Source organism: Paraeggerthella sp. LCP19S3_G8 (assembly GCF_052119225.1).
Classification (GTDB): domain Bacteria; phylum Actinomycetota; class Coriobacteriia; order Coriobacteriales; family Eggerthellaceae; genus Paraeggerthella; species Paraeggerthella hominis.
This window is the reverse complement of the sequence record NZ_JBQKFQ010000001.1, coordinates 1-56910: the sequence shown is the minus strand read 5'-3', so window position 1 is coordinate 56910 and position 56910 is coordinate 1. Positions and strand designations below refer to the sequence as shown.

The window sequence follows — 56910 nt, the reverse complement described above, 5'->3', positions numbered from 1 at the left end:
CGCGCTGAACACGCCGGACGGACGCGACCCTGCCACGTTGAGCGCGCCCAAACCCCGCTCGCGCGATCCCGTTGCCAGAACCACAGCCCGAGCACGGACCGCATACGCGCCGCGAGGACCCACCACGTGAACCGAGAACGGCCCGTCGGCTTGCTCCTGGGGCGCATCGATCGACGTAGCCGTAGCGTCTCGCAGCACGCAAACGCCGGATGCGTTCGGCAAGGCAAGCTGATCGGCCTCGCGCTGGGCGTACTCGGGACCCGTCAGCTCCACGCCGAACCGATGCAGTCCGAATCCGTTGTGCACGCACTGCTTGAGAATGCCGCCCAGCTTCGCCTCGCGGTCGATCAGCACCACGCGAGCGCCGTGCGCCGCCGCCGCGCGCGCCGCCGCAATGCCGGCCGCGCCGCCGCCCACTACGGCGACGTCGCACTCCCGGGCCATAGCGGGCGCACGCTCGACGCTTGCAGCGCTCGCAGCTTCGCTGCCCTCGAAGCCCTGCACGACGCTCGCGTAGTCGGTGCGCGCCGATGCCACCACGGGCGACCCCGGCAGGCGCTTGTCCAGGTGATCGGGGGTCACGCCCGTTTCGCGCGCGACGATCTTCGCGATCTCGGGCGAGCAGAACCCGCCGTGGCAACGGCCCATCATGGCGCGCGTGCGCCATTTGAGCGCATCGAGCGACAGCACGGGCAACTGCCCCCGCAGGGCCGCAACCAATTCCGCTTCGGTCACCTGGCAGCATCGGCACACCACATGGCCCCAGCGGGCATCGCGCGCAACCGCTGCGGCGCGCTCGGCTTCGTCCATGTTCGCAAACGTCTTGCAAGCCTCTCTTCGGGCGCGGAACGACTCGTTGACCGGGGCGTCCAGCAGCGCGGCGACCTCGCCTGCGATATGCTCTCCCACGGCAGGCGCCGACGTGAGCCCCGGAGAGTCGAAGCAGGCCACGTTGAAGAACCCCGGGGCATCGTCAGGCTGGCCGATCACGAAGTCGTACCCTTCGGCGTTCGACGCGCGAAGGCCGGCGAAGTTGGTGATGAGGCCGCGCCCGTTCGCCTCCGGCCACGTCTTGCGCGCGGCGTCCAGCACGAACCGCAAGCCTTCGGCCGTCGTCGACGCGTCGGTCTTGTCGGCCTGGTCCACGGCGTTGGGGCCCACCAACAAGTTGCCGTGCACCGTAGGGGTTACGAGCACGCCCTTCCCCGTCGACGACGGCGCCTGGAACATGGTGTGCGAGAACACGGACCCCTTGTCCGTGTCGTACAGGCAGTACTCGCCCCGTCGCGCCACGATGCGCAGCTTGCGGGCACTGACCATGTTGTTGATCTCGTCGGAGAACACGCCGGCAACGTTCACCACCGCGCGCGCCGCCATCGTCAGCCCGCCGGCGGTGCTCACGCGATACCGATACGGAGCAGCGCTTCGGCGTACCTGCCCGCGCCGCTCGGCAACGCGCTCCGCCGCTGCTCGCTCCTCAGCGGTCAGGCGATCGAGGCCCGTCACGCTCTGCTCGAACAGAAAGGCAGCACCGTGCAGAGCCGCCTGCTCGGCAGCGAACAGCGCCACCTCGTAGGGATCGCATATAGCGCCCGTTTCGGCAAGCAGGCCGCCGCGAACCTGCGACGAGACGGAGGGCTCGAGCGCCCGCACGGCAGCCGCATCGAGCTCGCGCACCCCTTCGATGCCGTTTCGGGCAGCCCGCTCGACCAGCTGACGCACCGCGGCCAGCTCCTCATCGGAGAACGCGAGCACCATCGACCCGTTCCGACGATACGAAAATCCCAATTCATCGGCCCAGCGGGAGAACAGTTGCGAGCCCCGTGCATTGAACCGCGCCTTGAGCGTACCGGGAGCAGGATCGTAGCCGGCATGCACGATCCCCGAATTCGCGCGCGTTGCACCGCACGCCACATCGTTTCCCGCTTCGAGAACCGTGACGTGAACCCGCCAGCGAGCAAGCTCGCGCGCCACGCAAGCGCCCGCCACGCCCGCACCGATAATCGCAACGTCCGTTGTGAGAAAAGATTCAGTATCCATGTCGTTCAGCTTACTATTTATCCCCGTTGGGCGAAAGAGCGAACTTGGCTTGCGCGAATAACGGTATCGTAGGCGCAACGAATCGAAGAAAGGAACGAGATGCGCATAGCCGTGGCTAGCGAAGGTCTGAAGGTATCTCCCGTGTTCGGGAAGTGTGCCAGCTTCACCTGCTACAGAATCGAGCGCGGCGTCATCGTTGAATGTCAGAACATGCCGAACCCACTCTTTCCCCCGAACCGTCTTGCCTCCCTTCTGCACGAGCTTGACGTCCGGGTGCTCATAACCGGAACGATCGAGCGCGAAGCCGCGGAAGCGCTGCGCGCCGTCGACATCGAAGTGGTGCCCAACAGGGGCGGTACCGCGCGCCATGCGGCCGAAGTCTACCTGGCGCGCACCTTGATCGGCTCGGACGAAAGCGATGAAGAGGAACTTGACGTCGTAGAGGCGTAAACCGCGCGCAAGGCGACCGCAAGGGTCGGCCCCGTTGCAGCTTCGCACCCCGTCTCAGGCATGCTGTTCGACACGGGAACGGAAAGACCCGCACGGTTTCCCTTTATCCTCGAAACGAACGAAAGGCCCCGCTCCGGGGCCTTTCGTTCGTGCAGGGCGCAAGCGCACCTCATCGGTTGCGACGCTAGAACACAAGAAGCCCCCGAGCGATCGGGGGCTTCTCAGCATTAAGCCGTTTCGCCGACCGGTAGGTCGGCGCAACTAAAAGCTACAGGGCCTTCTTGGCAACCTCGACCACGGCGGCAAACGCCTCGGGATCGTTGATGGCCATATCGGAAAGCACCTTGCGGTCCAGCTGCACGCCAGCCTTCTTGAGGCCGTTCATCAGCACCGAGTAGCTCAGGCCGTTCAGGCGAGCGGCCGCATTGATGCGGGTGATCCACAGACGACGGATCTCGCGCTTCTTGTTGCGACGGTCGCGGTACATGTACTGCAGCGAATGCTGCACCTGCTCCTTCGCGGCACGATAAGAACGGGACTTTGCACCGTAATAGCCCTTGGCACGATTAAGGACGGTACGACGCTTCTTGTGGGCGCTGACTGCGCGCTTAACACGAGGCATGTTGTATCACTGCTCCTTTTAGACTAGCGAAGGCCGAGATTACGCGCGATAACCTTGTTATCGGCCTTGGCCACTTCGGTCTCATGACGGAAATTACGCTTACGCTTCTGGCTCTTCTTCGTCATGATGTGGCTCTTGAAAGCCTTGGAGCGCATGATCTTGCCGGAGCCGGTAACGCGGAAACGCTTCGCGGTGCCGCGATGGGTCTTCATCTTAGGCATTGCCTTCGTCCTTCCCTTCTTCTTTCTTCTCGTTCTCTTTCTTTTTCTTCGCCAACGTCGCTGCAGGCAACGGGGCGATGAGCATGTGCATGTTGCGGCCTTCCATCTTAGGCTGGGTCTCGATGACCGCTACGTCCTTCAGATCGTCGGCCAGCCGCTCCAGGATGGTGAGGCCCTGCTCCGGGTGCGCCATTTCGCGGCCGCGGAACATGATGGTGATCTTGACCTTGTTGCCGCCGTCGAGGAAGCGCAGAACGTGCTTCTTCTTCGTGGTGTAGTCGCCCACGTCGATCTTCGGGCGGAACTTCATTTCCTTGGTCTCGATCTTGCTCTGGTTCTTGCGAGCCTGCTTCGCCTTGATGGCCTGGTCGTACTTGAACTTGCCGTAATCCATGATGCGGCACACGGGCGGGTCGGCGTTCGGGGCGATCTCGACCAAGTCAAGGCCCTCGTTATCGGCGATTCGCTGGGCCTCAGATGTGACGTAAATACCCATCTGCGTCCCGTCGAACCCGATCAACCGGCACTCGCGCACGTTGATTTGTTCGTTGAGCCGAGGCTCCTGAGCAGCTATCGCGCTCACCTCCCTTTCTAGCGCGCTTTCGCGCGTCAATAAAAAACCCGCAGCTCCGAGAGCTTGCGGGTTTCGCTTTTCGATCAGGCTGTGAAGCCGAATATTCGAGCGACCCGTCAGCTGCCGAAGCGCCGAAACAGGTGGAGGGTTTCCCCTCGCTTGTGTAAACAGCCTGTATATAATAGCACAGCGCAAGCCAAATACAATATGCGACTTGCAACTTTTTTTGCGTCTCCCCTTCTTCGTTCGGGACGACGCATTTCCCAGATCCTGGCCGACCGACAGAATAAAAGAAGCGCCCGAAAAACACCAGGAGATTCATAGAGGTTATGGACCCCTGGGGTAAAACCCCGTATGCGACGCACGTCATGTTTGCTATACTCGCGGCATCGAATAAGCCTCCCGCCCTTTGGCGAGCACATCGTTCGACGGAAGGAACCCATGAGCCGCTTGACCCGAATCCTCATGCTCGCCGGAGCCTGGATCGCCTGCATCCTGGGTTGCGTCGGCGTGTTCATCCCCGTGCTTCCCACCACGCCCCTGCTTCTGCTGGCCACGTTCCTGTTCGCCAAGTCTTCTCCGCGCTGCCATGCGTGGATCGTTTCGACGAGGGTCTACAAATCCTATGTTGCGGCGTTCAAGGAAGCCGGCGGCATACCGGCCGCAACCAAGGTCCGCATCCTCACGGTATCGTTCGTCGTTATGGGTGCGAGCGCGCTTCTGGTTCAAAAGCCCCTCGTCTGGGGCATCCTGGGGTGCGTGGCGGCATTTCTGGTCTACCTCATGTTCGTGCGCATTCCCACCATATCGCTGGAAAGCGTGCAAACCGTCCGTCAGGCCGAAGAAGCCGAATAGCGAACCGCGCTCGGGCAGCGCGCTCCTTTTCGCGCCCCTCTCCAAAAAAAGAAAAGCCCGGTCTTCACTGCTGCGAGGACCGGGCTCGACGCTAGTTCTTGTCTTCGTACAGCTCGATGACGGCGCCGTCCATCTCGACAAACGCAAGGCGAACCCCCGGACCCGCATCCATAGGCCCGCAGATAGCACGATCGGCCTGCTCGACGTAGCGGTCCAGATCGTCCACAGCATAAGCAACGTGCCAGCGACGGTGCAGCTCTTCGGGGAAAGGCGTGCCCTCCTCGAACTTCAGGTACTCGATCTTCATGTCGTAATCGTCCACGTTGGACACCCAGAACTTCATGTCCTCGTTGTAGGTCATGTTCGGCTTTTTCTCCGTGATGGGAATGCCGATGTGCATATAGGTTGCAGTCATCCTGGTTTCCTCTCGTCTCGGGTCGTTCGCAGCGTCAGGCCGACGGAGCCATGGAGAACATGTCCATGGCGGCCTCGGCATCGGCTTGCATGGCCTTCGTTGCCGCATTGGCCAATGCATGGAAGTACTTGGGATGCGATTCGGCGATGAGCGCCTCCGCGGCACGCACGCCCGCATTGCTCATGTAGCTGAAATAGTTGATCTTGCGAATGCCGGCCGCAATGGCCGCGCGCGTGTCCTCGCGCGAAAGCCCGCTGCCGCCGTGCATGACGAGCGGGACGCCGCAGACGCGCTTGAGCTCGGCTATGCGATCGAGGTCAAGCTGCGGATCAGCCTGATAGAAGCCGTGCACGGTGCCTACGCTGGCAGCCAGCGCATCGATGCCCGTATCGGCCACGAAGCGAGCGGCCTGCACAGGATCGGTGTACACGTTCTCGCGGTCGTCGTCGGCGTCTTCAAGCCCTTCGTGCCCCGTGGTGAACCCGATCTCGGCCTCTACGTCGGCCCCGTACCGGCGCGCCAGTTCCACCGCCGCCCGCGTGAGCGCGACGTTTTCCTGGTACGGCAGCTGCGATCCATCGATCATGATGGCAGAAAATCCCAGATCGAGCGCACGTTTCACATAGTCGAGGTCTTCGCCGTGATCAAGCATGACGCACACGGGCACCCGCGCGGCCTTGGCGCGCGCAACCATAACGGGCCCGATCACGTCGATGGACGTCTCGTGCTCGTGCAGTTGAGCGTGCTGGATGATGACCGGCTCGTTGCGGGCCTCGGCAGCCGCGATGGCCGCCAGCAAAAGCTCGAGGTTCGGCGTGTCGAACGCCGCCGCCGCGCAACCGCGCTCCTCCGCCCAATCAAGGACGGCACTCATGGAAGTGAGCATACCGGCCCCTACTTCTTGAGGTACGGCGTGTTGCAGGGGGCGTTCCATAGACGCAGCAGCTCGTCGTCCATGCGGGCCATGAACATCTGGAAGCCGGCCTGCTCCTGAACGGTCAGCATCTCGCCGACGAAGTTCGCGACCACCTCGATATCCTGCTTCGCCAGCTCCTTGACCGCGGCGCGGTACACGATAAGCTGCTCCATGAGCGTCGTAGCGCCCGAGCCGTTGATGATCAGCATGACGCGCTCGCCCGGCTTGATGCCGATGTCGTTTACCAGCGCGTTCACCATGATGGCCGCGGTTTCGTCGGCGGACTTCATCGGCTGACGGCCGCCGCCTTCCTCGCCGTGCTGACCCATGCCGATTTCCATCTCGTCGTCCTCGAGCTCGGCAAGCAGCGTTCCCGTCTGAGGATGGGTGGCACCGCGCACGGCCACCGCCAGCGTGGCCATGTTGTCGGCGAAGCGCTGCGCGACGGCGGCCACCTCTTCCAAGCTCATGCCCTCGGCGGCTGCTGCTCCTGCGATCTTGTACGTGGGGATGCATCCCACCAGGCCGCGGCGATCGTCGCCGTTTTCGCGCGGGGCGTTGGCGATGTCCTCCTGCGTGACCACCTTCACCACGTTCAAGCCCTGCTTCTTGCACTGCTTCATGGTCATGTTGCCCGTCAGCATGTCGCCCGCATGGTTGAGCACGATGTAGAGCACGCCCTTACCCTTGTCGGCCAGCTTGATGGCGTCGACGCACGCCTGCGGGCCGGGCGCAGCGAAGATGTCGCCCACCACGTCGATGTCGACCATGCCCTCGCCCACGAAGCCCTCGATAGCCGGCTCGTGTCCGCTTCCGCCCTGCGTGACGATGGTCACGCGGTCGGCTTCGGCCAGCTTCTTGTTGATCACCATGTTATCCTCGCCCAGTTCGAGGATGTCGGAATTGGCCAAGGCCAAGCCTTCGAGCAGTTCCGCGGTAAGATCCTCGGGGTCGTTGATGAACTTCTTCATGCTCATAGTGCTCCTCCTTGCAAGATGGACGATGGAAAAGAAAGGCCCGCTGCGCTCGGCAGCAGGCCCGATTCCTGAATCAGTGCGACGCGCCCCCGGCGAGACCGCGCAAGAACAACGAAGTTGAGACGGCGCCCGCGTCGGGCGTGCCGATAGTCTGATCACCGTAACTGCGCGCGCGACCGAATTTGGAAGCGAAGCCCTCGCTCGCCTTTGCGCCGGCCTCGGCCGCCTCGGCCGCCGCAGCGAACACCGCAGCCGGATCGTCCGAAGCGCACGTCTGCGCCGCCTCGACCGCAGGAATGAGCGCGTCCATCATGGTCTTGTCCCCCACCTGGGCATTCGTGATATCCTGCATCTCGGCCAAGCAGCCGGCGAACATCCGGCGCGCCGCATCCGCATCGATAGCGCTCTCGTCGTCGGCAAGATCGACGCCCAAGCCGCCGATCATCGTGCCGTAAAGCGGGCCGGCCGATCCCCCGCGCACCGCCATGGCGGCCATGCCCAGATCATCGAGGAAGTCTTTGATCGACTGGTCGGGATCCCACCCCGCAACCTGCTCTTGGACGAGCTTGGCTATCTTGGTGATGGTGATGCCGTGATCCCCGTCGCCGAATTTGGAATCGATGTCGCTTAGCACCTCGGCGTTCTCCAGCAGCAAGCGGGCGCTTTCGTCCAGCATGCGCCCAAACGCGTCGCGATCGATCATAGGACCCCTTTCCCGATGAAAGTCGATTGCCCTAACTCTAACGGTAAGCGTAGACGAAATCAATGAGAGAACGAAAAACGCCGCCTCGAAGCGGCGGCGTTTTCGCAGAGTCCGTCCCTGTCGTCGCAGGGCGAGTTCTTACGCGTTGACGTACACGTAGATGATGCGGATGGTGTCGGCCAAGTTGCCCGAGGTGTTCGCCGTCGAGTAGTTGTACAGAAGAACGCTCGACCACTGATGGGGCGCGCCGCCGAACTCCACGGTGCCCGAGAAGGAGCACGTTTCCTTCACGAGCGTCGTGCCGTCGCTGGCGTACTCGGAGTACGTCGACTTGTCGGACGGCAGCTCCACGGAACCCTCCGGCACGCTCACGCCGGCCTCCTGCAGCGTTTTCTCTACAATGTGCTCGTTTTTCACAGCATCGACGAAGCTCAGCGAGCCGTAGCCAAGCGATGCGGTGGCCGCCGAGTAGCCGGCTTGAATGACCTTGCCCTCTTCGTTCAGGCCCAGGTACACCGTAGGCGTGCCCGAACGCGTATCGGCAGGCTCGTCGGTAAGCGCCACCGTTACGTTGGTCTTGACGGGGTTGCCCTCCTCGTTGACCTCCTTGGAGCTGGTTTCGGTCGCGCCGCGCTTGAGCGCCGTCACGGCCTCGTCCTTCGTCATGCCAAGCAGCGACGTGAGCGAGGGGACCTGCGTCTTCTTCGCCACGGTGGTGCTGGCGTCCTTGGTTTCGCTCTGGCTTTGCTGCATAGCGCCGACTTCCTGGGCGCTTTGCTGCTCTTGAGCCTGCTGAGCGGCCACCAGCCTGCTCTCCTCGAACCACTGCCACACGAAAAAGCACAGCGCGCCCATGAGCAGGATCAGCAGGATGACAATGGCGATGAGAATCTTGCGCATGCGACGGGACTTGCGCTGATGGGGCGGAACGAAGGGCTTCTCCTTCTTGCCGTGCTTGCCCTTGGCCGGTTCGGGCTGGACCGCAACGGGATCGTCCCCGAACAGCAAGGGAGGCGCCTCCACGGGCTCAAGGCTCTCGAAGGCGTCGGGGTATTCGTCGGCGTTGTCCCCGCGGTAGCTGAAGCCGCCTGCGTGGGCGCCGTCAGCCACGGGAGCGAACGCCTCGGTCAGGCCGATTCGCCCCTCTTCGTCAGAGCGGTCCTCTGTAGGATCGACCGCCGCGCTCACCGGGGAGAACGCCTCGGTCAGGCCGATCCGCTCATCGGAGGCGAAATCGTCTTTGTGGCTCGAAGTGCCGTTGGGTTCGTTTGCAGCGTGTTTGGGCATCGAAGCACCTTCCTACTGGGCGCAGGCGCATTCGCTAGCGCATAAAGAGTACATAGTACGCAATGAAGCCGACGATGGCCAGAAGCGCCACCGCGATGATGATCTTCTGCATCGCGGACATCGGTTCGACCTCAAGGTCTTCCGCGGTCGTCTCGCGGTAGCCCTTCTTCGAACTCTTCGAGCCTGCGCTCGAAGGCCTCGCGTCGTCGGCCGCCGACGCCTCCCGCTCGTCCTCGGTCGAAGAAGGCGCGTCGAAAGAGGGCTCGGACGGCACCGCGCCGTCCGTTTGGACGGGCTCGGGGGCAGGCGCGGACGGGCGAAGGCCCGCCTGGATCACGAAATCGTCATCGTCGTCAGCGTTAACGGTGATATGGGAGAATTTGGTATCGCCAGAAGCCACGGAGCCGTCCTTTCACGTCAGCAAGATTATAGAGGATTATCGGGACGTATTCCCTTGTCCAAATAATATCCATCGGGCGCGAAACGCTTGCGATACGTGAGAAAGCAGGCCGAAACGATGGCCACCGTATTGGCCGCCGACAGCATGAGCATGACCACGATCTGGTATTTCGCCGCCGCCAGAGGATCGGCTCCCGCCAAAAGCTGGCCGGACATCATGCCGGGGATGGCAACGATCCCGGCGGCCGACATGGTGGCCAGCACCGGCGTCATGCCCGCGCCGATAGCGGCCTTGATCGACGGGAACGCCGCTTCTTTCGGCGTAGCGCCAAGCGCCACGAGCGCGAACATCTCGCTGGAACGCGAATCCATGTCCGCGAACAGCCGGTCGATGGCAACCGCGATGGCCGACATCGCGTTTCCGATGATCATGCCCGCAATGGGAATGAGCTGCCGCGCGTTGTACCAAGGATCGGCGTGCATGACCCCTTCCACCACCACGAAGCCCACGGCGATCGACGACGAGAACAGCGACGCGAACACCGCCGCGCGAAGCCCCGGCACCGAGCTTTTCACGCGCGAGGTTGCAATCTGCGTGGCCGCCGCCACCATCACGGCCAGCGCCAAGAGGACGAGCCACCAGGTCTGATGCTCGAACAGGTACATGAGCACGAATCCCGCCGCCAGAAGCTGCGCGAACATGCGCGCGGCGGAAACGGCGATGCGCCGCGTCTGCCCCAGCTCGAGCTTCCACGACACCAATCCCGCCACCAGCATGAGCGCGCTCGCGGCGAACAGCTCCACGCACCCGATATCCACCACGCCGCTCACGAACGACCCCCGCTTCCCGCCGCAACGTAGGACAGCGCGCCGTCCTCGAGCGTATAGGTTCCCGCAGCGTACCCGTCGGCCGACCGATGCCGAATGCGCAAGCACGTTGCATCGGAGCCGACGTAATCCCTTGTCAAACGACTGATCGCCTGCGAGGAAGCGGAATCGAGCGCCGCGTCCACCTCGTCGAGCAGAAAGACCTTCGGCTTCGTGGCGAACGAGCGCAGCAAGGCCACGCGCGCCTGCTGCCCGCCCGACAGGCGCGACGCGTCCCGCGAAAGCTCCACCTCTTCAAGGCCGGCAAGGCACAGCAAGCGAGCAAGCTCGCCGTCGCTCGGAGGCTGGGACGCGGCGTTCACCTTGAGGCACCACGGCAGCACGAGATTGTCCCGCACCGTCCCCGCAACAAGAGCGGGTTGCTGCGGCACGAGGCACACCTGCCGCCGCCATTCCTGCGGCCCGAACCCGTCCGAAGACCGCCCCTGCAAGTACAGGCTGCCAGCGTCTCGGGCGATCATGAGCGCGCACGCGCGCAAAAGCGTGGACTTGCCCGACCCGGAAGCGCCCGTCAAGTCGTAGATGAGCCCGCCTTCCAAGCGCAAGCACGCATCGTGGAACAGCGGCACGGCCCGCCCGTCGCGAACATGGGAGACCGAGATATGGTCGGCATGAAAAAGAGTCATGCCGACCATGGTACCATCGAGCGGCCGCCAGCGCCACGGCGCGCGCTACAGCCCCTCGATGCGCGGTATGCTGGCGAAGCCGATGGCCAGCTCCTCGTCGGTGGGCTCGTAATCGCCCAGCACGCCCTTGTTGTAAGCGTCGTACGCCTTCATATCGAAGTAGCCGGTTCCGGTTAAACAGAACAGGATGGTCTTCTCCTCGTTCGCCTCCCTGCACGCCTTCGCTTCCTCCATGGCCTGGTAGATGGCGTGCGCGCTCTCGGGCGCGGGCAGGATGGTCTCAAGCCGCGCGAACTCCACGGCAGCGGCGAACACGTCGGTCTGCTTCACGGCGACCGCGTCCAAAAAGCCGTCGTGCTTGAGCTTCGACACGATGGGGCTCATGCCGTGATAGCGCAGCCCGCCGGCGTGGTCGGGGCTGGGGAGGAATCCGTTTCCCAGCGTGTACATCTTCGCCATCGGGCAGGTGCGGCCCGTGTCGGCGAAGTCGTAGGCGAAGCGCCCGCGCGTCAAGCTGGGGCAGCTTGCAGGCTCTACGGCCACGAAACGCGTATCGGGCCTGCTTCCGCGCAGCTTGTCGCGCATGAACGGCGCGATCAACCCGGCCAGGTTCGACCCGCCGCCCGCGCAGCCGACAACCACGTCCGGGTACTCCCCCAGCTCTTGAAGCGCAGCGTAGCTTTCCAGCCCGATGACGGATTGGTGCAGCGCAACCTGGTTGAGCACGCTTCCCAAAGTGTAGCGGCCCTTGTTCTGCGGAATGTTGAGCGCGCGCTCCACCGCCTCGGAAATGGCGGTGCCCAGCGAGCCGGACGAATCAGGGCGCTCGGAGAGCATCCTGCGGCCGATTTCGGTGGTGTCGGAAGGAGAGGGCGTCACGTTCGCGCCGAACGTCTCCATGATGTTGCGGCGAAACGGCTTCTGCTCGTAGGAGCACTTCACCATGAACACGTCGAGGTTCAGGCCGAAATGCGCCGAGGCCTCCGCAAGCGCCGTGCCCCACTGCCCCGCGCCCGTTTCGGTGGTGATCCCGTCGAGGTCCTGAGCCTTCGCGTAGTACGCCTGCGCGATGGCGGAGTTCAGCTTGTGCGAGCCCGACGTGTTGTTGCCCTCGAACTTGTAGTAGATCTTCGCGGGCGTGCCCAACGCGCGCTCCAGGTTGTAGGCGCGGCACAGCGGCGAAGGCCGGTAGATGCGGTACATCTCCCGAACGGGATCGGGAATGTCGAAGCAAGGCGTGGCGTCGTCAAGCTCTTGGCGCACCAGCTCGTCGCAGAACACGGGCGCCAGGTCGGCGGCTTCGGCCACGCGACCGTCGGGCAGGCGCAAAGGCTCGGGCTTTTCCGGCATGTCGGCCCGCAGGTTGTACCATTGGGTCGGGATCTGGTCTTCGCGCAGGTACAGGCGGTAAGGGGCTTGCTCGGTCATGCTGGTTCCTTTCCTGGAATGGGTTCCTGCTCAAACGCTGCAGGGAAAACTGATGCTTGCTGGACGCGCAAAAAAGAGCCCCCGGATCTCCGAGGGCTCTTCTGATGACTGGTATGCGAGAACAGAAGCCTATGAGACCCGGGATCGATTTCTTCCGTTCCACCACCATGCGCAAGCGAACGCCGTCGCAGAAGCGACGGTGGCAAGAAGCGCGTTGCAAGCGGTCGTGGTCAAAAGACGCCTTTCGTGATAGGACGTTCCGGGTACGCGGCAAGTCTAACCCTCCCGGCGCGGTTTGTGAAGGGGGCAATCGCCGGCTGGCGCAGCAAGGCGAAACGCGCGGCGCGCACGGCGAAAGGAGCAGCGGACGGCTCGTCGGGCAGCGCAGGGGGGCCGCTCGGACGGCGGCGGGCACGACAATTTGCGAAAGCGGTGAACGCGCCGCGCAAGCCGAACGCGCGCGAAGCGTTGTGCGACAATGGGAGGAAACCTTCAACGAAAGGCGGAAACGAGCCATGGACCTTGCCAAAGACCAGAAGCTGCACGGCTTCACCGTGCGCACGTGCGAACCGCTGCCGGAACTAGACGGCGACGCCTACACGCTCGTGCATGAAAAGAGCGGCGCGAAGCTGCTGTACCTGAAAAACGAGGACGCCAACAAGTCGTTCTCCATCGCGTTCAAGACCCCGCCCGCCGACGACACGGGCGTGTTCCACATTCTGGAGCACTCGGTGCTGTGCGGATCCGAGAAATTCCCCGTGAAGGAGCCGTTCGTCAACCTGCTGAAAAGCAGCATGCAGACGTTCCTGAACGCCATGACCTTCCCCGACAAGACCCTGTACCCCGTAGCCAGCACGAACGACCAGGATCTTCTGAACCTGGCCGACGTGTACTTGGACGCGGTGCTGCATCCGATGATCTACCGCAAGCGCGCCATCTTCGAACAGGAGGGCTGGCACTACGAGCTTGCCGGCGGCGCGGATCGAAACGGCGAAGCGACCGACCCCGTCGACGGCGCGCCCGAGCTTGCGCTCAACGGCGTGGTGTACAACGAGATGAAAGGCGCGCTGTCCGATCCGAACTCGGTGCTTTACGACGAGCTGCAAGCGGCGCTCTTCCCCGACACGGCCTATCGCTTCGAGTCGGGCGGCACGCCGCGCGCCATTCCCGACCTGACTTACGAGCAGTTCCTCGACGAGCATGCCCGCCACTACCGTCTGAGCAACAGCTACCTCACGTTGTACGGCAACCTCGACCTCGAGGCCATGCTGGCGTTTTTGGACGAGCGCTATCTCTCCCCCGTCGCCGACGAGGAAGCCGCCCGCGACGAGGCGCGCCTTTCGGCCGGCGATGCGCCGCTCGAACCGCACGAACTGCGCGAACAGGCGCCCGTGGAAGCGCTCGGCATACGCCGCACGATGGCGACCGCGCCCGAAAACGCATGCATGGGACTTGGATACGTGATCGGCAACGTCAGGGACCGCACGCGCATGGTGGCCGTGGACATCCTCATCGACGCCATCGCCGGCAGCAACGAAGCCCCGCTGAAGCGCGCGCTGCTCGACGCGGGCCTGGCCGACGACGTGCAGGCGTTCTTCGCCGATTCGCTGCTGCAGCCCTTCGCCGTGATCCAGCTCAAGGGGCTGGCGGACGACGCCCCCGCGCGCTTCAGGGCCGTTGCGGAAGGCGCGTTGCAGTCGCTGGCTGACGGGGGCTTGGATCGAAACCTGGTGGAAGCCTCGCTCTCGCGCGCCGAATTCGTCATGCGCGAGCGCGACTTCGGCATGGCCGACGGCGTGGCGCTGTCCATGGCCGCGCTGGCCGGCTGGCTCTACGACGACGAGCTGGCAACGTCGTACCTGCGATACGAGGACGATTTCGCGTTTTTGCGGACCGCCCTGAACGAAGGCTATTTCGAGCAGCTCATCCGCGACGTGTTCCTGGCCAACAACCACCGAGCCGAAGTGGAGATCGTGCCCGTCGACGAGGACGAGGACGCCTGCGAGGCCGAGCGCCTGGCAAACGTCGCCGCGCGCATGGAGCCCGAGGACTTCGCCCGCGTAGCCGATGAGGAAGCGGAGCTTCGCCGCCTGCAGGAAGAGCCCGACTCCCCGGAGGCGCTGGCCACCTTGCCGCGCTTGTCCGTGTCCGACATCGGGGCCGCGCCAGACGAGCCGGCCTACGGCCTGGAGGAAGGCGCGCCCGTCCCGTGCCTTCGCCACCGCGCCGCCGCGCACGGCATCGCCTACGCCTACCGCTACTTCGACCTCAAGGGCGTGCGCTTCGAGGACCTTCCCTACGTGACCGTCCTGAGCATGGTGCTGGGAAAGCTGGACACGGCAACCCGCACCGCATCGCAGCTGGACACGCTCACGAACGGCAAGCTGGGCAACCTGTCCTTCTTCTCGGAAATCTACGAGGACGAGCACGACCCGCGCGCAATCCGCCCGATGTTCGTGGTAAGCGCAAGCTCGCTGTCCGAGAACGTGGAGCACCTGGCTGCCCTTCCGCGCGAAATCCTGCTGACGACCGACTTCTCCGACACGGGCAAGATCAAAGACGTGCTGCAGCAGCGCCGCATCGCCATGGAGCAGGGCTTCGCCTCCGCAGGCCACGCCAGCGCCATGGCTCGGCTGGCATCGTACTACCTGCCCGCCGGCGTCGTGCGCGAGCAGCTTGGCGGCGTGGAGTTCTACCGTTTCTTGAAAGACCTGCTGGCCTCCTACGACGAGCGCGCGCACGACCTTTCGCAGCGCTTGGGCGATCTTGCGGCACGCCTGTTCGTCGACGACGGATGCTTGGTCAGCTTCACGGGAGACGAAGACGACTACCGCCGCTTCTGGGATTGCGGCGCCGCGCTCGGGCGCGTGGGGGGCGCGCAGGACGAACGGCTGCAGGTTCCCGATCCCGTCGTGCGCAACGAGGCGTTCATCGTGCCCACCGACGTGTGCTATGCAGCGCTCGGATTCGATCGACGCTCGTTCGGCGCAAGCTACACGGGAGCCTGGCAGGTAGCTGCGAAAGCGCTTTCGTTCGACTACCTGTGGAACGAGGTGCGCGTCAAGGGCGGTGCGTACGGCGCGGGCTTTCAGGCGGCGCGCACCGGAAACCTGCGGTTCTACTCCTATCGCGACCCGCACCTCGACGAAACGCTCGAGCGCTTCGCAGGAGCCTCCGCATGGCTGGCCGCGTTCGAGCCGACCGACGACGAAATGGAGGGCTACGTGGTGAGCACGGTGGCCGGGTTCGACACGCCGCTCAAAACGCGTCAGCTCGTGCGCCGTCAAGACGGCGACTGGATTGCCAGCAGAACGCCGCAAACCCGTCGCGAAACGCGCGATCAGATGATCTCGTCCGATGCGCGCGCCGTGCGCGAGCTGGCTGGGACCGTGGCCCACGCTGCCGAAGCCGGAGCTTTCTGCGCCTTCGGCAATAAAGACCTTCTGGAAGGATCCTCTGCGGGATTTCAGGTAATCGACCTGCTGAACGAATAGCGCAAACCCCTCAGATCCAACCGCTTCGCACGCCCCCGCCTGCATCGGCAAGCGGGGGCGTATTCGCTTTTCGATGACATTCCCGCCGCTCGCAAAGCTATTTCAAGCTAGAATAAACCGTTGGGAACCAGAGCGCGCACCACGGCGGTTTTGCGCGCTGCCGGCCTTGACGAGATCCGGCTTAAATGATAGTAATAGAGTATCATTTAGACGAGAAGAGACGGAGAAGCGCATCATGCTGGAACTGAAGAACCTTACGTTCGAGGTGCCCTTGCAGGAAGGGTCCAAAGAAACCAAGCGCATCATCGACGACCTATCGCTTTGCATCCCCGACGACCGCTTCACGGTCATCACGGGCCCGAACGGCGGAGGAAAGTCGACGCTTGCCAAGCTTATCATGGGCATCGAACAGCCCACCTCCGGACAGATCCTGCTCGACGGCGAAGACATCACGAACCTGCCCATCTCCGAGCGCGCCAAGCGGGGAATCGGCTACGGGTTCCAACAGCCCGCCCGCTTCAAGGGCATGAAAGTCAAGAAGCTCCTCGACATCGCAGCAGGCAAGAAGCTGCCGATGCTCGCTTGTAACGAATACCTGGCCAAAGTGGGCCTGTGCTCCGCGAACTACCTCACGCGCGAAGTGGACAAGAACCTGTCCGGCGGCGAGGTGAAGCGCATCGAGATCGCCACCATCCTGGCGCGCGACCCGAAGCTGGCCATCTACGACGAGCCGGAAGCCGGCATCGACCTGTGGAGCTTCGACCGCCTGACTGAAACGTTCCGCGACATCCATGAAGCGCGCGACGGGCGCTCTATCGTGATCATCTCCCACCAGGAGCGCATCATTCAGCTTGCCGACGAGATCGTGCTGCTGAAAAACGGCAAGGTCGCCCAAACCGGCAAGCCCGAGGATCTTATGCCCACGCTCGGCTTCGTGGCGAAGGGCGTTCCCGGCTGCAAGCTGAGCACCCCCACCGAGCTGCATATCACGGAGATCCCCACCACCTGCTAACTCAACCGGCGCGCGTCGGGTTTCTATCGCGCGCCGTTCGCACCCGCAAAGGAGGCCATCATGGCTGTTGACCTGTCCCCTATCGACGAGGGCTTGCTCGCCGAAATCGCCAATATACACGGCATGCCGAAAGGCGCCTTCAACATCCGCAAAGACGGGCAGCTCGTCGAGCGCCATTCGTCGGCGAGCATCGAGATCGCCACGAAGACGGACAACCCCGGCATCGACATTCGCATCGCGCCGGGAACCAAGGGCGAGACCGTCTACATCCCCGTCATCGTCACGCAATCGGGCCTGAAAGACGTGGTGTACAACACGTTCTACATCGGAGAAGACTGCGATATCACCATTATCGCCGGATGCGGCATCCACAACGAAAGCCACGCCCCGTCCGAGCACGACGGCATCCACACGTTCCACTGCGGCAAGAACAGCCGCGTGAAGTACGTGGAGAAGCACTACGGGCAAGGCTCGGGCACGGGAGAGCGCATCCTGAACCCCGTCACGAACGTCATCATGGAGGAGAACTCGCACTGCGAGATGGAGCTCGTGCAGCTGCGCGGCGTATCCTCCACGGTGCGCGACACGAACGCCGAACTGGCTGCAGGCGCGAAGCTCGTGCTGATCGAGAAACTGCTCACGCACGACGAGCAGACGGCCACGTCGAACATGAAGGTGGAGCTGAAGGGCGACGACTCCAGCGTGCAGGTCATTTCGCGCTCGGTCGCGCAGGACAACTCGAAGCAGGTGTTCAATCCGCTGGTCATCGGCGAGGCGGTTTGCCGAGGCCACGTGCAGTGCGACGCCATCATCATGGGGAAGGCCAAGGTCACGGCCATCCCCGGCATCGAAGCTGCCAGCGAAGACGCCATCTTGGTGCACGAGGCGGCCATCGGAAAGATCGCCGGCGACCAGATCACCAAGCTCATGACACTCGGCCTTACGGAAGAAGAGGCGGAGCAGGAGATCTTGGAGGACTTCCTGAACTAGCATCGCTTCGCCGGCTCCGATCGGGGTGCGCCCTAATCGGAGCCGGCGGATTCTCACGCCTCGAAACGATCCGCGAAGTGCCAGATGAGCGCCGCGGACGTTGGCGTGCAGCGCTCCCCCGGCAGCTTGGAATCGCAAACGGGAATGCCGCGCGCAAGAATGGCGGCCGTAGCCGGCGCGGGAACGGCCAGCTCGCCATGAGCGCACGCGACCATGCCTTCTCCCGTCTGAACGCTCGTGCAGACGATCTCGTCGGGCGCGACCGCTTCGATCGCAAGGCAAATATGGAGCGCGTTTCTTATTCCGGCAGCATTGCCGACTTCGTGAAAATGCGTCTGATCGACCGTGCACCCATGAGCCGCCGCTTCGGCTTCGGCAAGGATACGGTACACGCCGCGCAGATCCTGCTTCACGCGATCGCTCGCGCAGAGCGCGTCCACCACGGCATGCACCTCGGCCAGATCGTGGCAATGCCCGTCCGGCACGCCCGCCGCGCAGCACCGCTCCTCCACCGCGCCGCGGGCCTCGTCGTCAAGCTGGGAGCAGGTCGCCTCAAGAAGGGCGGCGCGCGTAGCGCTCTCCCGTACATTCCAGAACAGCGTCTTCATCACGCACTCGCTTTCGTATGGTTGATCAGGTGCGCTTGGTAGCCAGCACCGAAGCCGTTGTCGATGTTGACCACCGACACGCCGGAAGCGCATGAGTTCAGCATGGCCAGAAGAGCGGCCACCCCGCCGAAGCTGGCGCCGTAGCCCACGCTGGTGGGGACCGCGATGACCGGGCACGATGCAAGCCCTCCCACCACGCTTGCCAAGGCTCCCTCCATGCCGGCGACCGCCACCACCACGCGAGCGGCCGCGATTTCGTCGGCATGCGCCAGCAAGCGGTGCAGGCCGGCCACGCCCACGTCGTACAGACGCGTCACGCGATTCCCCAGCATCTCGGCCGTAACCGCAGCCTCCTCGGCCACGGGCAGGTCGCTCGTGCCCGCGGCGGCCACGACCACGCTCCCGTTGCCATCGGGTTCCGGAAAGTCGCCCAGAATACCCAAGCGGGGCAGCTCTTGATAGGCGAACGCCAACGCATCGCAGCCGCCCTCCCTTGCCAGGCTGTTGCGAACCTCCGAAGCTTTCTCGGCGTCCAAGCGCGTGATCAGCACGCGCTGCTGGCCGCCCTCGACGAGGGCACGGCACACGCCCGTTATCTGCTGGGCGGTCTTTCCCGCGCCGTACACCACCTCCGGCACGCCTTGGCGCACGCCACGATGATGATCGACCTTGGCATAGCCCAAATCCGTGAACGGAGCGATGCGCAGCACTCGCTCCGCGTCGTCCACCGAAGCCGTCCCCGCCGCCACTCGCTCGAGCAGTTCATGCAAATCGCGTTGATCCATGCGCGCTCCCTTGTCGTTCGATTGCGAAATCCATTGAACCACTTGAAGCCCGGTCAAGGTCAAGTTCTGCACGAAATCTCGAAAAGCGCACGGCCGCACCGGGATCCCGAGCCTCAACCTAAAAACCCCGAGCAGCGGCTCAGCGCTGCTCGGGGCGACAAGGAGCATGATCGCGAAAGGCTACAGATCGCCGCCGGCGATCCAATCAAGGCCCGGATACTCCAGATGGGCGTTGTGCTTCTCAAGCTCGCGCGCAATGGTGATGCGCTGGATGGTGGGAGACCCCTCCTCCAGCCAAAGCGCGCGGCAGTCGCGGTACAGGCGCTCGGTCGGTCCGTAAGGAGAGTCTTCGAAGTAGCCGTCGCCGCCGAATATCTCGAGCATTTCGTCGGACACGAGCTTGACCGCATCGATCGAGAACAGCTTGCACATGGCCGCTTTCTCGGCGATGTAGGGGTTGCGATGGTCCAGGTCGTAATCTTCGGCGAAATCGATCACCATGGTGCGAAGCGCATGGGTCATCGTAGCCATGTTCGCAAGCTTCATCTTGATGGCCTGGCGCGTGTTGATGGTCTTGCCGAACGTCACGCGATCACGGGCGCGCGCAAGCGACATGTCCAGCATGCGCTGGCACATTCCCAGGTTCGAATCGGCAATGTGCACGCGCGAAATGGCAAGCGAGTGCATGGCGACTTCCATGCCCTGGCCCTCTTCGCCCAGCAGGTACTTCGGCTCCAGCTTCACATCGGTGAACTTCAAGCCCGCGTGCCCGGCGCCGCGGCAGCCCATCATGTGAGGCATGGGAACCAGCTCGAATCCGGGAGCGTCCATCGGCACGAAGAAAGCGGACAGGCGCTCGTCGCCGGTCTTCTCGGGATCGGTGACGGCGATGACGTAGGCGAACTGCGACACGTCGGTGTGCGAGATCAGCCACTTCTCGCCATTCAAGATGTAGTTTCCGTCGGCATCCTTGACCGCCGTGGAATGCACGTCGGCGCCGGTACCGCCGGTCTGCTCGGTCAGGGCAAAGCAGGTGAACACGCTTTTGTCGCAGAACTTGTGCATGTACTCGGCTTTGAGCTCAGGGCAACCGTAATCGTCGAGAATGCGCCAGTTGAGGTCGGCCGCGTAATGCAGGTGCATGCGCATGCCGCCGGGGCCGCGAGAGAATTCCTCTTGGACTTGCAGGATCTCCTTCTCGGTAAAGCCCCATCCGCCGTACTCCACCGGAAGAGCGTAGCGATACAGGTTGTTGTCACGCGCGAGGTCGATGAACTCCTGCGGGAACTTGTTCGTGACCTCGACCTCCTTCTGCATTTCTTCAAAAGGCCCCTCGGCGAGCTCGCGGCAGGTCTTGAGGAAGCCCTTGAATTCCTCCTGCGTCAATGTGCCCATACGTCCTCCTTAGCCTCTGCATGCAACGTCTCGGCTGCGATATCCGCGAAACGCGGCGCGTCATAATAGTCCCAGTGTGCCCCAGGTGCAGCAAGGGTGTCCAATAGGAAATGACCCGGGTTTCGTTGCGATCTATAGGAAATTCCGATAGGTTTTTTCAAAATTGAGCAGGACCCGCATTGACTACAGTATTTCCCCAGATCAGGGCATCGTTGAAACGAACGTGGCCCACTGGTTCAGCCGACGCCGACCGCACGCGCAAAACCAGCAAACGCCTACGTTTGACCAGTGACAAAAAAACCGCCTGGAACTTCGAAGCTCCAGGCGGTTCAGGCCGTACTCAGTGCAAGGCGAAACGCTACGCGCTCGCATTCGAAGGCGACACGGCGTTCGAACCCGCCTGGCCCGTCGAAACGTTCGTCGTGGACGAAGACGCCGGCGTGGTTCCATTCGTCTTGCTGGAAGAGGACGCCTCGGCGCCGGCAGTCAGCGGAATGCTGGACAGGTCGAGCGCAGAGCCCAACCACTTCTTTTCGATAACCGAAATCACGCCGTTGCCTTCAAGCGTGGCCAGCGCGTCGGAAATCGCCTGCTTCAAATCGGAGTTCCCATCGAGCACGCCCGCCGCGTACCCGCTCGGCTGCTGCATGAGCGCCACGATCTTCACGTCGTCGCCCGCGTTATGCGCCGCGTACGTGCCGATGATGGCGTCGGCCGCAACGTACTGCACCTGGCCGGACGCAAGAGCGGCGAACGCGCTCTTCAGATCCTCGGTCGTGGTGATGGTTCCCTGATCGAACTCGTTCGTAACCGCCCACGCGCTCTTAGAGGACACCTGAGCCGCGATTTTCGGCTGGGAATCGTTGGTAGGAACCGCTGTGTTGGAAGGAGCAGAGAACAGGGCCACCGCGGTAGGCAGGTACGCATCCGAAGTCCAGAAGGAATTGCCGGTGTCGGACTTATCGACATCCATGACCACGTCGACCTTGCCCTCGGTCAAAGCGCCTTCCGGATCGGTTCCCACGTCTACGACCTCAAGCTTCAGGCCAAGGCTGTCGGCCAAAGCGGCCGCCACGTCCACGGCTATGCCGACGATCTTCGTGGAATTCTGGGGCGTCCCCGCAAGCGGGACGTTACTGGTGTTCACGCCCACGCGCAGCACGCCTTCTTTAGCGATCGTCGGAGACGAGAGCTTCGGCGTTGCCTCGGGCGGCGTATAGGTTTGCTGCGATGTGCAGCCCGTCATACAGGCGACCAGGGCCGCCATGCAAGCGACGACGAAACCGCGCGTCGCAAGCGTTTTCAAACGCTTCATAACCGAAGAGCCTCCATCCACTGCATCTCTCATGATAGCTTCTTCCGACTGACCTAGTCTTTGCCCCCACACTCGCGCACTGGAACCGAGCTTGCGCCATTGTCCTCTCGCCCGCCGCGACGGTATGCCGCGTATAGACGGGCGGTGCGTCTTACCTCTAGGATACGCCATGATCGTCGCGCGCTGCGCACGCGGCTTACGTGGGTCCTTTCGACCGCATCTGCCGTGGACTGAGGTTTTCACCCGCAACTACAGACTCGAAAGAAGCATCCGCTAGTGTATCAGATGATGAATTGAGCCGGAAGCACGCCCGCAGAATCTGCGGGAAACCGTTGCGCACGATTCGACGATACGACGCGGTTGCAGTTTCAAGAAAGGCACGGGGCCTCCCGCGCTCCCCGTGCTGGATCGGCGCAAAGCACCTGCTGGATCTGCGCTAGGTTTTCGCTAGGTTTTCGCTAGGTTTTCGCTGGATCCACGTTGGAAAGAGACTGGAAACGCGTGCAGAAACGTGCAGATTCGCGCTAGAGAGCACATGGTACGATCCAACCATGATGACATGGAACGCAGCAGAGACGCCCCTGTACGGCGCAGACAACGCGCCCGAGGCGCAGCGCCTTGCGAAGCGGACGGCTGGCATGCAGGAGCGGGTCCTGCACGTCGCAGCCGCGTACGGACGCGGCGCGGCCGAGGCTCTTGCGGAAACGCTCTGGCCTACGCGCTGCGCAGTGTGCGACAAACCGGGAGAAGTCCTTTGCGATCGCTGCCGGCTGAACCTTTCCTACATAGACTGGTGGCGCGCCTGCCCTCGATGCGGCGCGCCGTACGGGTTCGCGCAATGCACCGAATGCAACGCGGTGACGTTGAGCGCGCTCGGAAGAGCAGAGCCCGCGCACGACGGCTGCGTCAGCGCCGTCGCCTACGACGACGCCGCCGCGCGCATCGTGCGAACCTGGAAAGACGCCGGGGAGCGGCGTCTCGCGCGCACCATGGCCCTGATTATGGCTCGAACGGTCCCTCCCGCGTGGCTGGCCGAGAATCCCATGGTGGTCGGCGTCCCCGCAACGTCGGCGGCGCGTCGAAGGCGAGGCTTCGACCACGGCGACGACTTGGCGCGCGAAGTGGCAGCGCAGCTGTCCTTGAGCGTCGCTCCCGTGCTAGCGCGCCCCCGCAGCCGGGATCAGAGAACGCTCGCCCGACGCGGACGCCTCGAGAACATGGATGGAAGGCTTCGTCCCTTGCCCGGCGCAAGCGTTCCAACTGCGGCGCTGGTGGTAGACGACGTATGCACCACCGGGGCCACGCTGTTCTCCGCCGCCGATGCCGTGCGCGAAGCGGGCGCCTCGCATGTCCGATGCCTCACCTTCGCGCGCGTCTGGTAAGGGGCCGCGAGCCCGGCGCTTGCTCCTTGGAGCTGGTTGCCGATGCTGCAGGCTACAGGGAGCGCTCGCGCTTCTGCGCCGCCGCAGCGTCGGAGAACTCGGTCACGTCCACCGAGATGCTGTGCTGAATGGGCTTCCACTTGCACTTCTTCACCAGGGCCACCAAAGCAATGGGAATGTAGGTGAGCATGAACAACGGGAAGGTGAACATATAGAGGACCTTCTTGCCCGTGGTCGACCGGATGGAGTCCCACTCCACGAACGTGGTCAGCACGCCGAACATGAACATGAACACCAGATAGTTCATCAGGCAGAAGAAGATCGAGGACAGCGACGAAGCCACCATGATACCCGTGGACATAAGCCCCATCGTGGACAAAACGATGATGATCGCGTTGAACGTCACCGAGACGATGGTCAAAAGCATGCCGGGCGCAATGGTCATGAGCATGTCGTAGCACGCGAAGCGCGACCCCTTGGGGTTGGCGACGATGCCCTTCGCCAAACGCGCGCCGTAATGCCAGAACACCTGATAAAAACCCTTCGCCCAGCGGAAACGCTGGTTCCAGGAATCGCGAAACGTCGTGGGCTGCTCGTCATAGAGAATAGCCGTGGGGCAATAGCTGATGCGCTGCCCCTCCAGAATGCTGTTCGCGGAGAACTCGATGTCCTCGGTCAGCAGGTGCCACTTCCAACCGCCATGGCGCTCGATCACGTCGGCGGCGATGAAGAAGCCCGTGCCCGACACGGCGCAGCTCGTGTTGAGCGTGAGGCGCGCCTGGTTCAGGAACTTCGCTTCGCGCAAAAACCATACGGCGTAGCCGGCGGAAATCCAGTTCGAATCGTAGTTCTTCGAGTTGCGGTAGCTGGTGGACGCCTTCGCGCCGTTGTCGAAGGTCTTGTTCATCTCGCGGAAGTAGTTCACGTCAAGAACGTTGTCCGCATCGAACACGAAGTACGCTTCGTAACCGCGGTCGGCGTATTGCTCGCGAATAACCTGGAAGCCGTAATCGAGCGCGTAGCCCTTCCCCACTTCCTTGTCGTTGGTACGCGGGAACACGATGGCACCGGCCTCGCGCGCTACCTGAGCGGTGTTGTCCGTGCAGTTGTCGGCGATAACGAACACGTCGATGAGCTCGGACGGATAGTTCTGCACCTTGATCGAATGGATGAGGTCGCCGATGACCGCGCTTTCGTTGCGCGCCGAAATGACGGCTGCGAACTTGTGGTTCTTTTTGGCCGTCAGCTCCTTGGGCTTGCGCGTAAGCACGACGAACACGTAGTACAGCTGATACGTGTAGCAGATCGTGAACGTGATGAACACGCAGAAGTTGAACACGTCGACGAACGAGATCTGCGAAAAAAACTGGTCTAGCACCTTAGCTCCTTATTCGGCTCCCCCCAGTGGAAGCGCACGCCAAATGCGGCCCAAAGGGCACACAGCAAACTTTTGAAAGTATAGCGACTGCAAAGCCCTTTGGGGCAGCACTGAGTCCGTTCGTTACCGTTTCTTTCGGTTTCGACTCAATAAATCACCGGTCTTCACACAGGTTCTGCATACGAACTTCACAAACGCACCCGCAGCGTGCGGTTCGTCCGTTTTATGAAACGCGCTTCAAGGGCCCCTTCCCCTGCAGCGTGTGATACGCTTACCCACGCAATCAAACGAACCATCGCACGAGCATCGGGAGGCAAATCCTTGAATCACGACATCAAAGACATCGCACTGGCGGACGACGGGTTGGCACGCATCGAATGGGCCGATCGCGACATGCCCGTGCTGGCATCTATCCGCGAGCGTTTCGAGCGCGAAAAGCCTTTGGAAGGCGTGCGCATCGGCGCGTGCATGCACGTGACCACCGAAACGGCCAACCTCATGCGCGCGCTCGTGGCTTCCGGCGCGCACGTCGCACTGTGCGCCTCCAACCCGCTGTCCACGCAAGACGACACCGCCGCCTCGCTTGTGCGTGACTTCGGCGTGAGCGTGCACGCCGTGGCCGGCGAGGACATGGAAACCTACGAGAAGCACCTCGAGGCGGTCATCGCCACCAACCCGCAGATCATCATGGACGACGGCGCGGACCTCGACACGGCGCTGCACACCACGTTCACCGACAAGCTGCAGCACGTCATAGGCGGCACCGAGGAAACCACCACGGGCGTCGTTCGGCTCATGTCCATGGCGGCTGAAGGCACGCTCGCCTATCCCGTGTTCAACATCAACGACGCCAACACGAAGCACTGCTTCGACAACCACTACGGTACCGGCCAGTCCACCCTCGACGGCATCGTCCGCGCCACGAACCGCCTGCTGTGCGGGCGCACCATCGTGATCTCGGGCTACGGCTACTGCGGCAGCGGCCTTGCCCTGCGCGCCCGCGGCATGGGCATGAACGTCATCGTATGCGAAATCGATCCGCTCAAGGCGCTCGAAGCCCACATGGAAGGCCTCCAGGTCATGAAGGCGGAGGACGCCGCTCGCTTTGCCGACGTATGGGTAACGGTCACGGGCAACTGCAAGGTGGTCGACGGCCCCGCGTTCGAGAACATGAAGGACGGCGCCATCGTATGCAACTCCGGTCACTTCGACTCCGAGATCAACCTGGAATGGCTCGAGCAGCATGCGGTCAAGAAAGAGGAGATCAAACCGCTGGTCGAGGAGTACACGCTGGCGGACGGTCGCACGGTGATCGTGCTGGCGCAGGGACGCCTGGTGAACCTCGCATGCGCAGAAGGACACCCCGCGTCGGTCATGGACATGAGCTTCGCCAACCAGGCGCTGGCTGCCGAGTACCTGTACCTGCACGCCGGCGAGCTTGAGAACAAGGTCTACGACGTGCCCGCGAGCATTGACGACGGCGTTGCCCGCGTCAAGCTGGAAACGCTCGGCATCGAGATCGACACGCTGACCGAAGAGCAGATCAAGTACATGGGTTCCTGGAACTTCGCGACCCTGTAGCCCAATCATGTACCCCTACTCGGACCTGCATACGGACCTGCGCGGCTACGCCGTGGGCGTCGCGCTGTTCGACAGCTATCGCTTGGTGGATACGAAGACGAACCTCGTCCATTCGTACTCCGCGTGCAGCGAAAGCGACGTCCCCGTGTGCAGCGAGGACCTATGCTACCGCGTTTGGGGTCGCAAGAGGCCTTGCGAAAACTGCACGTCCCAAGCTTGCCTGGACAAGCAGGAGCAGGTCATCAAAATGGAGCAGCTCAACGGCCGCGTGCTGCTGATAAGCAGCCTCCCCACGGTAATCGCGGGGAGGCCCTACGCGCTCGAGCTGGTCAAAGACGTAACGAGCAGCCTCATGGTAACCGATGAGATAGCCCATGAGAACATAGAGATCACCAGCATGATCGACCGATTCAATACGCTGGCCGTGCGAGATGCGTTTACCATGCTGTACAACAAGACGTTCATCCACAGCGAATTGGAAACGCTGGCGAGCCAAGCCGAAGACCAGCTGGCCGAAGACGGCCGTCCCGCAGCGCTCGTGGCCATCGACGTCGACCTGTTCAAAGAGATCAACGACAATCACGGGCACAGCACCGGCGACGACGTGCTGCTCCACCTTGCCCAGCAATTCAAGAAGGTCGCCCGTTCGCTCGAGGACGGATGGGCCGGTCGCTTCGGGGGCGACGAGTTCTTCCTCTGCGCCCCCCACGGCCTCGATCGCAAGGATTTGGAGCTTCTGGAAACGACGATCGCCGACGCCGAACGGCATCGCTTCGAAAACGGATCCTTGCCGTTCGGCATCACCGTAAGCTACGGGATCGCGTACTTGCAGGCGGGCGACACGCGCCGATCGTTCATGGAGCGCGCCGACGAGGCCATGTACGCAGCCAAGCGAGAACGCCATCGCAGACAGCAAGGCTGACGGACGAAACATCGAACCCGACCCTCGCCTCGCCCTTCGTCTTATCCGCAAGTCCAAGAATGCAGTATCATAGACTCTCACGAGCGGAATCCATCACCGGGCATTCCGCAAGCAACGCCGAGCAACGCGCCGTCGCGCGTGCTCCGTACGGTTTGGAGATGCGGTTTGAGCGCAACGTTTCAAGACCTCGGCTTGTCCGAGACCACGCTGGCAGCTGTTCGCAAGATGGGGTTTGCCACGCCCACCGAAGTGCAGGAGCAGGCCATACCCCTTGCCCTGGAAGGCCGCGACGTTGTGGCGGCGGCAACCACCGGCACCGGCAAGACTGCAGCGTTCGCGCTGCCCATGATCGAGCGCATCGGTCGCGCCAAGCGCCCCGGACGGCCGCGCGGGCTTGTGGTCAGCCCGACGCGCGAGCTCGCCCAGCAGATTGACGCCGCCTGCGTCGAGCTTGCGAAGGGATCGGGGCGACGCATGGTTACCGTCGTAGGGGGCATTCCGTACAAAAAGCAGCTCGGCAAGCTCGAACGCGGCGTGGACGTTCTTGTGGCTACGCCGGGTAGGCTCCACGACCTTATGGAGCGCGGCGTCGTCAAGCTTGACGACGTGGAAGTACTCGTGCTCGACGAGGCCGATCGCATGCTCGACATGGGTTTTTGGCCGACCATGAAAAAGATCGTCGCCGCAACGCCCGCTCGCCGTCAAACGCTGCTCTTCTCGGCCACGCTCGACCGACGGATCATGGACAACGTCGCGCAAATGCTTCGCGATCCCGCGTTCGTGGAAATCGCCCACAAGGGCGAAACGGCTGAGACCATCGATCAGTTCATCGTCCCCATCGGGCAGATGCAAAAGCCCGCATTGCTCCTTGCCCTGCTCGAAGAGCGCGGCAGCAAGCGCGTCATCGTGTTCACCGGAACGAAAACGCGTGCGGAAATCTGCATGAACCAACTGGTCAGGGCTGGTCATCGCGCGGATTCCATACATTCCGACAAAACGCAGGCGCAGCGCAAGCGCGCGCTCGACGCATTCAGCAAGGGAACGGTCGACGTGCTCGTCGCCACCGACGTCCTGGCGCGCGGCATCGACGTGTCGAGCATCGCCTACGTGGTCAACTACGACCTGCCCGAATCTCCCGAAGACTACGTGCACCGTATCGGGCGCACGGGGCGCGCCGGCAAAACCGGTTGCGCGATCTCGTTCGTAAGCCCCGAAGCGAAGCCTGAGCTTTTGGAGATCGAGAAGCTGCTCGGCAAGAAGATTCCCGCAACCACGCTGGAAAGCTACGATAATTCGGAAGCGGTAACCGCACTTGAGAATCGCTTCGTGCCCAAAACGGCGGCCCGAAGCGCAGCAGCGTTCTCGCGGTCCATGCGCACCCGAGGCCGCGGCTGGAGATAGCGCATCGCCGCGAACGCGCTTACACCGTTTCCGCCAGGCGTTTCGCGTGCCACACGTCCATCGCGGCGTACAGCACGCGGAACAAAGCGGTGGCCGAAGCGGCGACGATCGCGAACAGCACGGCCATCTCGAACGTGAACGGCTCGATCCCGAACAGGCCGGAAAACAACGTGGCACCCAGCGTCGTGCCGCCCACCACAACCGCCAACAGCGCGGCGCGCAACGGAGTGAACGGCACGGACAGCTTCACGATCAGCAGCATGCCCACCCAGGCGGTCAAGAGCACGCACAGGGTGGAAACCTGCGCGTAGCCGATGTGCAAAAGCCCGTACCCCGCAACATTCGCAGCCAGAACCGAAAGCACCGCGCACACGGCGCTCGGCACCGACCGCACGATCACGTTCTCGAGGAAACGCCCTCTGATGCGGTCCTTGTTCGGCTCGAGCGCCAGCACGAACGACGGAATGCCGATAGTGAACGCGCTGATGAGCGTCATCTGGATGGGCTGGAACGGATACTGCCACGGCAATAAGATGAACAGCACCGCAAGCGTCATGGACAGCAGCGTTTTCACCAGGAACAGCGAAGCGGACCGCTGCAGGTTGTTGATGGAGCGTCGCCCCTCTGCCACCACCTTCGGCATGGCGGCAAAATCGTTGTCCACCAGCACCAGCTGCGCCACGTTGCGCGCAGCATCCGACCCGGCAGCCATAGCCACGCTGCAATCCGATTGCTTGAGCGCAAGCGTATCGTTCACGCCGTCCCCGGTCATGGCCACAACATGGCCGCGCTCCTGCAAGGCCAGCACGAACGCCTTTTTCTGTTCGGGTTTCACGCGGCCGAACACGCTGTAGCGCTCGATGGCGGCAGCTATGGAGGCATCGTCGGTTAACGAAGCAGCGTCCACGTACTCGTCCGCACGCGGAACGCCCACCTTGCGTGCGATGCCCGAAACCGTGCGCGGGTCATCGCCGGACAGTACCTTAAGATCGACGCCCTGCTCTTTGAAGTAGCCGATGGTCTGCGCCGCCGTCGCGCGGATTTGATCGTGGATGGCCACGAAGCCGATGGCAACGGGCGAACCGAGGATTGCCCCCTCGTCGTCAAAGCCGTCGACGCGCGCCAGCAAGAGGACGCGCGCATCGCCCGCAAGCGCATTCTGCTGCGCCTCCACCTGGGAAAACGCATCGCCTAAAACGAACTGGCCCGCGCCCATCACGTACGAACGACCGTCGGCGAACGTGGCTCCCGACCATTTCTTGTCGGAGGAAAACGGTATCGCACGCGTCGAGGCGTAGGACTTCACGGCAGATCCCGCGTAATGGTCCAGAATGGCCAACGCCGTATCGTTCGGATCCTCGTCGGCGCGCGCAAGGGAGGCAAACGCCGCATCCACTTCGGCCTCGTCAGCTCCGGGGACGCATTCTACGGCCACGACCTCCATCTTTCCCGTCGTGATAGTGCCCGTCTTGTCCAGGCACAGGGTGTCAACACGGGCAAGCGTTTCGATGCAGTACAGCTGCTGAACCAGCACGCGGCTTTTGGACAGGCGCACGACCGCCACGGCCAAGACCGTGGAGGTGAGCAAGATAAGACCCTCGGGAATCATGCCCACCAGCGCCGACACGGTGGACAGAACAGCGCTGTTGAACTCGGTTCCCGACAGAAGATGCTCGCGCGCGAACAAGAGCGCGCCCAGCGGGAAGATGACGAAGCTCACGAACCTGATAATGCCGTTCAGGCTGTTCATGATCTCGGAGTTCACGGCTTTCCGCCGCTTCGCCTCGGCGCTGATCTTCGCAGCGTAGTTTTCGGCCCCCACATGCACCACGCGCGCCCACGCAACGCCGGCGTTCACGAACGATCCGCTCATAAGCTCGTCGCCCACCGTCTTTTTGACGAGCTTGCTCTCGCCGGTCAGAAGGCTTTCGTTCGCATCGCACGCGCCCGACACCACCACGGCGTCGGCGGGAACCTGATCGCCGCGGCCCAGCTCTATGACGTCGTCGCGCACAAGCTGATCGAGGGGAAGCTCCACCCGAACGCCGTCGCGCAACACCGTGGCTTTCGAACTGGCCACGATGGACAGGGCGTCGGTGGTCTTCTTCGAACGAACCTCCTGCACGATGCCGATCAAGGTGTTGCACACGATAACGCCCATGAACAGCATGTTCTTGTACGACCCGGTGATCAGCACGAACAACGCCAGCACCACGTTGATGAGGTTGAACAGCGTGCAAACGTTTTCCACGACGATCTGCCTGACGGAGCGCGTCTTCACGCCGGCGTCAACGTTGACCGCCCCTTCGGCAACGCGGAGGGCCACGTCCTCTGCGGTCAGTCCAAGCCGCTCCTCGCTCATCCCGCTGTCTCCTAGCCTTTGACGTTCACGCCGAGGCGCCGGGCGATGCCCGCCGCCTGGAACAGGTCCATCGAGCATCCGCGCAGCTCGCTCATGGTGTCCGACAACACGATGTCCGATAGCTGGCACGTCGAGAAGTCGACGCCGTCCAAGCTTGCCCGGAAAAAGCTCGTCCCCGCAAAGCGCGCATCATCGAACGAAACGCGCTTCTGACGCGCTTCGGAAAAATCGGATTGAGAGAAATCCGTCGAAACCGCAAGAAAATCCGCCAGTCGAGCCTTCGCGAACGACGCGTAAGCGAACGTGCAGTCGCGCAGCTCAACCCGCACGAGCACGGATTCCGACAGGTCGGCTCCAGTGAACTTGCACGAAACAAACGTGCAGCGCGTGAAATTGGCCTCCGAAAACGAGCTGTTGGAAAAGTCGCAGTTCGAAAACGCCACGTCCGAAAACGTGGAGCGCGCGAAGTCGCACCCTATGCAGGAGCACCCTTCGACGCGCGATCCCGAAAGATCAAGCAACCCGAAATCTTCCCCGACCGAACCGTCCCCTGTTACACGCACGTGAGAAATCTGCAGATCGCCGTCTGCATCTTCAATCCACGAAGACAAGCTGGCAACGTCGACAAGCTCACCGGGGATACCGGGGTTGGCGGAACGCAGGCGCTGCGCGGTTTCGGGCATACAGTCTCCTTCCGATCACGTTCATTCTACCTGATGCCCGCAGAGGCTCCGCTCATGCAACCCGAAAGCACAAGACGAAAAGGAAGCGGACCGCCGCCGGCTGCCGTCGGGCTGAGCCCGGCGTGGACGGGATACCGCCCCCCGTCCGCCCTGCCCGCTCAAGACGGCACCCCAACCGGCGAACGATCGCGGCAGGCGGCTCTCGACAACGCTTCGAGGCTCATGCGAAGCAGCGGGAACGGGCGACCCGCATCGTCTACGGCAGAGCGCTCGGCCACCGTGAAACCCTCGTGCCGGTAGAAGCCGACGGCCTGGGGATTCTGTTCGTTCACGTCGAGCCGCGTCGCTCCGTGCAGCTCGACCGCGCGCGCAAGAAGCGCCTTTCCCACACCGCGCCCGCGCGCCGGGGGCGCCACGAACAGCATCTCCAGCTTGCCGCCCTGCACGCCCGAGAAGCCGCACGGCTCACCGCCCAAGCAGGCGACTTCAAGAACCTCCACTCCCGCAAGCCCTGAACGCACTTCGGGGCGAAGGGCTGCAACGTCTTCCTCCGTCAGGAAGTCGTGCGTCGCACGAACCGAAGCCTCCCATATCGACGCAAGCGCGGAAATCACGTCGTCCGATCGCTCTTCCGGCACTGCTATGCTCAGTCGCTCATCCATAGAAACCCTTTCTCGCACCGCGCATTCTACCCGAATCTGCAAAAAGCGTGCGACGGGCCGCCGCGAACACCTCAAGCTCCCCAGACGTCCCAGGCATCCGTCCCGCACGCGCGTCCATCTTCCTCGCGCGCAGAAGACGCCTCTTCCGGCACGATCTCCTCCACGAACCAGCGAGGCCCCTCGAAAAACAGGCAGGTGGTTCGTGAGCCGATGCGCACGATGAAACGCGTGCCCATGCCGCCCACTTTGAGGGAGGCGGCTTGACGCACGTCCAGCACGCGATCGATCGCGAACACGCGCCCGTCGTCCCACGCGATGGTCAAAGGAACCAGCTTGCCGTCCTCAAAATGACGGGCGACCACTTCCACGTAGCGTTTTCGCCTGCCGCGCCCATCGCGCGGCGGCGCCTTCCGCATTGTCGTCTGCATCATGACGTTCTCTAACGATGCAGTACGCCGACGGGATGCACGGTGTTCTCGTCTTTGATGTCGGTGCCGGCAAGCGTCTCGTCGGCCAACTCCGCCCCGCGCACAACGCACGTGTTGCCGTAGCGACGCCGCAAGTCGTCAATCGCGAAATCAAGATCCTCCAGATGCGCACGCCCGTCGTCGACGAACGAGAGCTGCACGGGCTCGCGCATCGACGAGAGGTCGGAGGCGCGCACATGCAGCGCGCGCACCGGATGCCCTTCATCGAGCGCTTCGTTGGCTCGCAGCAGTCCCCAGGCCGCCTGCGCGATCTCGAGCGTGGCCGCCGTGGGACGGCGCAGCTTCGCCTGCCGCCCGTAACCGGACAGATCAAGGCCGCTGCGAACGCCGATGCTCACCGTTCTCGCGCGCACGCCGTCTTCGCGCAAACGTTGCGCCACCGACTCCGACAGCAGCCAGATGAGAGCCTTCGCATCCCGCTCGCATACGATATCGTGCGGCGCGGTCAGCCCGTTGCCGTAGCTCTTGACCGTGCGATCGACGTCGCGCCGGTCCGGATCGTACGGCTTGACGGGAGTATCGTCTTCACCGCGCGCATACGTGCGCAGCATGAACCCGATCTTGCCGAACCGCCGCTGCAAATAAGCATCGGACGCGTGGGCCAAGTCCCCTATGGTGAGGATGCCCGAACCGTGCAGCTTGCGCTCGGTTGCCGGCCCCACGTACAAAAGCGAGCGAACGGGCGCCGTCCACACCACGTCACGGTAGTTCGCGCGGTCGATAACGGTGATCGCATCGGGCTTTCTGTAGTCGCTGCCGAATTTCGCGAACACTTTGTTCCAGCTCACCCCAATCGACACCGTCACGCCCAGCTCCTCTTTCATACGGCTGCCGATCTCCTGGGCGACCTCGTATGCATCCCATCCGCGCCGTCGCATCGAACCGGTGATATCGAGCCAGCTTTCATCTAAGCCGAACGGTTCGACCAAGTCGGTGTACTGATTGTACACGGCGCGCGCCATTTCCGAATACGCTCGATACAGCTTGTAGCGCGGAGGAAGCACGACGAGGTCCGGGCATTTCTTGCGCGCCTGCCACAACGTCTCGGCCGTCCTGATGCCGTACGCCTTCGCCTCTTCGCTCTTCGTGAGCACGATGCCGTGCCGCAATTCCTCCTTGCCCGCAACCACCACGGGCCTGCCGCGCAGCTCGGGTCGCTGCGCCTGCTCCACGCTGGCGTAGAAGGAATTCATGTCGCTGTGCAGAATAATGCGCTCCAATGGTTCTCGACGCTCCCTTGACTCTTTTGCACCTCTCGTCGTATTATACGAACTAATGTTCGCATGATAGGCTTCAAAAGTCAATCGAACAAAGCGTGAAAATCTCTCGGAAGGCATCCGGTTCCGAGCCCGCGCCCGTTCGACGGAAATCGAAACCAGCATGTCGGCATCGTCGTTGATCGCCAGCCGCGCAAAGCCTAGGAGCCGCCGCCCCGCCCGCTTCGCGCACCGAAAGAAAGGGAGCTTATGAAACGTCTTTTCCTGTCCTCCTCGTTCGAGGACGTTGCGCACATCTTCGACGACTTCGCGGCCGAAGACCTGCAAGGCAAGCGCGTCGCGTTCATCCCCACGGCAGCGCTGCACGAAAGCATCGATTTCTACGTAGAGGCAGGAAGGGCGGCCCTGGCGAAGCGCGGCCTCGTCATCGGCGAGCTGGAGCTTTCAACGGCTACCGCTTCGGAAGCGGCGGCTGCGCTCGAAAACAGCGATTGCATCTACGTTTCGGGAGGAAACGCGTTTTTCCTGCTTCAGGAGATGCGGCGAACCGGAGCCGACAAGATGATAGCCGCACAGATAGAGTCAGGCAAGCTCTATATCGGAGAATCGGCAGGGTCGATGATCCTATCGCCGAATATCGAGTACGCCCAAGCTATGGACAACCGCGAAGAAGCGCCCGATCTACCCGACTTCGAAGCGCTGAACGTCATCGACTTCTATCCCTTGCCCCATTACGCAAGCGCGCCGTTCGAGACGGCGACCGAAAGCATCGTCGCTTCGTACGGAACAAGCCTTGCGCTCATGCCCATCGGCAACGCTCAAGCCGTCACCGTGCACGGCGACGTGGCCACTATGAGAGAATAGACCCCGCCGAACACCGTTTCAGCGCACGGCCACCGAAGGAGGACGGAGCCCCATCGACGCCATCGACAACGCGCGCGTACGATCGTACCGACTGCGCGCCCATCACCTGGATCGGAAAGTTTCCATCGATCAGCTGCTGCAAGCTGCCGGAGCCTGCGGACTGCAGAACACGCCGCCCGGAGCGTGGGAAACCGCGCTGTTCAACCGCGTAGAAGGGTGCACCCTGACCCACCTGCGCAAGCAGCTGTACGAGCGGAAAACCCTGGTACAGGCATGGAGCTTTCGCGGGGCGCCCGTCGTGTTCCCCGCAGGCGAACGCGACGCGTTCCTAACAGCGCTCGTCGCCGAGCCCGACGAGGAGCCTTGGATCTACACGCGCGGCGCGTCGGGCGCGCTCGATCATGTGGGCATGTCGTTCGGCGATCTGCTGCCTCTGGTGGAAAAGGCCGCGAAACTGCTCGACGACCGAACGATCGAAGGCAAAGACTCCCTCGACCGCGCAATTGCGGACGCGATCGAGGCCGACCTGCCGCAAGGCGCGCTCGGTCCATGGCGCGATCCGTCCATGTACGGCAATCCCGACAAGCAGACCGTCGGTCAGGCCGCCGTTTCGTTTCTGCTGCGCCCATGCTCGTTCAAATCGCTCGTCGTCTTCGGCAGGCGCGAGGGGTCCATCCCTTCGTTCTCATCGTACCGAGCATGGACGGGGCGGCGGGATGCGCCCGCGCCTTCCCCCGCTGCAGGGAAGCAGCTTGCTCGGAAGTTCCTCCATTGCTACGGACCGACCACGCTCGACTCCTTCGCCGCGTGGCTCGGCAGTTCCAAGGCTCAAGCCAAACGGCTCTGGTCGTCCATCGAAGACGAGCTTTGCGCCGTATCCGTTGACGGAAAGAAGCGTTTCGTCCACGCTCTCGATATCGACAACCTGCGACAAGCCGAACGGCCCGCCGCACGCCTGTTGTTGCTAGGGGCGCATGATCCCTACCTTGACCTGCGAGATCGCGAAATCATCCTGCCCGATCCCCAGCGACGAAGGCTCGCATGGAAAACCGTGGGCAATCCAGGCGTCGTGCTCGACGAGGGCCGCATCATCGGGGTATGGAACGCAAGGACGGCGAAGAGCTCCCTTGACGTCTCGATACGCCTATGGGAACCCCTCGAGCCCGCAAGGCAGGATCAGCCCGAACGGCTTGCCGAAGAGTATGCCGCGTTTCGCCAACTCGCCCTAAAAACCTGCACCGTGGAAAGCGAATGAAGACCATGCCGAACATCACCGTCAGCCACGCCACCGAAGGAACGCTTGCCGACGTCTGCCTGGACATTCCGAAGCGCGCCCTCACGGTGTTCACCGGACTTTCCGGTTCGGGAAAGTCAACGCTTCTCGTAGACGTGCTGTTCAACGAATGCCACCGCCAGTATTTGGAAGCGATGGGAATGGAAGGTATTCGAAAGCCGCGCGTCGAACGCATAACGGGGGCCTCCCCTGCCGTTCTGGTAACGCAGTCCGACGTCAACAGAAATCCCCGTTCCACCGTAGGCACCGCAACCGATATCTACACCGATCTGCGCATGGTGTTCGAAAAGCTGCACGTGCGCGCATGCCCATGCTGCGGTGAAGAGATCTGCGCAGCCGATTGCCAGGAAGAAACCGAACGAGACGGCGACGAGTTCTTGGTGTTCATGCGCTGCAGCCTATGCGGGCACCGCATGCGCAAGATCACGCGCACCGAGTTCTCGTTCAACACGAAAGAAGGCGCCTGCCCCGTATGCGAAGGAATCGGCAAGACGCTCGCCATCGACTGGAGCCGAGCCCTGCACGAGGATCGGTCGGTGGAAGACGGAGCGGTCGACGCCTGGAACCATCGATACCAAGCCTACCAAGCCGATGCGCTGCAGCGCGCATTTCGCCACTACGGTCTGCCCGACGCAAAGAGCCTGCCCGTCGCCCAGTTCGACAGCCTGCAGCGAGAAATCCTGCTGCAAGGCACGGAAAGCCCCGCGCTCGCGCAGGCGCTTCCAAACGTCGAGCCGCCGAAAACCGTTGCCGCAGGCCGGTTCGAAGGCGTAGAACCCCTGCTCATGCGCCGTCTTGCCGAACGAGAGGGCGCCGCGCGCGACGATCTTGCGCAAGCGTACTTCGCCTCCGCGGAATGCCCCGCATGCAATGGAGAGCGGCTGGGAACAGCCGGCCGGCAGGCGCATATCGACGGCATGTGCCTGCCGGAATTGGCGAGCGCGACGCTCGACGAGCTGCAATCTTGGGTCGCAGACCTGGCAGACGCGCTTTCTTGCGAGCATCGACCGCTCGTCGAGGACTACCTGCGCGACATCGAAACGAAACTGAACCGTCTTCGATCGCTTGGCTTGGATTACCTTTCGCTCGACCGCCAAACCGTTACGCTTTCGGGCGGCGAACTGCAACGCATGCGCCTGGCCGCCGTGCTCGATTCGGAGTTGACCGACGTCGTGTACATCATGGACGAGCCGACGGCGGGCCTGCATCCGCGAGACACCGCAGGCATGACGGCAACGTTGAAACAGCTCCGCGACAAGGGCAACACGGTGCTCGTCATCGAGCACGACCCCGACGTAATGCGCGAAGCGGATTTCATCGTGGACATGGGACCGGGCGCGGGACGCCGCGGCGGGCGCGTCGTAGCACAGGGAACCGTTGAGGAGATAGAGCGCTCCGGCGCTTCCGTCACGGGTTCCTGGCTGAAAGCCCCTCGACCGGGAAAAACCGCGTTTCGCCCCTTCGCAAGCACGGCGCTGGAAGTGCGCAACGCCCGCGTGCACAACCTGCAGGGCATTGACGTGCGAATACCCGAGCAATGCCTGGTCACCGTATGCGGGCCATCGGGGTCGGGAAAGTCGACGCTCGTGTTCGACCTGATAGCTCAAGGAGACCGTCCCGGCACGCAAAACGCCGTTGCGGGCTTGGATCGTTTCGACCGGATAATCCAAGTCGACCAAACGCCCCTTGCCCGCATGAAGCGCTCAAATGTGGCCACGTACGCAGGCGTCTACGAAGGCATCCGCAAAGCCTTCTCCGCCACCGCGCAGGCGAAGGCCGCCGGGCTGACAGCGCGCAGCTTCTCGTTCAACTCCCCGGGCGGGCGATGCGAGCGCTGCGAAGGGCTCGGGCGCGTAAGCAGCAACATGCTGTTCTTCCTGGACGTCGAAACAACCTGCCCCGCATGCCACGGTAGGCGATTCTCCGAAGAAGTGCTCGACGTGCGCTATAACGGGCTTTCCATCGACGAGGCGTTGGCCCTCCCCGTCGACGAGGCGTCAAGCGCCTTCGAAGCGCTTCCGAAATCGGCGCGCGCGCTTCGCTTGCTCGAAGACGTGGGCTTGGGCTACGTGCAGCTGGGACAAACCCTCGCAACGCTTTCCGGAGGCGAAGCCCAGCGCTTGAAGCTTGCAAAGGAGCTGATAACGGGTTCGTCGAAGTCGAGTCTGTATCTGCTCGACGAGCCTACGCGAGGTCTGCATCCCCAGGATGTGGAGCACTTCTTGAACCTTGTGGACAGATTGGTGGACGCAGGCGGAACCGCGATCATCGTGGAGCATAACGCGCACGTGATAGAGCGCAGCGACTGGGTCATCGAGCTGGGGCCGGAAGGAGGCCGCAAAGGCGGGTGCATCGTGTTCGAAGGAACTCCCGCCAAGCTGAAGTCAGCCGAAACGGAAACAGCGCGATACCTGCGCCGAAGCTAACGCACGCATTCCGATCCGCGCCGAATCATGCGCGCCATCGTCACGCAGGCGACGATGGCGGCAGCCACCACCAGCAACGGTTCGGCCAAAAGCGAGGCGAAGCCGCACAAAGACCCAACGATCGCAAGGCCCCCTTCGCCCCACGGTCGCATGCTGCTCGAGCGCAGGCGCACGGCTTCCAAGCCGAAGCTGAGCACGACGGCGGCGTTCAGCGCAACCGCCAGGACCAACGCCGGCGCAACAGGCGCGCCCGCAGGCAACGTAAACGGAACGGTCGCGCACGAGACTGCCGTCACTAAGCAAAACGCCGGCAAGGAGTCGCCCACGAGCAACGCGAGCGTTCCGTAGGGCAGCTGATCGCGCACGAGCCGCACGCGCATATCGTCGCGAAACGCACGCGTGACCTCGCGCGCCGTCGATGCCAGGCCCACCAGCATCGCCAACCAGAATACCGGCCCCGCAACGCCGTACCCGCCGAGCAGCGCGCTCACGCCGAAAGGCGTTATCCCTGCCCCCAGCATCAAAAGCGCCGGCAGGCCCTCGTACTGGCGCACCAGGGAAAGCGCCGCGCGCGCCACGAGCGCAGCAGGACCCGCAGCCTGCGGCAACTGCAAAAACGGACCACGCCGAGCCAACTTGCAGCGACGGCGGTAATCCCCCACCGTCGTAGAATCAAGCAGCGAGAAAAACCCGAACGAGCACGTATCGGCGTACAGGGCGTTCTCCTCCACCATGCGCACCCTATCGACCCGCTTCGCCAGCAGCAACAACGCCAAGAACCCCGCGACAAGCAGCCCTATGGCAGCAGCAACCGCCTGCACGACGGCGTTCGATTGCGCAAGCACAACGGGAACCCAGGCAATCGCAAGCGCTCCATACGCCACAACCGCGACCAGCGACGCAAGGGCGAGCATCGCGACAGCCTTCCAACGGCGAATCGTGCGCGGCAAGGCGAGGCGCGCCGTTCCCACGACCCTGCCTGCCGCAAGCGGAACCGCCGTCCACAGCGAAGCGATCAGGGCCGTCGTCAAAGGGTCGACGAACCACCCTAAAGCCGCTCGCATCCCAACGGCAAGCAGATAGCCCGCAGGCGCCGCCACAGCCCCTCCCGCGATCATCGTTGTTGCAGCGGATACGCCGACGAGCGCCGTCGACCCGACGGGGCTTGCGGCAACGTAGGCGATATCGGGATGGGAAAGCTTGACCCACGATGCGCGCAACCCCCGAAACGAGCTCACCGCGAACACGACCGCCGGCACCGCGAACGCAAACAGAAGAACTCCGAGGGCCAGGTCAGGACCCAATGCGACGAATGCCTCCCGCACCGTATCGAGCAGCCAGAGCCACATCATCGCCAAGCATATCCCTATGAACCCTATGATGTACGCTTGGTAGCTCCGCTCTCCCCACCCGCGATCGTCGACAAGGTCGGAGCCCGTAGCGTGCAGCGCCCGCACCAGGAACGTGCGAGCGTGCCGCACGCGCAGCCGTAGAAGCAATCGCACATCGCCCATGCCGATCAGCCTCGCTCGAAGCCGTCGAAAAGATCGCCCGGCCGCACGTCGCGCACCGTCGACAGCCGCTCGCCCTCAAGATGCAGCAGCAGGTCGGGATTCAAATCGGGGACGTTGTGGTGGCAGCTGACCAGCACCGCCGCGCCGTCGGCGCGAGCAGCCGACAGCAAGGCGCTCAGCCGTCGCGACGCATCTCGGTCAAGCGGCCCGTACGGTTCGTCCAGCAACAGCAGACGCGGCTTGCGCATGAAGGCCAGCACGAGCGCCAGCTTCAATCGCATGCCGCGAGAATACGACGAAGGGAACCGATCCGCATGCGCCGCGAGCCCCAGGTCTTCCAGCAATCGCCGAGCCTCTTCGGCGGCATCGGGCACGCGGTTCGCATCGAGTACGAAGCGAATATGCTCAGCGGCGGTTAAATCGTCGTAAAAGGACGGCACGTCGGGCACGAAGGCGATCTCTCGACGCACAGCGCGATCCGAACCGTCGAACGGCCGCCCGAACACCTCGACCGTCCCTTCGCTCGGCATGCTCCATCCCGCCAAGCATCTGAGCAGCGTGGATTTTCCCGACCCGTTCGGGCCGGTCAGAAAAGCAATCTGACCAGGATTGATCCAAAAAGCCACATCGCTCCACACCTCGCTTCGCGCATAGCGAAACGAAAGACCCTCCGCCCGCAGCGCCGGCGTCTTCTCCACTGCCTCGACATCCATGCTCTCACGCTCCTTCGCGACGCATCATAGCGCTTTCAGTCGGGCAAGCAAGCCCGAGAAACGCGGCGAGCGCTCGAGGCCATCCAGCACGCCGTCGCGCAGGACGCCGTCTCGAACCTGACCCTTCAACCCCGCTTTTCCGAACAGGGCTTGAGCCATGCGCGGAATCGACGGATCCTGCCCTCTCGCGCCGGAAAGTCGATCGAAAAGAACATCGGACGGCGGCTTCGGCATCGCATCCTCGTCCATGCCCTCCAAAAGGAGGACGAACCGCTCGAGACACGCTGAAGCGCGGTCCTCGTCGCCCGCGCGCAGAAACGCCGCGAACGCGTCTCCCCAGAACATGCCCACCATCATCGGATTGTCGTCCTCGAAGGCGAACCCTCGGACCATCGCTTCGCCCGCCCGCACCAGCGCCTCGACGCGCTGGCGGTCCTCCTCGATCGACAGCTGGAAAACAATGCTGTTGAACGCGCCGGTAGATCCGCAATACAGCGACTCTTGAAGCAGGCGCAAGCAAGACTCCCGGTCGCCCTTCATGTCGTACAACCCGGCCAGCATGTCGTCGATCGGGGCGCACCGATCGGGCTTGAGCGCTTCCAAAAGACGGATCGCGACTTCCACGTCGCCCGATACCGTCATCATCGAAGCGCGCATGATCTTCACGTTCCTGATCAGCTCAAGGTCCTCTGCGCAAGCTTCCACGCGATCGAACAGCGCGCCGGCGCGCCGCACGTTCTCTTCCCGACGCTCTTCGTCCGCCGTCGCTCGAAGGACGTAGAGCATCCCTATATGCACGAGCAAATCCCAGCACGCATAATACGACGCCGCAAGATCCTCCATACGCTCGTACGCAGCATCGGGATCATCGCCGAACTGCTCGAGCAGCTCGGCGTACAGCTCGCGCACGCGTTCCTTGCTCACCTGAGGACGATAGTCGAACAGCTCGTCGAGCGTAAGATCGAAGTACGCCGCGATGCGCGGCAGCAGGGTCGTGTCGGGCAGGCTTTGCCCCAGCTCCCACTTCGACACGGCAGCCTTCGTCACGCCCATGTGCGCAGCCAGGTCCTCTTGCGTCACGCCGATCGCTCGACGCTCTCGTGCAATAACGTTTCCAATGTTGATATCGTTCATGGTCGGTCTTTCTGAAGATTGCGACGGCTGTACGGCCCAAGCGCATGCGCGGGCTTGAACTCAGTATGAGAGAACACCGCCGCTTGACGCAAGCGAGGGCTTGTTGACCGCAGGCCGCTTCAGTCAACCCCTCGCAACCGAAACAGCCTGCTATCCTTGACCAAACGACTCCCATGATCGGAGGATCCATGAACGCAACGTTCGCGTTACCGCCCTCATCTGGTCGCAACCGCAATCTACCCCTGACGGCGGGCCTGCTTGCATGCCTTGCCCTTTACACGATCGACGCGGTTTGCCTTGCGTTCGTTCCGAACGAAGGACGCACCCTCGCTGCCAACATCGCCGTGCCTTTCGATCTGATGGTGTGCGTGCCCGCAGCTTTCTACTTGCTGGTGATCAAGCCCCGCAAGCTATCGCCCGTAGCCGCGATCCCCGTCATATACGCAGGCTTCGTCGTGTCGATGCTGGTCATGCAGCCCGGATCGTTTTCCCTGCTGACCGTGCTGCTTCCGATGATGCTCGCCGTGGAAGCGGTCATCCTCGTACGCGAGATCGCCCGCTTCTTGCGCGTTTTTCGCGCGGCGCGAAAAGAATCCACCCGCCCGATAGTATGGTTCGAAAAGCCGTTTTTCGAGCTCAGCCGCAACGAGACCGCATCGCGCCTCTGCGCGCTCGAATGCTCTATCTGGTATTACGTGCTTGCCTCATGGCGCTCGAAGGCCGACGTGCCCAACGGCGCCCGTCCGTTTTCCTGCCATAAGGAAAGCGGGTACCTGGCGCTTTCAGGAGTGATCATGGCGTTGCTTCCCATCGAGGCCCTGGTCACGCATTTGCTGGTGGCGAAATATTGCGAACCGGCCGCCATCGCGCTGACCGTGCTTACCGCCTACACGCTTGTCTGGTTCATCGGGAATACGAGGGCGGTGGTCCTCAACCCTCTTCTGGTGGACGACACGTCCGTAACGGTGCGCTGGGGAGCCTACTTCAGCGAGCGCGTGCCCTTCGCTTCCATAGCGCGCATCGACCGCCGGGAAGAACCCGACGTTCCCAAGAGCGAGCGACTGAACATGGCCGTCATGGGCGCGCGGCCCTGTTGGATCGTGCTGCACGAACCGCGCATCATACGGACCCTTCTTGGAAAGCCGCGCGCAGTGCGAGCCATAAACGTCTCGCCCGACAATGCGTCCGATTTCGAGAAATCGATCGCCGCGCAGCTGCCGAAACGCTAGCGGTCGGACACGTCGACGAAGCGCACGCGGTTCTTGCCCGCGCGCTTAGCCCGGTACAGCGCGCGATCGGCAACGCGGAACAGCCCCTCGTACGTATCGGCGTCCAGCCCCGCAAGCGCGCATCCCGCGCTCAACGTCACGGGGCCGTCGAAGCCTTGCAGGCATTCCGCCTTTCGACCCAGTTCGCACGCGAACTCCCAAGCGCGGGAGCGATCGGCATCGGGCAGGAACACCACGAACTCGTCGCCGCCCACACGCGCGGCCGTCCGTGCCTCGCCCTCCAGGGTCGACTCCATCGCCTGCGCGACGTGCACAAGCAGGTCGTCTCCCACCGGATGCCCGAACGTATCGTTGACCAGCTTGAAATCGTCCACGTCGAACACGAGCAGCGCCCCGCAGCCGTTCGTCAGGCAAGCGGGCAAGGCCCGATCGACCAAGCTCGATACCGTTCCCTGGTTGAACAGCTTCGTAAGCGGGTCGCGCCGCGCCTGGTCCACCAGATCGTCGATCAAGCGACGCTCGTCGGTAATGTCTTTCCAGCTTCCCACCGTTTTCGCCACGCTGCCGTTCCGGTCGCGAAGAAGCGTGACGTGTATGCGAACCCATCGCCATTCGCCCCCGTGTATCGGCACCACGTGGCGAACCTCCATAACAGCCGAATCCTCTGACTGCAGCGCCTCGGAAAGCCGAGCGTAATCTTCCGTGCGCATGCGCGTTCCCTTTTTGATCATATCCGAGTAGCAGGGGAAGCGCCGCTCCTCGCTGGACAGCTCTTCGCCCGAACCGGAGATTCGCTCGTATTCGACCAAAACATCTTGCACGTTGTCGTACTCGAACAGAACGTCCGTCACGCTGCGCAGCGCGATTCGATACCGCTCCCGTTCCAATTCAAGGGTTTGAGTCTTCTCGCGCAGCAGCCGCTGCAAGTACTCGTAGCTTTGAGCGCCCGCCTCGAACGGAAAGTACAACTCGTCTTTCATCGCCTGGTAGGGATTGGACACATGCACATGGCGGATGAGCAACCGTCCGTCGGATTCGACCAGATAATAGCTGCACCTTTGGTGCTCCTCGAGAACCATGCCCGTGCTCTCATCCGTGCGAACGCGATAACGACCCATGACCAGGCACGTTTCGCTCGTAGTGCTTGCCAAGCAGAATTCCTCGTCGGAAACCACGCAGGCGGGAGTGAGCGGCGCCTGTTCGACGAAGTACGCCACGATGGCGGCCTTGTCCGTGAAAAACTCAACCTCGCCTGCGCCTATCCACGAAAAATCGTCCGTAAAGCGAGAGAGCACGACGTCGATCGCCGTGCCGGAATAAAACAGCCGAACGGTATCGGCCACGAATTCGATCGCTTGCCCAAAGAGCGGATTCATCGGCCCTCCTCCCCCGCATGCCTTGCCTGCGCGCGCACGCGCATAAAACTCTCTCGGGGAGTATACAACCTCGACCGCTCCTCGGGGGAGACAACGAGCAAAAACGTAGCAGGAAGATCAGCTATTGGCAATGAACACGAGGCCGATAAAGCCAACGGCAAGAAGCGTGCAGCACAGGCCCACCGTATTGCAGACGCGCCGCGCGCGAGCATCCGACCCCGCGATTCTTCGCGTCACCGAGTACAATCCCAAACCAACCGCGGCGCCAAGCGTGTTGGCAATCAGATCGGTCGCATCCGACGCTCCCGCCGCAAAAGCAAACTGCAGCACCTCGAACGCCAAGCTGGTCGCCGCCGCAAACGCCAAGCCGATCGCGAGCGGTCGCTCTCCCAACAGCATTCCCATGTACAGGCCGAACGGAACGAAGGCCACTAGGTTCTGCACGACTTCGGAATAATCAGGCTCGCCGTTCACAACCAGCGCGCCCGCCAAGGGCACCACGTTCACGCTGCGCATCGTGCCGAACACGTCCAACGAAACCTGCATCTTGAACAGGATCGCCCACACGAGCACCACTGCGTAAATCGCGAACAGCGCCCCTGAGATTCCGCGGCTCCCCAGCACGGACCGCCCGCCCGCCGATACCTCGCCCATGACCTTCGACCCCTTCCCCGGCGGCCGCGCAGACCCCCGATCTTTCCGTTGCCAGCCCATGGTAGCCAAGCAGGCGAAACGGCACGACGAAAGGTCAGCTTTCGTTTCCGCAGGTTAAGAAAAATTAAGAGAGCTTTAAGGGACTTCGGGAACACGAGCCTTTTCGTTTTAAGCACCCGAATTCGCGGGGCGCTGCGGGGTATCGTGCCCCCAACGCACAAAAAAAGCCGGGCGCTGCATGCGCCCGGCCTGGTGTTTCGTGGAGCCAGTGACAGGACTCGAACCTGCAACCCACAGTTTACAAAACTGTTGCGCTACCATTGCGCCACACTGGCCCGTTGCGAAAACGTGCCCGAATATTGTACGACATCGCTCGCGATTCGCAAAGCGCCCGCAAGAAATGCATGATAAGCCGAACCGATTCTTCGCACCTCGAGGCTCTGCGCAGCGCACGCCAACGCACGCACCGCGCCCCGCAGCGCGCCGCAAGCCGAGCGAAGCCCCTCCTACTGAGACGACCCGGGCTCTTCCACCCGCAACGCGCGATACAGGCGATCGGGCACCAAGCTGACCAGGTCGTCGGTCCAGCGCACCAGGTCGGTCGGCGCATCGGATCGGAACCAATCGTTGAGCACCTCGCACTCCAGCTTCGAGAAAATCTCCACGATGAAGCGCATGTTGTCGTTCACGGTAACGTGGCGGTACTTTTCAAGCGTTTCCAGCAGAACCGTCTTACGGTTCTCGGGCATGACCGTCTGGCCGAAAGGCGTGTTGATGCTGTACTGGATCGACTTGCGGTAGAAATCGCGCTCCTGATCGATCAAGCGTAGATGGTGGTAGTACCCCGTTTTCCAGTCGACGGTTCTCCCGATCTCGTTCAGGTAGAACTGTCGACAGAAGATGGAGTGCCACCAGGGAATGTCGTACTTGCTTTGGAAATGACGGTAGAACGTCTGGCGCGAGATGCCGGCATTCTCGCATATCTCGGCAATCGTGATGCGATCGAGCGACTTGTCGACAGCATGCAGTATCTTCATTTTCGTTCGCAACTCCGGCGACCCGAAAATATCCTGGCCATGCGCAAGATCCGGCAGCATGCAAAGCCTCCTCTTTGAACGTTCCCTTACCCAGTCCCCTGCAAGAAATCTGTCCACCGAATTAAACATACCCCACAAAAACGCCTGACAGCACGTTACATTCTTGCACAATCGTCCGGTCTAGTTTACATGCATCCCCTTTGATTCCGCAACACGGACATACTGCGGGCCTTGTGCAAACCCCCCACGACACCCGCCGCGCCACGACCTTTGAACAGCCGCGCGGCGGCCATCACAATATCTTCACAGAGGTGGACATGCCACCCGAAAACCTTGGCGGCAACGCAGGATGCGCTGCCGGAGAAAGGAGACTGTCATGGCGAAGATAGTCAATTCTTGGAACGACTGGGATCCGTTGAAGCGCGTCATCATCGGCCGCTGCGACAACTCGATGATCCCGCCCGAGGAGCCCGCGACCTCCGAGAAGGTTCCCGTCGACTCCGAGATGCGCGGCATGTGGGGCCTTCGCCCGCTGCGCACGGTCGAGGTCGGCAACGCCTGCCTCGAGAACCTCGTCAAGGCCGTCGAGGAGCGCGGCGTGGTCGTCGACCGCCCGACGCCCCTGCAGTGGAACCAGGCCATCGGCACGCCCGACTTCCGCAACGACTCCATGATGACCTGCATGCCGCCCCGCGACATCCTGCTCACCATCGGCAACGAGATCATGGCCTCCGCCAACTCCTTCCGCTGCCGCTACTTCGAGTACCTGGCCTACTGGCCGCTCATGAAGCAGTACTTCGACGAGGACCCGGACTTCCTGTGGACCCAGGCCCCCCGTCCCCGCCTGACCGACGCCTCCTACAAGCACAACTACTACGACGAGAAGATCTCGCTGGAGGAGCGCCTGGTGCGCACCGCCAACAAGGACTTCGTCACGACGGAAGTCGAGCCGATGTGGGACGCGGCCGACGTCATGCGCATGGGCAAGGACCTGTTCATCCAGCACGGCCTGACCACCAACCGCACGGCCATGGACTGGTTCCAGCGCTACTACCCCGAGTACCGCGTGCACGCCGTGAACTTCCCCGGCGACCCGTACCCGATCCACATCGACGCGACCTTCGTGCCGCTGCGCCCGGGCCTGATCATCAACAACCCGCAGCGTAGGCTCCCCGAGGAGCAGCGCGCGATCTTCGAGGCCAACGACTGGCAGATCGTCGACGCCGCCCAGCCGGCCCACTCCGAGCCGCCCGAGTTCTGCTACAGCTCCGTGTGGCTGTCCATGAACTGCCTGGTCCTCGACCCCAAGACGGTCATCGTGGAGGCCTCCGAGGTCTACCAGCAGGAGGAGATGGACAAGCTCGGCATGAACGTCGTGCCCGTCGACCTGCGCGGCGCCTACGCCTTCGGCGGCGGCCTGCACTGCTCCACGGCGGACGTCTACCGCGAGGGCGAGTGCCTCGACTACTTCCCGAACCGCGTCGCCGACCCGACCCTGGTCCGTCCGGAGATGTGGAACGACTAGTCGCTTAACCCGTTGCTGGAAGGTCCGGTACGAAACCGGGTCTTCCAGCCCTTCCAGAGCCCCCGGCCCCCAAGGGCTTCGTTCCGCCTATGCGACGGCGCTCCTTGTTCGAAGATCCCAGGGAGCCGGTTGGCTTTCCCCTTTATCATCACATTCATGCCAAAGCGGCGCCGCAGCGTCCGCGTGCCTCGTCGTACCCCGAACCTTTCCATACCCGCAACCGGGCAACCGCACATGAAGGACTCGGGCGACACGACGCCGCCCCCAAGGAGGGATACATGAACCAGCAAGCGAAATACAAGCTTATCGGCTTCATCATGATGTTCGCTTCATCATCGCTGATGGGCGGCATTGGAGCCTTCACCCGCTTCATCGACGCGCCCGGCGACTTCGTGTCGTTCTGGCGCAACTTCGCAGGCCTCATCGCCCTGTCGATCATCTTCTGCTTCATCGGAGGAAGCTGGAAGAAGCTCAAGGAAACCCGGTTCTCCGGCATGATGCTGCTCTCCGGCGTGTTCTTGGGCCTGCTGTCCGGCCTGTACTGCCTCTCCACGCAGTACACCACGTTGGCCAACGCATCGTTTCTTATCTACACCGGCCCTATCTACTCGACCATCCTCGCGGCGATATTCCTGAAGGAGAAGCTCAACATCAAGGGCATCCTCTGCATCGTCGCCGTAGTCATCGGCATGCTGTTCATCGTGGGTATCGTGACGCCCGAGGGCCTGACGCTCGACCTCGATCCCAAGTACACCTTCGGCAACGCCATCGCCTTCGCTTCCGGCGTGGCCTACGGCCTGTACCTGTTCTTCTCGCGCTACCGTGAGGACTGCGATTCCAACGTCCGCTCCTGGTGGAACTTCCTGTTCGGCTCGCTGTCCATCGTCGTGCTGCTCATCTGGCACCACTTCTTCCTGCAGCCGCTGTCCTACACCGAGAAGATCAACGGCGTGACGCAGTTCGATGCGAACGGCCAGATCATCACCCATGCCTGGAACATGTTCACGATGCCCGGCTCGTCCTGGGTCGTGCTCATCGCCGCAGCGCTCATCACCGGCTTCGGCGCGTTCTACCTGCTGACCCATGCCACCAAGCGCCTGAAGGCCGGCGAGCTGGCCGCCATCTCCTACCAGGAGACCATCATGGCATCGCTTCTGGGCCTGTTCATGTTCGGCGAGACGATGACCGCCTTCCAGATCATCGGCGGCGCGCTCATCATCATCGGCGGCGTGGCTCAGATCTTCTTCTCGACATCGGCTGCAAGCAAGCAGGGCGAAAAGATAGAGAAAGAAGAGGAGATACGCGAGAACCTTGAAGCGCGGCTAGATGAAGAGCAAGCAAAAGAAGCCTTGAGCTAGCCGATCCTCACGCAACAAGAAAGGAGCGTGCACCTATGAAGATCACGAGCAACCTGACTCACATCGCCACCGAGATGGAGTTCGAGGCGCCGCTGAACGAAGAGGAGCTGCGCGCCGCGTTCGAGGGCAACGGCTTCCAGGGATTCGCCGCCGAGCTCGACATCGCCGAGCGCACCGAGGACCACGTGCAGATGATGTCGCTTGACGACCTGCTCGGGTTCGCGAAGGCCTCCGGCCTGTCCGCGGTGACCTACGACGTGACGTACTTCCCGCATGCCGACGCCGCCGAGGTGGACTACCAGCTGAAAGAACTGGCCCACGACCTGGAGATCAGCGCCGAGGTCATCCGCGACCTGTGCGCCGACGAGATCCAAGAGTACCTGGCGCTCGACGCCAAGCGCGACGCGAGCCTGCCCGTCCACAGCATCGTGGAAGCGTACACGGGCGGCACGGCGTTCGCCTGGTACGGCATGCGCGACTACCCGCGCCTGAAGAGGGTCATCCTGGCCAAGCTGGCCCAGGGCGGCCAGCAGGCCAAACGATCCTTTATCTTCCGCGCCAGCAAAGCGCAAGTCGACTTGCTGGAAAACCGATAGGAGGCGCACCGTGAAAGCAACGGTTTACATGGAGGAGATGGACGCGTTCACGTACCGCGAGAAGCTTCGCAACGATGCGGTGGTGTTCGTGCCCGTAGGCGCCCTCGAGCAACATGGATCGCACATGGCCATGTGCGTGGACGCCGCCCTCACCAAAGCCATGGCGGGAGCCACGGCCGAAGCCCTGACCGCCTACACCGAAGGCGCGATCGAGGGCATGGTGGCCGCGCCGATCAACTACGGCTACCGCTCCCAGCAGCGCTCCGGCGGCGGCTTCCACCTGTCGGGCACGACCAGCCTGCGCGGAACGACCCTCATCGCGCTCTCCCGCGACATCGTGTTCAGCATCATCCGACAGGGAGCACGCAAGATCGTGCTGATGAACGGCCATTACGAGAACTTCCAGTTCATCTTCGAAGGAGCCCAGCTGGCCCTCGAGGATGCGCGCAAAGACGGTATCGACGACGCGAAGATCCAGCTGCTCTCGTACTGGGACTTCGTGGACGACCAGACCATCGCCGAGCTTTATCCCGAAGGCTTCACCGGATGGGACCTCGAGCACGCCGGCGTCATGGAAACCTCGCTCATGCTCCTGTTCTACCCCGACCTGGTCGATATGAGCAAGATCAACGATCCGCTGTACGACGGACTGCCCGCCACGCTTCCCAACTACGACGTGCTGCCCATCATCGCCGATTACACGCCGCCTTCGGGCTGCCTGTCGTCCCCCGCAGCATCGTCGCGCGAAAAGGGCATCATCTTGCGCGACGTGGCCGTACGCAACATGGTAGGCGCCATCAAGCGAGAATTCGCCTAAGCGCAGGGAGCGGCCCTCATCCGAAACCGGCAACATCCACGGCCTTCCGGCGCCAACCGCCAGGAAGGCCGTGCGCGTAAAAGGAGCATCATGACCGCATCGTACACCATGCTTCACGTCTTCGCTCCCAACGAAGCCGTTCACTTCCTGGGAGACTATCACGAAATCCTAGAGGGGGATTGCCATGCATACGCACGCAGTTGAGAAAAAAGTCCCGTTCAAAGTAGCGCTCTCGTCGTTCCTCGGCAACTTCATCGAGTGGTTCGATTACGCAACCTACACGTACTTCGCTATAACCATCGGCATCGTGTTCTTTCCCGAATCGGCAGTGAACTCAACGCTGCTCGCGTTCGCGGTGTTCGCGATCTCGTTCGTCTTCCGTCCGCTGGGCGCCGCGTTCTGGGGCAGCATGGGAGACAAGAAGGGCCGCAAGTGGTCTTTGTCCATGTCCATCTTCCTTATGACGGGCGCAGCGTTTCTCATCGGCTGCCTGCCCTCGTACGAGACCATCGGGCTTCTGTCGCCCATCCTGCTCATCTGCCTGCGAAGCGTGCAGGGGTTCTCGGCCGCAGGCGAGTATTCGGGCGCTGCCGTATTTCTGGCCGAGTACTCCCCGGCCAACCACCGCGGCAAGTACTGCTCGCTCGTACCCGCTTCGACCGCAGCCGGCCTGTTGGCCGGTTCGACCGCCGCGCTGATCATCAAACTGCTGCTGCCCGAAGCCGCCGTTATCGAATGGGGCTGGCGCATACCGTTTCTGTTGGCAGGCCCGCTGGGCTTGATCGCGCACTACATCCGCACCAAGCTTGAGGATTCCCCGACGTTCGAGCAGATGACCTCCGACACCAAGCGCGTCAAAGAAGCCCCCAACCCCACCCGCCTCGTGTTCAAGAAGTACCGCAAGCGCCTGCTTGCCAGCATCGCGGCAACCATGGTGAACTCGGTTGGGTTCTACCTGGTGCTCACGTACCTGCCCACGTACTTGACCAGTTACGCGGGCATGGAAGCGGCACCCGCCCAGTTCGCAACCGACGTTGCGCTCGTCGCCTACATCCTCATCGTGCTGGGCGCAGGCAAGGTATCGGATATCGTCGGGCGCAAGAAGATGCTCCTGGGCGCCTGCGTCGCCTTCATCGTGCTGAGCATACCGGCTTTCACCATGCTGAACACAGCTTCGCTTCCCATCGTTATCGCAGCTGAGCTGATTCTGTGCATCACGCTGTCCATCAACGATTCGAACATCGCCTGCTACCAAGCCGAAATGTTTCCCACCGAAGTGCGCTACACCGGCGCCGCCCTGGGTTCCAACATCGCCTACGTGGTGTTCGGGGGAACCGCGTCGATGGTCGCGACCGCGCTTATCGACGCAACGGGCAACGGCATGGCTCCGGCGTACTACATGATGGGAATTTGCCTGATCGCCGGCATCATCCTTCTGTTCACCGCGCATGAGTACAAGGGCGTTCCGCTGAACGACATCGAATAGCATTCGCAAGTTCGCTTGCCTTCACGGCAGATTCCTGCGAAGGCAAGCGCTCGACTGCAAACCGAGCGGGCCCCGCAAGATACGCCGCTATTCGCCAGAAGGACCGACTGCATCGCAGTTCAACGATGCGGTCGGTCCTTTCTCTTCGCAAGCGCAGCCCCGCTTTCGCCGTCAGGCGAGCGACCGCCCTTCGCGCATGCCGCTCCAGCGCAACCGAAAAGAACGTCCGCCGAATCCCCCTGCCATGCGCTCCTTCTCCGCTATACTGGTCTTTGTCAGCAAATCACGCGGGCCAGCCCGCGATCAGGCCGCATCGACCGCACACCGCCAAGGAGAGTTCATGAGGAAGCGTGACGACCTCGTACGTACCGACGACTGCGCCGCCGATCAGGCGATAGCCCCCAATAAAAGAAGAATCCCCCTTCCGCTCAAAGTGTTTGGCATCCTATCGATGGTCATGGGCGGCGCTTTGGCAGCCTTGCTTGCGCTGCTCGTGATCGGCACGGCGCTGCTCGTCCAAAACGGCGCGTTCGAAGGCGAGCTCTCGTCGGCAACGCTCATCATCTTCATCGTGGACACCGTGCTCATGACCGTGCTCGCAGCCATGTTCGCTGTGTTCGGCATCCGCCTGCTGCTCAACAAGCGACGTCATGCCGCGGAAGTCGCGGACGTGATGATCGTCGTGCTGGTCGGAATCGTCCTTTGCAGCATCATGCTTGACGGCCTGAACCTAAGCTTGGCTGCCTACGGTGCAATAGCCGTGTTCCTTGTTGTCATGCAAAGCTACCTCGACCCCTCTTTGGCGCAAGAGCGCGAACTGCAGCGTAAACTGCGCGACATGGAAACGCGCGAGGCGGCCGAAGACGGCACGCTCGGCCGCGACGAAACGGGCAAGGGATTCATAGCCCTCAACTTCTTCAACCTGTTCTGGATATTCACGGTCTGCTGCGTGCTCGGGCTCATGCTCGAGACCGTCTACCATTTCGCCGTGGTGGAGCCGGGCCACTACCAAGACCGAGCCGGCATGCTCATCGGGCCCTTCTCCCCCATTTACGGATTCGGGGCGGTTCTCATGACCATAGCGCTCAATCGGTTCCACAACAAAAACGTGGTGCTCATTTTTTTGGTAAGCGCTGTTATCGGAGGCGCGTTCGAGTATCTGACCAGCTGGTTCATGCAGTTCGCTTTCGGTATCGTAGCCTGGGATTACTCGGGCACGTTCCTGTCCATCGACGGACGCACCAACGGCATGTTCATGGCCATGTGGGGAATCCTCGGCGTGATATGGATCAAGGCATGCCTGCCCTGGATGCTGAAGCTGGTGAACCTGATACCTTGGAACTGGCGCTACACCATCACCACGGCATGCGCGGTTCTCATGATCGCCGACGGGGCAATGACCCTGCTCGCGCTTGATTGCTGGTATCAGCGCATGGCGGGAACGGCCATTCAGGATTCCGCGGTGGTTCAATTCTTCGACGAGCATTTCGACAACCAGTACATGCAGGAACGCTTCCAAAGCATGTCGATCGATCCAGGCAACGCAACGCGCGCGAAATAGCAAAAGGGAACCGACCCGCAACCAACCCGGTCAAGCCTGCGCAGAGCCGGTTGCAGCCGCGCGCACGGCGCGGACGGCCAAGCGCCCCAGAACCACGCCCGCCAGGCAGGCAACGACGCTTCCGCATGCGTACGCCGCCCCCGTGACGTACTTCCCGCGTTCGATAAGCGTCAGCGTCTCCAACGAGAACGTCGAAAACGTGGTGAAACCGCCGCATACGCCCGTCTTCAAGAACAGGACCGCATTGTCGGACATGCCGGGCCACACCGTAGCAGCCTCGAACACGGCCCCGATAACCACGGCGCCGACAAAGTTGATCAGAAACGTCATGAGCGGAAAATCGCCTTCGAGGGGAACAAGCCCCAGCAGATAGCGGCCCACGGCTCCCACGAACCCGCCAAGACCCACGCACAGCATCGCCATCATGTCCTGCTCTCCTCCTCTTCGGAACCTGCCCAGTATAGCGAAAGGCCCGTGCGTGCGCACCGGAAAACGCCTTATCGTGCGCGCCCTTGCACCGAAAGACCGGCCGTAGCGAACACCGGGGCAGAACAGCAACAGGGCGCGAACCTCGCCCGTTCGATTGACAACGAACGTTCGTTTGCGTATTATAGCGTACAGATATTCTTACGAACATTTGATCGCGCGAACGGATGACCGCATGGATCTACTTGCGAAACTCGAAATCCTCGCCGATGCGGCGAAATACGATGTAGCCTGCACGTCCTCGGGCATCGATCGCGACGCCCAGAAGGGCAAACTTGGAAACACGCTGGCCGCCGGCTGCTGCCACAGCTTTGCCGCAGACGGGCGGTGCATCACGCTTTTGAAGGTGCTCATGACCAACGTTTGCGTGTACGACTGCGCCTACTGCGTGAACCGCGCATCCAACGAAGTTCCGCGCGCTGCGTTCAAGCCAAGAGAGTTGGCGGATCTCACCGTGTCGTTTTACCGACGCAACTATATTGAAGGCCTGTTTCTCAGCTCGGGAGTTATCCGCAATCCCGACCACACCACCGAGCTTATGATACGAACGCTCGAGATTCTGCGAGAAGAACACGGCTTTCGCGGCTACATCCACGCGAAAGCCGTGCCGGGGACATCGCCCGAGCTGATCGATCGACTCGGGCACCTTGCCGACCGCATGAGCGTGAACCTGGAACTTCCTTCACAGCAAAGCCTGCGGCTGCTCGCCCCCGAAAAGGACAAGCAGCGCATCCTCTCGCCCATGAAGCAGATACGGGACAACATAGCGGTCGACAAGGACACGCGCGCGCTCATGCGAAGGGAAACCACGTACATGACGCAGGTCAGCCCCAAGCGAAAGGAACGAGCCTTCGTACCCGCCGGCCAATCGACGCAGATGATCATAGGAGCTACGCCTGAAAGCGATTTTCAAATCCTGAACCTTTCGGCAGCCCTCTACCGTACGCTCTCGCTCAAGCGCGTGTTCTTCAGCGCCTACATGCCCGTGAACGACGATGCGCGTCTTCCGGGCGCCGATGCCGTCCAGCTCAATCGCGAGCACCGTCTCTACCAAGCCGATTGGCTCCTGCGGTTCTACCGCTTCGACGTGACGGAGATCATCGACGAGGCGCACCCTTTTCTCGATCCCGATTTGGACCCCAAGGCAAACTGGGCTATAAACAACCTCGATTTCTTCCCCGTAGAAGTGAACACCGCTCCCCTTGAGTCGCTGCTGCGCGTTCCGGGCATCGGCGTACGGGGAGCCAGGCTTATCATGCGCGCACGGCGCACGACATGCCTACGCGAATCCGAGCTGCGCAAATTGGGCATAGCCTACAAGCGGGCACGGTTTTTCATAACCTGCGGGGGCACCTACGCAGGGCGCGGAGCCGATTTTTCGCCCGAAGGACTTCGAGCGCAGCTGGCGGCGCCCATTAAGGGCGGCGCGCACGGCCGCCGGTCCGCCAAGACCACCCCCGGGCAACTAAGCTTGTTCGAAAAGGTCGAAACGCCCGAGAAGCTGCGTGCCGCCGGCAAAGACCCGCGCAAGCTCGACACCGGCGCTCCCCCAACAGCGGACGGCTCCTTTGGTTGGCAACGCGCGCTCGAAGCGCACACGACGGTTGCCGTATGAGTAATCTTCACAACAGCCGAAACACCGCCCGGCCGGTGCGCGAAGAGCCCTTGCAGGATGTTGCCTACGCATACGACGGCACGCCGGAAGGCCTGCTGACGGCGGTGTTCCAAGCCTACGCCAATCGCGAAGACCCGCAAGATATCGCCCCCGGCAACACATTGCAGCCACGCCTGGGGCAAACCGTCCGCACCATAGAAACCGACATGCAGCTTGCAATGCGGGTTCGCAAAGGCATCCAACGTACGTGCGGGCAGACGGCGTTCGAGGCTGTTCTGCACGCCGCGCTGTCAGACGACCCGAACACCGGAGCCATCGTGTACCGATTCGTGCGCTACGCCATGTCGCGCCGCCAACCGCACGACTGCGCCCGATGCCCGAAACAGCATCGCTGCGCCGGTATCCCCAACTGCACCGCAGCGTCGGCAAGAAGATCGAGCGTGCTCGACGACCTTGCGAACCCAGCGGTCGGAGCGCTTCTCAAGCTGGACCGAGCGGTCATGAACGAGCGTCACCGCATGCTCCAGTTCCTGCGCTTCGAACACCTGGAAAACGGTGGCTGGTTCGCGCGATGCAGCCCGAACGCTTCCGTGGTTCCCCTGGTCATGGACTGGTTTGCGGGCCGCTTCAACACGCAGCCCTTCGCGGTGCTCGACGAGCGGCACGCCCTGGCCGGCGTGTACGAGGGACGGGGCTGGCGGCTCGTGCGCACGGAGGGGGCCGACCTCCCCGCGCATGCGCCGGACGAGGAGCTCATGCAGGCGGCCTGGAAGCGCTTCTACGACGCGACCGCCGTCGAGGCCCGCTACAACCCCGAGCTGCGCCGGCAGTTCATGCCCGAGCGCTTCTGGAAAGACTTGACCGAGATGCGCCAGGGCGCCCCGGGCGAGGGCCTGGCGCGCTGAGGAAGCCGAGGTGCGGCCGACCGGCGGACCCTCCCCCCGCGAGCGGCGGACGGCCCCGCGCAGCCCGCCCCCCCCCAACGCAGAAAGGGCCCCGGAACCTGTTACGGCTCCGGGGCCCCTGGGTCTCGGCGGGATACGCCGAGCGCCCTGCGCGAGCGCGACGTCCTATCCTCCCACAGCCTTGCGCTGCAGTACTTTCGGCGATGGCGGTCTTAACTTCCGGGTTCGGAATGGGACCGGGTGA

Annotated in this window: 52 protein-coding genes, 1 tRNA gene and 1 rRNA gene (1 of these 54 only partly in view); 22 read left to right on the top strand and 32 right to left on the bottom strand. The window is 62.6% G+C overall.

Annotated elements, in window-relative coordinates; genetic code table 11:
* Positions 1–2040, bottom strand: the 5' portion of a protein-coding gene (locus tag ACTQZK_RS00270; RefSeq protein WP_441897898.1) for an FAD-dependent oxidoreductase. Its footprint begins 924 nt before the window's first position; the window shows 2040 of its 2964 coding nt (coding positions 1–2040); the start codon lies at positions 2038–2040; its stop codon lies off the left edge, out of view.
* Between the two features lie 99 nt (positions 2041–2139).
* Between ACTQZK_RS00270 and ACTQZK_RS00265 the strand changes: the two genes are divergently transcribed.
* Positions 2140–2490 (top strand): NifB/NifX family molybdenum-iron cluster-binding protein, encoded by a 351-nt coding sequence (locus ACTQZK_RS00265; protein ID WP_114567439.1) that lies wholly within the window; start codon positions 2140–2142, stop codon positions 2488–2490.
* Positions 2491–2758: 268 nt separating this feature from the next.
* Here the strand turns inward: ACTQZK_RS00265 and rplT are convergent, their stop codons facing one another.
* From rplT to infC, 3 genes are read right to left on the bottom strand one after another with little or no spacing between them, the layout of a single operon-like run.
* Entirely contained in the window at positions 2759–3112 is a 354-nt protein-coding gene (rplT, locus tag ACTQZK_RS00260) for a 50S ribosomal protein L20 (RefSeq protein WP_114567440.1), read from the bottom strand.
* Between the two features lie 23 nt (positions 3113–3135).
* Positions 3136–3333, bottom strand: coding sequence for a 50S ribosomal protein L35 (rpmI, locus tag ACTQZK_RS00255; RefSeq protein WP_114567441.1), 198 nt, complete (start codon positions 3331–3333; stop codon positions 3136–3138).
* Positions 3326–3916, bottom strand: coding sequence for a translation initiation factor IF-3 (infC, locus tag ACTQZK_RS00250; protein WP_181792600.1), 591 nt, complete (start codon positions 3914–3916; stop codon positions 3326–3328). The genes rpmI and infC overlap by 8 nt, the downstream gene beginning before the upstream one ends.
* A 432-nt stretch (positions 3917–4348) precedes the next feature.
* Between infC and ACTQZK_RS00245 the strand changes: the two genes are divergently transcribed.
* Positions 4349–4762, top strand: coding sequence for a YbaN family protein (locus tag ACTQZK_RS00245; RefSeq protein WP_216529877.1), 414 nt, complete (start codon positions 4349–4351; stop codon positions 4760–4762).
* A 91-nt stretch (positions 4763–4853) separates the two neighbouring features.
* Here the strand turns inward: ACTQZK_RS00245 and ACTQZK_RS00240 are convergent, their stop codons facing one another.
* The 9 genes from ACTQZK_RS00240 to ACTQZK_RS00200 form a co-directional block, all read right to left on the bottom strand.
* Positions 4854–5177, bottom strand: coding sequence for a VOC family protein (locus ACTQZK_RS00240; RefSeq protein WP_114567444.1), 324 nt, complete (start codon positions 5175–5177; stop codon positions 4854–4856).
* Positions 5178–5211: 34 nt separating this feature from the next.
* Positions 5212–6063 (bottom strand): class II fructose-bisphosphate aldolase, encoded by an 852-nt coding sequence (locus ACTQZK_RS00235; RefSeq protein WP_428422289.1) that lies wholly within the window; start codon positions 6061–6063, stop codon positions 5212–5214.
* Positions 6064–6071: 8 nt separating this feature from the next.
* Positions 6072–7070, bottom strand: a complete 999-nt coding sequence (locus ACTQZK_RS00230; protein ID WP_114567446.1) for a dihydroxyacetone kinase subunit DhaK — start codon at positions 7068–7070, stop codon at positions 6072–6074.
* 73 nt (positions 7071–7143) lie between these two features.
* Positions 7144–7773 carry a DAK2 domain-containing protein gene (locus ACTQZK_RS00225; protein ID WP_428420509.1) on the bottom strand — a complete coding sequence of 210 codons (630 nt, stop codon included), beginning with the start codon at positions 7771–7773 and terminating at the stop codon, positions 7144–7146.
* Positions 7774–7911: 138 nt separating this feature from the next.
* On the bottom strand, positions 7912–9060 hold the full coding sequence (locus tag ACTQZK_RS00220; protein WP_216529874.1) for a histone-lysine N-methyltransferase: 1149 nt from the start codon (positions 9058–9060) through the stop codon (positions 7912–7914).
* A 34-nt stretch (positions 9061–9094) separates the two neighbouring features.
* Entirely contained in the window at positions 9095–9460 is a 366-nt protein-coding gene (locus ACTQZK_RS00215) for an SURF2 Surfeit locus protein 2 (protein WP_428420507.1), read from the bottom strand.
* 26 nt (positions 9461–9486) lie between these two features.
* Complete coding sequence (locus ACTQZK_RS00210) at positions 9487–10290, bottom strand: ABC transporter permease (RefSeq protein ID WP_428420505.1); 804 nt, start codon at positions 10288–10290, stop codon at positions 9487–9489.
* Positions 10287–10973, bottom strand: a complete 687-nt coding sequence (locus ACTQZK_RS00205; RefSeq protein ID WP_181792601.1) for an ABC transporter ATP-binding protein — start codon at positions 10971–10973, stop codon at positions 10287–10289. Before ACTQZK_RS00205 ends, ACTQZK_RS00210 begins: the two co-directional genes overlap by 4 nt.
* Positions 10974–11018: 45 nt before the next feature.
* Positions 11019–12401, bottom strand: coding sequence for a TrpB-like pyridoxal phosphate-dependent enzyme (locus ACTQZK_RS00200; protein ID WP_428420502.1), 1383 nt, complete (start codon positions 12399–12401; stop codon positions 11019–11021).
* Here ACTQZK_RS00200 and ACTQZK_RS00195 point away from each other — a divergent pair.
* From ACTQZK_RS00195 to ACTQZK_RS00180, 4 genes are all read left to right on the top strand, one after another.
* The gene (locus ACTQZK_RS00195; RefSeq protein ID WP_216529870.1) at positions 12400–12651 is read left to right on the top strand and encodes a hypothetical protein; all 252 of its coding nucleotides are present in this window, start codon (positions 12400–12402) and stop codon (positions 12649–12651) included. The two genes, ACTQZK_RS00200 and ACTQZK_RS00195, sit on opposite strands and share 2 nt — an antisense overlap.
* Before the next feature lie 265 nt (positions 12652–12916).
* The gene (locus tag ACTQZK_RS00190) at positions 12917–15895 is read left to right on the top strand and encodes an insulinase family protein (protein WP_225749362.1); all 2979 of its coding nucleotides are present in this window, start codon (positions 12917–12919) and stop codon (positions 15893–15895) included.
* 235 nt (positions 15896–16130) lie between these two features.
* Positions 16131–16907, top strand: a complete 777-nt coding sequence (locus tag ACTQZK_RS00185; RefSeq protein ID WP_114567454.1) for an ABC transporter ATP-binding protein — start codon at positions 16131–16133, stop codon at positions 16905–16907.
* 60 nt (positions 16908–16967) lie between these two features.
* Positions 16968–17897: a SufB/SufD family protein gene (locus tag ACTQZK_RS00180; protein WP_225749363.1), complete on the top strand. Its 930-nt coding sequence runs from the start codon at positions 16968–16970 to the stop codon at positions 17895–17897.
* Positions 17898–17950: 53 nt separating this feature from the next.
* Here the strand turns inward: ACTQZK_RS00180 and larC are convergent, their stop codons facing one another.
* The 4 genes from larC to ACTQZK_RS00160 all read right to left on the bottom strand — a co-directional run bounded on the left by larC (position 17951) and on the right by ACTQZK_RS00160 (position 22033).
* Positions 17951–18505, bottom strand: a complete 555-nt coding sequence (gene larC, locus ACTQZK_RS00175) for a nickel insertion protein (RefSeq protein WP_225749557.1) — start codon at positions 18503–18505, stop codon at positions 17951–17953.
* Complete coding sequence (gene larB / locus ACTQZK_RS00170) at positions 18505–19290, bottom strand: nickel pincer cofactor biosynthesis protein LarB (protein ID WP_225749364.1); 786 nt, start codon at positions 19288–19290, stop codon at positions 18505–18507. Before larB ends, larC begins: the two co-directional genes overlap by 1 nt.
* A gap of 180 nt (positions 19291–19470) precedes the next feature.
* The gene (locus ACTQZK_RS00165; protein ID WP_216529867.1) at positions 19471–20685 is read right to left on the bottom strand and encodes an acyl-CoA dehydrogenase family protein; all 1215 of its coding nucleotides are present in this window, start codon (positions 20683–20685) and stop codon (positions 19471–19473) included.
* 358 nt (positions 20686–21043) lie between these two features.
* Complete coding sequence (locus ACTQZK_RS00160) at positions 21044–22033, bottom strand: substrate-binding periplasmic protein (protein WP_225749365.1); 990 nt, start codon at positions 22031–22033, stop codon at positions 21044–21046.
* 518 nt (positions 22034–22551) lie between these two features.
* On the opposite strand from ACTQZK_RS00160, the gene ACTQZK_RS00155 reads away from it, so the two are divergent.
* Positions 22552–23382, top strand: coding sequence for a ComF family protein (locus ACTQZK_RS00155; RefSeq protein WP_441897889.1), 831 nt, complete (start codon positions 22552–22554; stop codon positions 23380–23382).
* Positions 23383–23434: 52 nt separating this feature from the next.
* Here the strand turns inward: ACTQZK_RS00155 and ACTQZK_RS00150 are convergent, their stop codons facing one another.
* Positions 23435–24760 carry a glycosyltransferase family 2 protein gene (locus ACTQZK_RS00150; protein ID WP_114567460.1) on the bottom strand — a complete coding sequence of 442 codons (1326 nt, stop codon included), beginning with the start codon at positions 24758–24760 and terminating at the stop codon, positions 23435–23437.
* A gap of 321 nt (positions 24761–25081) precedes the next feature.
* Here ACTQZK_RS00150 and ahcY point away from each other — a divergent pair, with 321 nt between their 5' ends.
* The 3 genes from ahcY (at position 25082) to ACTQZK_RS00135 (ending at position 28664) form a co-directional block, all read left to right on the top strand.
* Positions 25082–26341, top strand: coding sequence for an adenosylhomocysteinase (gene ahcY / locus ACTQZK_RS00145; RefSeq protein ID WP_418831946.1), 1260 nt, complete (start codon positions 25082–25084; stop codon positions 26339–26341).
* Positions 26342–26348: 7 nt separating this feature from the next.
* Positions 26349–27263 carry a GGDEF domain-containing protein gene (locus ACTQZK_RS00140; RefSeq protein WP_441897887.1) on the top strand — a complete coding sequence of 305 codons (915 nt, stop codon included), beginning with the start codon at positions 26349–26351 and terminating at the stop codon, positions 27261–27263.
* A 165-nt stretch (positions 27264–27428) separates the two neighbouring features.
* Positions 27429–28664: a DEAD/DEAH box helicase gene (locus tag ACTQZK_RS00135; protein WP_441897885.1), complete on the top strand. Its 1236-nt coding sequence runs from the start codon at positions 27429–27431 to the stop codon at positions 28662–28664.
* 19 nt (positions 28665–28683) lie between these two features.
* Here the strand turns inward: ACTQZK_RS00135 and ACTQZK_RS00130 are convergent, their stop codons facing one another.
* From ACTQZK_RS00130 to ACTQZK_RS00110, 5 genes are all read right to left on the bottom strand, one after another.
* On the bottom strand, positions 28684–31026 hold the full coding sequence (locus tag ACTQZK_RS00130) for an HAD-IC family P-type ATPase (RefSeq protein ID WP_441897883.1): 2343 nt from the start codon (positions 31024–31026) through the stop codon (positions 28684–28686).
* Between the two features lie 11 nt (positions 31027–31037).
* Positions 31038–31709, bottom strand: coding sequence for a pentapeptide repeat-containing protein (locus ACTQZK_RS00125; RefSeq protein ID WP_441897881.1), 672 nt, complete (start codon positions 31707–31709; stop codon positions 31038–31040).
* Positions 31710–31867: 158 nt separating this feature from the next.
* Positions 31868–32371 carry a GNAT family N-acetyltransferase gene (locus tag ACTQZK_RS00120; RefSeq protein ID WP_441897879.1) on the bottom strand — a complete coding sequence of 168 codons (504 nt, stop codon included), beginning with the start codon at positions 32369–32371 and terminating at the stop codon, positions 31868–31870.
* Between the two features lie 71 nt (positions 32372–32442).
* A complete protein-coding gene (locus ACTQZK_RS00115) occupies positions 32443–32802 on the bottom strand; it encodes a hypothetical protein (RefSeq protein WP_441897877.1) in 360 nt (119 codons plus the stop codon).
* A gap of 8 nt (positions 32803–32810) precedes the next feature.
* Complete coding sequence (locus tag ACTQZK_RS00110) at positions 32811–34079, bottom strand: Y-family DNA polymerase (protein WP_225749372.1); 1269 nt, start codon at positions 34077–34079, stop codon at positions 32811–32813.
* A 246-nt stretch (positions 34080–34325) separates the two neighbouring features.
* Here ACTQZK_RS00110 and ACTQZK_RS00105 point away from each other — a divergent pair, with 246 nt between their 5' ends.
* The 3 genes from ACTQZK_RS00105 to ACTQZK_RS00095 are packed head-to-tail and all read left to right on the top strand — an operon-like array spanning position 34326 to position 38660.
* The gene (locus ACTQZK_RS00105) at positions 34326–34940 is read left to right on the top strand and encodes a Type 1 glutamine amidotransferase-like domain-containing protein (protein ID WP_441897875.1); all 615 of its coding nucleotides are present in this window, start codon (positions 34326–34328) and stop codon (positions 34938–34940) included.
* Positions 34941–34992: 52 nt separating this feature from the next.
* A complete protein-coding gene (locus ACTQZK_RS00100; RefSeq protein ID WP_441898215.1) occupies positions 34993–36195 on the top strand; it encodes a winged helix DNA-binding domain-containing protein in 1203 nt (400 codons plus the stop codon).
* Positions 36192–38660 (top strand): ATP-binding cassette domain-containing protein, encoded by a 2469-nt coding sequence (locus tag ACTQZK_RS00095; RefSeq protein ID WP_441897873.1) that lies wholly within the window; start codon positions 36192–36194, stop codon positions 38658–38660. Before ACTQZK_RS00100 ends, ACTQZK_RS00095 begins: the two co-directional genes overlap by 4 nt.
* On the opposite strand, the gene ACTQZK_RS00090 is transcribed toward ACTQZK_RS00095, so the two are convergent.
* From ACTQZK_RS00090 to ACTQZK_RS00080, 3 genes are read right to left on the bottom strand one after another with little or no spacing between them, the layout of a single operon-like run.
* Entirely contained in the window at positions 38657–40174 is a 1518-nt protein-coding gene (locus tag ACTQZK_RS00090; protein ID WP_441897871.1) for a hypothetical protein, read from the bottom strand. The genes ACTQZK_RS00095 and ACTQZK_RS00090 overlap by 4 nt on opposite strands.
* 5 nt (positions 40175–40179) lie before the next feature.
* Positions 40180–40887 carry an ABC transporter ATP-binding protein gene (locus tag ACTQZK_RS00085; RefSeq protein ID WP_441897869.1) on the bottom strand — a complete coding sequence of 236 codons (708 nt, stop codon included), beginning with the start codon at positions 40885–40887 and terminating at the stop codon, positions 40180–40182.
* A 24-nt stretch (positions 40888–40911) separates the two neighbouring features.
* Positions 40912–42021, bottom strand: a complete 1110-nt coding sequence (locus ACTQZK_RS00080; protein WP_441897867.1) for a helix-turn-helix domain-containing protein — start codon at positions 42019–42021, stop codon at positions 40912–40914.
* 188 nt (positions 42022–42209) lie between these two features.
* On the opposite strand from ACTQZK_RS00080, the gene ACTQZK_RS00075 reads away from it, so the two are divergent.
* Positions 42210–43250, top strand: coding sequence for a hypothetical protein (locus ACTQZK_RS00075; protein ID WP_441897865.1), 1041 nt, complete (start codon positions 42210–42212; stop codon positions 43248–43250).
* On the opposite strand, the gene ACTQZK_RS00070 is transcribed toward ACTQZK_RS00075, so the two are convergent.
* From ACTQZK_RS00070 to ACTQZK_RS00055, 4 genes are all read right to left on the bottom strand, one after another.
* Positions 43247–44626 (bottom strand): sensor domain-containing diguanylate cyclase, encoded by a 1380-nt coding sequence (locus tag ACTQZK_RS00070; protein WP_216529855.1) that lies wholly within the window; start codon positions 44624–44626, stop codon positions 43247–43249. The genes ACTQZK_RS00075 and ACTQZK_RS00070 overlap by 4 nt on opposite strands.
* A gap of 117 nt (positions 44627–44743) precedes the next feature.
* Positions 44744–45280: a VanZ family protein gene (locus ACTQZK_RS00065; protein ID WP_441897863.1), complete on the bottom strand. Its 537-nt coding sequence runs from the start codon at positions 45278–45280 to the stop codon at positions 44744–44746.
* A 260-nt stretch (positions 45281–45540) separates the two neighbouring features.
* Positions 45541–45615 (bottom strand) — tRNA-Thr (locus ACTQZK_RS00060).
* 171 nt (positions 45616–45786) lie between these two features.
* Positions 45787–46377 (bottom strand): TetR family transcriptional regulator, encoded by a 591-nt coding sequence (locus ACTQZK_RS00055; protein WP_114567474.1) that lies wholly within the window; start codon positions 46375–46377, stop codon positions 45787–45789.
* 316 nt (positions 46378–46693) lie between these two features.
* Between ACTQZK_RS00055 and ACTQZK_RS00050 the strand changes: the two genes are divergently transcribed.
* The 6 genes from ACTQZK_RS00050 (at position 46694) to ACTQZK_RS00025 (ending at position 53660) form a co-directional block, all read left to right on the top strand.
* Positions 46694–47842, top strand: coding sequence for a serine/threonine protein kinase (locus tag ACTQZK_RS00050; protein WP_114568044.1), 1149 nt, complete (start codon positions 46694–46696; stop codon positions 47840–47842).
* A gap of 278 nt (positions 47843–48120) precedes the next feature.
* The gene (locus ACTQZK_RS00045) at positions 48121–49200 is read left to right on the top strand and encodes a DMT family transporter (protein WP_441897860.1); all 1080 of its coding nucleotides are present in this window, start codon (positions 48121–48123) and stop codon (positions 49198–49200) included.
* 35 nt (positions 49201–49235) lie between these two features.
* Positions 49236–49796 (top strand): hypothetical protein, encoded by a 561-nt coding sequence (locus ACTQZK_RS00040; RefSeq protein WP_441897858.1) that lies wholly within the window; start codon positions 49236–49238, stop codon positions 49794–49796.
* A 10-nt stretch (positions 49797–49806) separates the two neighbouring features.
* Positions 49807–50613, top strand: coding sequence for a creatininase (locus ACTQZK_RS00035; protein WP_114568022.1), 807 nt, complete (start codon positions 49807–49809; stop codon positions 50611–50613).
* Between the two features lie 184 nt (positions 50614–50797).
* On the top strand, positions 50798–52099 hold the full coding sequence (locus ACTQZK_RS00030) for an MFS transporter (protein WP_114568023.1): 1302 nt from the start codon (positions 50798–50800) through the stop codon (positions 52097–52099).
* Positions 52100–52439: 340 nt separating this feature from the next.
* Positions 52440–53660, top strand: coding sequence for a putative ABC transporter permease (locus tag ACTQZK_RS00025; RefSeq protein WP_441897856.1), 1221 nt, complete (start codon positions 52440–52442; stop codon positions 53658–53660).
* Between the two features lie 30 nt (positions 53661–53690).
* Here the strand turns inward: ACTQZK_RS00025 and crcB are convergent, their stop codons facing one another.
* Positions 53691–54086: a fluoride efflux transporter CrcB gene (gene crcB / locus ACTQZK_RS00020; protein WP_114568025.1), complete on the bottom strand. Its 396-nt coding sequence runs from the start codon at positions 54084–54086 to the stop codon at positions 53691–53693.
* A 235-nt stretch (positions 54087–54321) separates the two neighbouring features.
* Here crcB and ACTQZK_RS00015 point away from each other — a divergent pair, with 235 nt between their 5' ends.
* A complete protein-coding gene (locus ACTQZK_RS00015; protein WP_441897853.1) occupies positions 54322–55761 on the top strand; it encodes a putative DNA modification/repair radical SAM protein in 1440 nt (479 codons plus the stop codon).
* A complete protein-coding gene (locus ACTQZK_RS00010) occupies positions 55758–56666 on the top strand; it encodes a TIGR03915 family putative DNA repair protein (RefSeq protein ID WP_441897851.1) in 909 nt (302 codons plus the stop codon). The genes ACTQZK_RS00015 and ACTQZK_RS00010 overlap by 4 nt, the downstream gene beginning before the upstream one ends.
* Positions 56667–56818: 152 nt before the next feature.
* On the opposite strand, the gene rrf is transcribed toward ACTQZK_RS00010, so the two are convergent.
* A 5S ribosomal RNA gene (rrf, locus tag ACTQZK_RS00005) occupies positions 56819–56910 on the bottom strand; the annotation flags it as partial.

What these genes read in the sequence shown, in the direction of transcription:
- ACTQZK_RS00265 (WP_114567439.1), top strand. Translation starts at nt 2,140, where the DNA reads ATGCGCATAGCCGTGGCTAGCGAAGGTCTGAAGGTATCTCCCGTGTTC.
- rplT (WP_114567440.1), bottom strand. Translation starts at nt 3,112, where the DNA reads ATGCCTCGTGTTAAGCGCGCAGTCAGCGCCCACAAGAAGCGTCGTACC.
- rpmI (WP_114567441.1), bottom strand. Translation starts at nt 3,333, where the DNA reads ATGCCTAAGATGAAGACCCATCGCGGCACCGCGAAGCGTTTCCGCGTT.
- ACTQZK_RS00245 (WP_216529877.1), top strand. Translation starts at nt 4,349, where the DNA reads ATGAGCCGCTTGACCCGAATCCTCATGCTCGCCGGAGCCTGGATCGCC.
- ACTQZK_RS00240 (WP_114567444.1), bottom strand. Translation starts at nt 5,177, where the DNA reads ATGACTGCAACCTATATGCACATCGGCATTCCCATCACGGAGAAAAAG.
- ACTQZK_RS00235 (WP_428422289.1), bottom strand. Translation starts at nt 6,063, where the DNA reads ATGCTCACTTCCATGAGTGCCGTCCTTGATTGGGCGGAGGAGCGCGGT.
- ACTQZK_RS00230 (WP_114567446.1), bottom strand. Translation starts at nt 7,070, where the DNA reads ATGAGCATGAAGAAGTTCATCAACGACCCCGAGGATCTTACCGCGGAA.
- ACTQZK_RS00225 (WP_428420509.1), bottom strand. Translation starts at nt 7,773, where the DNA reads ATGATCGATCGCGACGCGTTTGGGCGCATGCTGGACGAAAGCGCCCGC.
- ACTQZK_RS00220 (WP_216529874.1), bottom strand. Translation starts at nt 9,060, where the DNA reads ATGCCCAAACACGCTGCAAACGAACCCAACGGCACTTCGAGCCACAAA.
- ACTQZK_RS00205 (WP_181792601.1), bottom strand. Translation starts at nt 10,973, where the DNA reads ATGACTCTTTTTCATGCCGACCATATCTCGGTCTCCCATGTTCGCGAC.
- ACTQZK_RS00195 (WP_216529870.1), top strand. Translation starts at nt 12,400, where the DNA reads ATGCTGGTTCCTTTCCTGGAATGGGTTCCTGCTCAAACGCTGCAGGGA.
- ACTQZK_RS00200 (WP_428420502.1), bottom strand. Translation starts at nt 12,401, where the DNA reads ATGACCGAGCAAGCCCCTTACCGCCTGTACCTGCGCGAAGACCAGATC.
- ACTQZK_RS00190 (WP_225749362.1), top strand. Translation starts at nt 12,917, where the DNA reads ATGGACCTTGCCAAAGACCAGAAGCTGCACGGCTTCACCGTGCGCACG.
- ACTQZK_RS00185 (WP_114567454.1), top strand. Translation starts at nt 16,131, where the DNA reads ATGCTGGAACTGAAGAACCTTACGTTCGAGGTGCCCTTGCAGGAAGGG.
- ACTQZK_RS00180 (WP_225749363.1), top strand. Translation starts at nt 16,968, where the DNA reads ATGGCTGTTGACCTGTCCCCTATCGACGAGGGCTTGCTCGCCGAAATC.
- larC (WP_225749557.1), bottom strand. Translation starts at nt 18,505, where the DNA reads ATGAAGACGCTGTTCTGGAATGTACGGGAGAGCGCTACGCGCGCCGCC.
- larB (WP_225749364.1), bottom strand. Translation starts at nt 19,290, where the DNA reads ATGGATCAACGCGATTTGCATGAACTGCTCGAGCGAGTGGCGGCGGGG.
- ACTQZK_RS00165 (WP_216529867.1), bottom strand. Translation starts at nt 20,685, where the DNA reads ATGGGCACATTGACGCAGGAGGAATTCAAGGGCTTCCTCAAGACCTGC.
- ACTQZK_RS00160 (WP_225749365.1), bottom strand. Translation starts at nt 22,033, where the DNA reads ATGAGAGATGCAGTGGATGGAGGCTCTTCGGTTATGAAGCGTTTGAAA.
- ACTQZK_RS00155 (WP_441897889.1), top strand. Translation starts at nt 22,552, where the DNA reads ATGATGACATGGAACGCAGCAGAGACGCCCCTGTACGGCGCAGACAAC.
- ACTQZK_RS00140 (WP_441897887.1), top strand. Translation starts at nt 26,349, where the DNA reads ATGTACCCCTACTCGGACCTGCATACGGACCTGCGCGGCTACGCCGTG.
- ACTQZK_RS00130 (WP_441897883.1), bottom strand. Translation starts at nt 31,026, where the DNA reads ATGAGCGAGGAGCGGCTTGGACTGACCGCAGAGGACGTGGCCCTCCGC.
- ACTQZK_RS00125 (WP_441897881.1), bottom strand. Translation starts at nt 31,709, where the DNA reads ATGCCCGAAACCGCGCAGCGCCTGCGTTCCGCCAACCCCGGTATCCCC.
- ACTQZK_RS00120 (WP_441897879.1), bottom strand. Translation starts at nt 32,371, where the DNA reads ATGGATGAGCGACTGAGCATAGCAGTGCCGGAAGAGCGATCGGACGAC.
- ACTQZK_RS00115 (WP_441897877.1), bottom strand. Translation starts at nt 32,802, where the DNA reads ATGATGCAGACGACAATGCGGAAGGCGCCGCCGCGCGATGGGCGCGGC.
- ACTQZK_RS00105 (WP_441897875.1), top strand. Translation starts at nt 34,326, where the DNA reads ATGAAACGTCTTTTCCTGTCCTCCTCGTTCGAGGACGTTGCGCACATC.
- ACTQZK_RS00095 (WP_441897873.1), top strand. Translation starts at nt 36,192, where the DNA reads ATGAAGACCATGCCGAACATCACCGTCAGCCACGCCACCGAAGGAACG.
- ACTQZK_RS00090 (WP_441897871.1), bottom strand. Translation starts at nt 40,174, where the DNA reads ATGGGCGATGTGCGATTGCTTCTACGGCTGCGCGTGCGGCACGCTCGC.
- ACTQZK_RS00085 (WP_441897869.1), bottom strand. Translation starts at nt 40,887, where the DNA reads ATGGATGTCGAGGCAGTGGAGAAGACGCCGGCGCTGCGGGCGGAGGGT.
- ACTQZK_RS00080 (WP_441897867.1), bottom strand. Translation starts at nt 42,021, where the DNA reads ATGAACGATATCAACATTGGAAACGTTATTGCACGAGAGCGTCGAGCG.
- ACTQZK_RS00075 (WP_441897865.1), top strand. Translation starts at nt 42,210, where the DNA reads ATGAACGCAACGTTCGCGTTACCGCCCTCATCTGGTCGCAACCGCAAT.
- ACTQZK_RS00070 (WP_216529855.1), bottom strand. Translation starts at nt 44,626, where the DNA reads ATGAATCCGCTCTTTGGGCAAGCGATCGAATTCGTGGCCGATACCGTT.
- ACTQZK_RS00065 (WP_441897863.1), bottom strand. Translation starts at nt 45,280, where the DNA reads ATGGGCGAGGTATCGGCGGGCGGGCGGTCCGTGCTGGGGAGCCGCGGA.
- ACTQZK_RS00055 (WP_114567474.1), bottom strand. Translation starts at nt 46,377, where the DNA reads ATGCTGCCGGATCTTGCGCATGGCCAGGATATTTTCGGGTCGCCGGAG.
- ACTQZK_RS00050 (WP_114568044.1), top strand. Translation starts at nt 46,694, where the DNA reads ATGGCGAAGATAGTCAATTCTTGGAACGACTGGGATCCGTTGAAGCGC.
- ACTQZK_RS00045 (WP_441897860.1), top strand. Translation starts at nt 48,121, where the DNA reads ATGAACCAGCAAGCGAAATACAAGCTTATCGGCTTCATCATGATGTTC.
- ACTQZK_RS00040 (WP_441897858.1), top strand. Translation starts at nt 49,236, where the DNA reads ATGAAGATCACGAGCAACCTGACTCACATCGCCACCGAGATGGAGTTC.
- ACTQZK_RS00030 (WP_114568023.1), top strand. Translation starts at nt 50,798, where the DNA reads ATGCATACGCACGCAGTTGAGAAAAAAGTCCCGTTCAAAGTAGCGCTC.
- ACTQZK_RS00025 (WP_441897856.1), top strand. Translation starts at nt 52,440, where the DNA reads ATGAGGAAGCGTGACGACCTCGTACGTACCGACGACTGCGCCGCCGAT.
- crcB (WP_114568025.1), bottom strand. Translation starts at nt 54,086, where the DNA reads ATGATGGCGATGCTGTGCGTGGGTCTTGGCGGGTTCGTGGGAGCCGTG.
- ACTQZK_RS00015 (WP_441897853.1), top strand. Translation starts at nt 54,322, where the DNA reads ATGGATCTACTTGCGAAACTCGAAATCCTCGCCGATGCGGCGAAATAC.
- ACTQZK_RS00010 (WP_441897851.1), top strand. Translation starts at nt 55,758, where the DNA reads ATGAGTAATCTTCACAACAGCCGAAACACCGCCCGGCCGGTGCGCGAA.